We start from the raw sequence: 57,671 nt of genomic DNA, 5'->3' as shown, positions 1-57,671 counted from the left end.
ATCATGGGGTAGGCGAAATCCGGAAAACGATCGCTTAAATCGTGCATCCGTTTGATGGTGGAAATGTCTACGTTGGGAAGCAGGATCGTGTCGATCCCTGATTCCCGGGCAATATCAGCCAAAGCCTCCTGTTCCGGATCAAATTCTTCCAAATACAGATGGTTATGCGTATCTATGAGTTTCATCTTTTAAGATTGGCGGTACATTAAACGGTTACTTACATCTTTCAGAATGGTCAATTTCTCCGGAGCTACACTTAGTTTGGATAGATGATCCATTGCCTTATCATAATATCCCTGCATTTTAGCCGTCGTGATCTCTTTCAGATGTAATTCATTATATATGTTAGTGAATACTTCTATTTTCTCTGTGGGGGTAAATTGGGTTTTATCGATCCAGCTTGTAAGGATTGTTTTTTGTTCCGGTGAAGCCAGTTCGAATGCGTGTATCAATAAGAATGTTTTTTTGTTGCAGGTGATGTCACCTCCTATGTTTTTACCGAATGTAGCGGTATCTCCGTAAACGTCCAGCAAGTCATCCTGTAGCTGGAATGCCAGTCCGATGTTTATACCGAAATCGTACAGGTTGTCGGCATCTTCTTTGGATGCGCCACCTATGATTGCTCCGATTTTCAGGCTGCAAGCGAGTAAGACGGCTGTTTTCAACCGGATCATTTCAATGTATTCGGGTTCGGTTACGTCTGTCCGCAATTCAAATTCCATGTCATATTGCTGTCCTCCGCATATTTCAAGGGCAGTATCGGTGAACAGGTCGAATACCTCTTTCAGGCAATCCGGCTCTGTTTTTCCTATTAACTGGTAAGCTGCGATCAGCATGGCATCTCCGGAAAGGATCGCCGTATTATCGTTCCATACTTTATGGACGGTCGGTTTGTTTCTTCTTTTGTCGGCCTTATCCATGAGGTCGTCGTGAAGCAATGTGAAGTTATGGAACACTTCAATACCTAATGCCGGGTTGATGACATTGTCTATATTTTCTTTGTACAGGTTGCAGGCCATTAAAGCGAGTGCCGGACGGATCCTTTTTCCTCCCAACGATAGAATATATTCAATCGGGTCGTATAAACTTTTAGGGGGATAGTCAAAACTCAGTTGGGATATTTCTCTTTCTACTTTTTGAAGGATCTCGTTGAAGGATAACATATAAATATTGAATTAGGGATAAGACGAAATAAAAAAGGCTGCAAATCTACAGCAGCCTTTTTTAGTATGTTTAAAAAGATAATTATTGCAATCTGAAAGTAACAGGTACGGTATATTTTACACGTACTGGTTTACCTCTCTGCTTACCAGGAGACCATTTCGGCATGGTGTTGATCACACGGAGAGCTTCTTTATCCAAAGAAGGGTCTACACCACGGATCACTTCTGCGTCAACGATTGAACCGTCTTTGTTAACAACGAATGAACAAGTAACACGACCTTGGATACCGTTTTCCTGTGCAATAACCGGATATTTAATGGATTTGGCAAGGAACTGCAATAAAGCACCCTGTCCACCCGGGAATTCCGGCATTGTTTCTACAACGGTAAAGATCTGTTGAGCAGATTCTTCTTCTTCTTCAACGACTGCAGGAGCTACATAGGCTTCTACCTGTGCAGAACTCTGGTCGTCCTCAGATGAGATGATATCTACCTGGTCCAGTTCCACGTCATCGTCCACGATGTTCAGCTGTTCTACAGTAGCTGGCGCTGGTGGAGGAGGTGGAGGAGGAGGCGTGTCCTCCGGTCTTGTAATTTCAATTTCTTCTTCTGCGATGATATCAGCCACGCCTTCGCTTTTGACGATCTGGACATCACGGGTTCCCCATTCGAACCCAACGAACAAAACGGCCAAACCAACAACCATACCCATCAGGATACCGAGTGTTTTGCCCTTTTCCAAGTCCGCTTTCGGTGATTTCTTAACTTCCATACTTCTATAATTGTTTAAAGATGTGTTTTCCTTTGCTGCAAAAATACAAATTATTTTATATCACAAGATAAAAAGGCGAAAATACTTCTATATTTTCACTTTTTTTTGAACCAAAATAAAAATAACGGTGTTTATATACCTTTTTTCGGTTTTTTCCGTTTCTCTTTATGGAATATGTTATAACTGCATTTTATCTTTGTACGCATTTTGTTTAAGAAAATATGAGACATACATTAATTATATTGCTCTTTTCATTCGTTTTACAATCGGTCGCGGCACAATCCGGAGATCAGGTATTTGAATTTTTAACTTTACCTTCTTCTGCCCGGGCGAATGCCTTGGGAGGACATACCGTATCACTGGTAGAACGGGATCCGTCCCTTATCTTTCACAATCCGGCTCTGCTCGGCGGAGAAATGGACGGAATGATCAATCTGGATTATATGAATTATATAGCGGATGTCAATGTGGGGAGCGCTTTGTTTACGAAAGCTTTCCGCGAACGTGGTGCCTGGGGAGCGGGGGTGCATTATTTCCATAACGGGAAATTCAAGGGAATGGATGAACACAACCGGCCTACCGGCGATTTTACAGCAAACGATATCGCTCTGAATGGATTCTTTTCATACGACCTGTCCGAACGTTGGCGAGGTGGGGTTTCCATGAAGTTCCTGTATTCAAACTATGACATCTACACATCATTGGGACTCTGTTTTGATGCCGGATTAAGTTATTATAATTCGGAAAAGGAGTTTTCTTTCGGTGTTGTTCTGAAAAATATCGGAGCCCAGTTGAAGCCTTATTACGAAGATCGTCAGAAAATGCCGTGGGACATTCAGATGGGTATTACCAAAAAGATGAATCATGCCCCTCTGCGGCTGTCCCTGACAGCCATGTATCTGAACCGGTGGAAATTCGATTATATAGATAATGCCGATCCTGATTACAAAGGCGATAATTTTGCGAAAGCATTGTTTAAACACCTGGTGATCGGTATCGATTATATCCCCAGTGAAAACTTCTGGATCGGTGTCGGTTTCAATCCGAAAACGAAGATGGACATGAAACTGCAGGGAGGCGGAAACGGTCTGTCCGGATTTTCAGCAGGAGCCGGTGTGAAGATAAAAATGTTTGATGTCGGTGTCTCATTTGCTAAATACCATCCGTCAGCCATGTCGATGATGGTAAGCGTTTCGACAACACTCGCCGATTTTAAACCTTAGGAAAATAAATAAAATGTAAGCATGAAAAAGATAGTAATTGCGATAGATGGTGTTTCTTCTACAGGGAAAAGTACCATGGCAAAAGATTTGGCGAAAGAAATAGGTTATACTTATATCGATACCGGTGCCATGTACCGTGCCGTAACCTTGTATTGCATCCAGCATAATTTGTTCAAAGGCGATCAGATCGATGAAGAGAAGCTTCAGGCATCGATGGATGATATCCATATTTCTCTCCGTTTTAATCCGGAGACCGGTCGTCCGGATACTTATCTGAACGGTGTGAAGGTTGAAAAGGAAATCCGGGGAATGGAAGTCGCCAAATGGGTAAGTCCGGTAGCCACTCTCGGGTTTGTTCGTCGTGCACTGGTTGCCATGCAGCAGGAAATGGGGAAAGAAAAAGGGATTATCATGGATGGTCGGGATATCGGTACGGTTGTCTTTCCGGATGCCGAACTGAAGATTTACGTAACGGCCAGTCCGGAAGTACGTGCACAACGCCGTTTGGATGAACTGAAGGCGAAAGGCGAAGCGGCATCTTTTGAGGAGGTGCTCGATAATGTCAAGACACGCGACCATATCGATTCTACCCGCAAGGAAAGTCCGTTGCGCCAGGCGGATGATGCCGTTGTGCTGGATAACTCGCACATGACTATCGCTGAACAAAAAGCATGGCTTCTTGTTCAATATAATAAAGCTGCTGCCGAATAACAGGGCAGAGATCAATTAGTTTTTAGGAATGATTGAAGTCGAAATAGATAAAGGTTCCGGATTCTGTTTTGGAGTCGTCACAGCCATCGAAAGTGCTGAACGTGAGTTGGACAATACGGATATATTGTATTGCTTGGGTGACATTGTGCACAACAGTCTGGAAGTGGAACGTCTTCAGGTACAGGGATTGCGTACCATCGATCATGAAGAATTTTCCACACTGAAAGGAAAGAAAGTCCTGCTCCGTGCACACGGCGAACCTCCCTCTACCTACGAGATTGCCAAACAGAATGACATAACGATTGTCGATGCAACCTGTCCGGTTGTACTCCAATTGCAGAAGAGGATACATAAATGCTATCAGGAAACGCGTGAACATCATACGCAGTTGGTGATATACGGTAAAAAAGGACATGCGGAAGTGAACGGTCTGGTCGGACAGACGGAAGGGACCGCCATCGTGATCGAGAAGACGGAAGACCTGGACCGTCTGGATTTCGGACGTGATATCTGCCTCTTTTCCCAGACAACGAAATCGTTGGACGGATTCCGAAAGATCGTGGAAGAGATACAGAAGCGGAAAGCGGAAGACACCCGCTTTGAATATTACGACACGATCTGTCGTCAGGTAGCCAATCGTTTGCCGAATATAAAAGCCTTTGCATCCAGCCATGACTGGGTTTATTTTGTAGCGGGCAAAAAGAGTTCGAACGGAAAGATGCTGCTGGAAGAATGCCGGAAAGCGAATCCCAATACCATTTTCATTTCAGAGGTGAAAGAGATCACCGAACCGCTTCCCGCCGGTGTCCGCCGTGTAGGGGTTTGCGGGGCTACGTCCACTCCGAAATGGCTGATGGAAGAGGTCGCAGTCCGTATCCGGGAGTTGAATGCAGACCGTTGATCAAACGGTTAAGATTTCATGAAGTTTAAGTGAAAATGGAAGATTGTTGGCAAATAATTACTATTTTTGCCACGAATAATTTAAAATAAAGACGGTATGTCTACAATTAAATGTATTGGTATTTTAACGTCCGGAGGTGATGCTCCCGGGATGAACGCTGCCATCCGTGCAGTGACGCGTTCCGCTATTTATAACGGGATGAGAGTAAAAGGTATTTTCCGAGGATACAGAGGATTGATTACAGGTGAGATTGAGGAGTTCAAGACACAAAATGTAAGTAACATCATCCAGCGTGGCGGAACAATATTGAAAACGGCCCGTTGTATGGAGTTCAAAACTCCCGAAGGCCGTAAGCAGGCATATGACAAGTTAATGGAGGAAGGTATTGATGCGTTGATCGCCATCGGTGGTGACGGGACATTGACCGGTGCACGTATTTTTGCACAGGAATTTAATTATCCGATCGTCGGAGTTCCGGGTACAATCGATAATGACCTGTATGGTACAGATATAACGATCGGCTATGATACTGCATTGAATACAATCATGGAGTGCGTGGATAAGATCCGCGACACTGCCACTTCTCACGATCGTCTTTTCTTTATCGAAGTGATGGGACGCGATGCCGGTTTCCTGGCATTGAACGGTGCGATCGCTTCCGGTGCGGAAGCTGCCATTATTCCGGAAATATCCATGGAGAAAGACCAGTTGGCTGAAATGATCGAGAACGGTTTCCGTAAATCAAAGAACAGTAGTATCGTATTGGTTGCAGAAAGTGAAGTAACAGGTGGAGCAATGGGAGTTGCCGAACGTGTGAAAACTGAATACCCTCAATTCGATGTACGTGTGTCTATCCTGGGGCACTTGCAGCGTGGTGGTTCTCCTACGGCTCAGGATCGTATCCTGGCAACCCGTATGGGCGTTGGTGCGGTCGATGCTTTGCTGGATGACCAGCGTAATGTGATGATGGGGATACAGAATGACCAGATTGTATATGTTCCGTTCTCAAAAGCTATTAAGAATGACAAACCGATCAACCGTGATTTGCTGAATACACTGCGTGTGTCTTCTATCTGATCCGGTACTGAAGATAAAAAGAAAGCCCGTCGAATCAAACGATTCGACGGGCTTTCTTTTTATCTTTTGCGTTATTTCTTCGATAAGTTTTCGAGGAACAGATCCATCATCCTCTTGGCGGCAACGAATGAGCTGATTTCGTTGTTCAGCACCTGCTGCTCTGTATGGAGCAGCATGCTTTCAACTGCCGGATTATGATAGAATGTTTCCCGCAATGTATCGTTGATACTTTCATACATCCAGTACTTAGCCTGTTCATTCCGTTTGAAATTGAAATAACCGTTCTTTTTCGTGAACTCCATATATTCACCGACCATGTCCCAGATTTCCTTGATACCCAGGTTGTAGTAACCCGAATAGGTCAGCACTTTAGGAAACCATCCCGAATCTGCGGGTGGGAAGAGATGCAGTGCATTTTTGAACTGGGCGGCAGCCAGCTTGGCTTTATCGATGTTGTCTCCATCGGCCTTGTTGATAATAATACCGTCTGCCATTTCCATGATACCTCGCTTGATGCCTTGCAGTTCGTCGCCTGTTCCGGCCAGCTGGATAAGCAGGAAGAAATCGACCATGGAATGAACGGCCGTTTCGCTTTGTCCGACACCGACTGTTTCAACGAATACGGTATCGAATCCGGCTGCTTCACACAAGACGATCGTTTCGCGAGTCTTACGTGCCACGCCACCCAATGATCCTGCGGATGGGGAAGGGCGGATAAATGCATTCTTCTCGCGCGACAAAGCCTCCATGCGGGTCTTGTCTCCCAGGATGCTTCCTTTGGAACGTTCGCTGCTCGGGTCGATGGCCAGTACCGCCAGTTTGCGTCCTTCTTTGATCAGGTGCATGCCGAAAGCATCTATAGAGGTGCTTTTCCCGGCTCCGGGAACGCCGGTAATGCCGATGCGGACTGATTTACCCGCATGAGGAAGACATTTTTCAATGATCTCCTGTGCCAGCTGCTGATGTTCGTATTTTGCACTCTCGACCAGCGTAACTGCCTGGCTGAGGATGGTTATATTTCCTTTCAGTATCCCTTCGACAAACTCGGAAGGGGTATATTCTTTGCGTTGAAGTCTCTTTTTGAGGTAGGGGTTTACAGTCGGTACGTCGGCTACTCCCTTGTTTACCTTTAATCCTCTGTAAAGATCGTCGTTTTCGGGATGTTCCATAATTTAATTGATAATTGACAATTGACAATTAAGGGGCAACAACAATATTTCATTGTCAATTGTCCATTGATTTTACTTTTCTGCTGTTACCTTTATGAGGCGAACAGGACCGTTCGGGTCGTTACATACAATATTTACCAGTGCTTCCAGCTTCGTCTTTATTTCTCTCGGACGAACTGATATTTTGAATATAGCCGTTGTTCCCGGCTTCAATTCTTTTTTCCCTCCTGAAATATCGATCCGTTCATCATCGCAGGTGAAACTGTGTATGATAAGCGGTGACTTTCCGGTGTTGGTCACCTCTACAGTGCCGGTCACTTTCCCTCCGATCAACGGTATAAAGCTTCCTTTCTCCGGCAGCTTGCCGAAGTCGAGCAATGTTCCTGACAACTGGGCTACCGGGGCCTGCGCCTTATCAGCAGCAGTCAGTTTGCCGAAGTTATCGATGATATTGGCGGCTACGTGTACCTTTCCGGTTACTTCTTTTTGACCGATACTTTCGATCGTCAAAGGTATTTCTGTCGTAACCCTACCTTTTCTTTTTGCCGCTTTCGCGTCCAGCAACAAAGTGATTTCACCTACTTCGTCCGGAGCCAGTTGGGTCGGGCGCACTTCTACGGTCAGGTAGTGAGGCACTTTACCCTGGTGTATCGTCAGCGTTGTCTTTCCTTCATTTTTGACACTGATCTTTTCTCCCAGTGTATCGTCGGGGCGGACACTGCTGTACAGCACCGTTTTAGTCTGCATCTTCAGGTCACCTATCGAGTAGGGGAAAATCTGAAGCGGTATAAGCGGTTTCGGTGTTACGTTTCCTTTGATAGCCAGCGTATAGCTGCCTTTTTTACCATTGCTGAATATTGAGATCGTTTTGTAGAACGGGCCAGGACGTCCTTTGGGATTATAGGTCACTTTTACGTTTCCGGTCTTTCCCGGGGCGATGGGTTCTTTTGTCCATTCCGGTTGCGTGCAGCCACAAGAAGCAGTGATACGAGTGATGACCAGCGGACCGTCTCCCGTATTTTTAATAACAAAAGTATGACTGGCCAATCCATCCGCTTCGGCGATAGTACCGAAGTTATAGGTCAGTTCGTCTGCACTTATCTGAGCTCCGTTCTGTGCCGCTATATTAGCTGTTATCAGGAATAGGCAGCATAGAATAAAGCCCAGTCTTTTCATATTCAGCATTCTTTGTTTTTAGTTTAGCTTGTTGTAAATTAAATTACCTCTCCCCGTATGGTCAGGATGTAACTTCCGGTTTTACCGTTGCTGTAAACTGAAATTGTTTTGGAGAACGGTCCGGGACGTCCTTTCGGATCGTATGTTATTTTAATATCTCCGGTCTGACCGGGTGCGATCGGTTCTTTTGTCCATTCGGGGGTTGTACATCCGCAGGAAGCGATTACGCGGGTGATTACCAGCGGAGCTTCGCCTGTATTTTTAACTACAAATGTAGTGGATACCTTTCCATCGGCTTCTTTAATTTGTGCAAAGTCGTGAGAAGTTTGTTCAGCAGAAATAACTGCTTTTTTCTGAGCAGAAGCCATTCCTGTAGCAAGCAGGATTGCCATAAAAATAAAAATAATCTGTTTCATTTTACTTTTTATTTAGCTATTGTTTATTTTACAAAGATACATATTTGAATTGAGAATTGAGAATTGAGAATTGAAAATTACGCTCAGGTTGATACGATTATCCGCTGGTGGTACTGATATTCAGTCTCTCATTTTCAATTCTCAATTTTCCATATTCAATTAACCGTTAGCTTCTCGCTTTCCGTATGCGAAACAAATTCGGGAGCGTACAGGCATTGAATTGTACTGATTCCACCTGCATATTCTCCTGTACGTGTTACGTAAACAGGATATTCGATAACGAAAGTTCCTGCCGGCAGACGGTTAAAGAAGAAGTTCTCCGATACGTCTGTCGGTGACTGGTAATACATTACTCCGTCTCTGAATTTCGTTCCTGAAATCTGGTCGGCCGGTTCGAAACATCCTGCCCGCAAGTCTTTTAGGAATACATAATCCATTTCACGATCTGTGCGGATAGTCAGGCGTACTACCACTTTATCGCCTATGCGAAGTTTACCGTCGGTTACCGGCTGTATCTGTAGGCCGGTGCCGCTATTGCTTTCGATGAACAATTTCTTTTCAACGTTGAGTACACCCTTCTGTTTATCTACCTTATTTATATTTTCGAAGTACTGCTCATAGACAGCTCCCCAGGCAGGCGTATTTCCTTCCTTCCGAATGGAAATAGAATTTCTTTCGGAAGAAATTTCTTTTTCATCCAGTACGACCTTCAGATAACCGGTTGCCGTTTCACCTTCGGCAGTGCTGTATGTTTTACCTCCCCAGTCGACGGTGCAGGTATTGTTATCATTCAGCCAGTCGCTTCCGGTCAATAATAGGGCGTAGATCGCATTCAGTGTAGCAGGAACCGATTCCCAGTTCTGAGTACGTTTCTGGTTCAATAACCATTGCTTCATGCGGTCGGTATCTTTAGAGTCCGGCGATAAAGTATTGAATACTTTCATCAACAAGCAATGGGTATCGATCGGGGAGATAAAGAAACCGTTCTCTCTCCGGTTGTTCGCCCAATACATGCCCTGTTCGGTAGAGACGGTAGCCGTCTTACGCAACCAGGCAAGGATCTCGCTGGCCACTTCTTTTTTACCGTTCCGGTGCATCAATAGGGCAATTTCTCCTTTACCGTAAAGGTTCTGTTTATTCCATGTTTTTTCAGCCTGTGTCGTGTAGAAACGAATCGCTTCGCGGGCCTCACCCAGTTCAGGTATATCCCGGTAAGAGCTACGGACGAATAAAAATTCCAGTTGCAATGAGTTCGGTGAACTGGCCTGCCACTTTTTATCGACTTGTTGCAGGCGTTCGTAATCCGATTGCATCTGTTTGTCCAGATACCTGAGCGCCTTCATCTGCATCTCTTTTTCTTCTTGTCCGTATTGAACAGCACCCAGTTCTACCAGTTGCGACATTCCTTTCAGGATATGCAGTGTGATTTCGCGGCTGGGATAGAAACCTTTGAACCAACCCCATGCGCCGTCTTCATTCTGTTGCTTCAACAATTGTTGCAAAGCCAGTTCGCGTTGTTGGGCAGCACGATTCAGGTCGAACAATAAGGATAACCGTTGCTTCTGCTCTGTTTCGTTGTCGGCAGCCAGTACCCACGGCGTTTCTTGAAGCAGGATATTTTTCAGTTCCTGGTTCTTTTCCAAATTTGAATACAAGGTTGAAGCTGTTCCTCCCTGGGCCTTCCACTGGCTGATCACTTTCTGTATGCGCGGATTGGCAGTAGCGATATAGTTAGCCAGTGTGTTGCTGTAATACGAAGCGAACCATGAAATGATATTGTCGTTGGCCGGCTGCGTTAATGTCGGCAGGGCCTGTACGGCATACCAGATCGGGTTGGCTGTCAGTTCCAGCGTCATACAGAACGGCTTACGGGTTCCGGTAGATTGATTGCCGGATAACCGAATTTGCTTTTCGTTTTCTCCCATCAAGTAGAACGGCGTGCTTTCCGTAATAAGCAATTGGTTCGACAGAACCGGGATCAGGTGTTGTTCGCCATCGCTGCCTGAATCCGAGTCGGCTACGATACGGATTCCGATCAGGTTGGTTGTTTCCGGCACGCGGAATGTCCATGAAGCTGTTGTAATACTGTCGGCTGCCAGTGCGAATGCTTTTTGCGATTTGGTCAGGCAGATCACCGGCTGGTCGGTTGCCGGATCAAACAGTTCCAGTCTCACCCGTCCGGTGATAGACTCTTTCGAATTGTTTATCACCTGTGTGCTGACGGATACTTCATCCCCCTGGCGCATAAAACGCGGAAGATTCGGCACGACCATCAACGGCTTACTGCTGATCACTTCTTTTGTCAACAGACCGTATTTCATATCGGATGTATTGGCCACAGCCTGGAACTTCCAGGTTGTATTGCTTTCCGGTAAAGTGAATTGCAACTCTATATCTCCTTCTTTGTTCGTCAAGAGAGAAGGGTAGAAGAATGCTGTTTCATTAAAGTTCTCCCTTACCTGCAACATTGTTTCTTGCGGTGTATCCGCAGCACCTTCATCCATTTTCTGCGACTGTGAAACAACCGCATTTTCTTCCAGTACACCTCCGGTAATCGTTACGGCATCATCTAATATATATTCAACAGCTTGGGATTCTGCCATCATCGGGGCGGCCGACGATTTCATCATGATACCTCCGCCATAGGCTCTACGGTTTCTGAAATCCATAATGCCTTGCCAGTTCAAGCGGTCATACTGATAATCAGGTATATTAATACGATCAGGTCTTCCGGCATCATACATCATTTTCTGATCCATACCGGTTCCTGTATTAAAGAATGGAATGTTCAGGTAAACAGAACGTTCCGGATTGAAGTACCAGCTGAACGGTAAAATCTTATCCAGTGAGGCGTCGTACATGCTTGCCAGTACCTCTGCACTAACGGGAACGGAATCAGCATCCAGTATGCGGAATTTCCAGGTTTCCCGGCTACCCGGCAGCAGACGGTCGCGGAAGGTCGTCGGTTTAATAGTCAGACGGCGGTCCGGTTGCTGACGTTTGATTTGCGACTGGGTGGTGTACAACCTTCCGTTCTTTACGAAGGTGAAGCTGGCAACAATACCTTTTCCATAGCTTTCCAGGAATGGAATACGGAAAAGATGGTTCTCATTGTTTAATACCAACCGTTTACGTGAAATACATTTGCCATCCTGATACAATTCATAAAGGACATGAGCCTCTTTGTCGGATGTACCGAACAGTATATTGGCTTCTTCTCCCGGCAGGCAATCGGTCTTCTCATTCAATAACCATAGATGTGTGAATACCGGTGGTCGTTTATCTCGCAGACTATATAATATAAAGTCTTGTTGTGTAGTGGCTGGACGACCTTTTGAATCTTTGGCTTCCAGTTTGATGCGATAACGACCGGCAGCCAGTTTTTTGAATGCTTCTTTGTCGATGGCCTGTCCGGAAACGAATTTGCCGGCTCCGACCTGTTGTTCTTCTTTATATTCTTCCTGTCCGTAGAGGGTCTCTGTTCCTTTATCACTTAATTTATAGATTGTATAAGTACCCTCGATAGTTAGTTTCTCCCCGTTCAGCGTCTGTGCCGATACGATCGCATTAACAGAATCCTTGTCTATTTGTGAGGGGATATCGGTATTCAGGACGATACTGGTTTCTCCGACTGAGAACGTATAGGTTGCTTCCTGCGTCTCTCCGTTACTGTCGGTCAGGGTTGCTGTTACGATGTAACTCTGATAAGGGAAGAAGCTGTATCCGTTTGTCGATTTCTCCGGACGGAATTTGAAGGAGAACGTACCATCGTTGTCGATTGTTGTGGTTCCTTCTGCCACCTGTTCGTTCGTGTTACCACCAAAATAATTGCGCATCCAGAAAGGTTGCTTGTTAATACGGTAAGTCACTTCTCCGCTTTGCAGGGAAACGCCGGAGAAAGTCTGTGCTTTCCCTTCGATCGTCACTTGGTCGCCGAAAGAAATATCTCCTTTGACAGGCAATAGCTCGACAAAGAAAGTCGGGCGTTTGTATTCTTCCACACGTACGCTGGTGCTGGTATACTCGGTGGAAAGGGTGAACATTCCGCTAAGTGTCTGCTGAGGCAATGTAAACTCGCCGTTGAAAGAACCGAATTTGTCGGTCTTCAACTCTTTGGTTGCCACTTCTTTCCAATTGGCATCCCGTAAAGTGATCTTATAGGTTTCTCCTTCTACGGCGTATGGTGTTTCTGTATCGTTGACATAAGCTATACCTTTAAAATAGAGGTTTTGTCCCGGACGATACAATCCCCGGTCGGTGAACAGAGCCAGTTGCGGACGGACTTTTGTTTTATTTTGAATGAGCTGTCCGCCCGGATAAACAAGTGTCAGCATTGAATAAATATCTTCGCGGTGTGTAGCCTGATAACCCATCAATTCGCTTTGGCGGGGAAGAACGGCTAATCCGTCACGGTCTGTTTTCACTGTTCCCTGCTTCTGCAAGTTGCTGCGTTTTCCGGAATAGTAAACGACGGCGGCATCGCTTACCGGCTTTCCGCTCAGGTAGTCTGTCACCAGCACTTCGGTGGAACCGTTGGTCATATTACGTGAAACACTGGCCAGACGACTCACGCTGAACAGGTTGTTGGTCTTTATCTGCGTACCGGGCACCGTAATGATACATTCGTACAATCCCATATCTCCCATCGGGATAACAAGGCTTGTGTCCGACTCTGTGTATGTGTTGGGCTGTGATAAAGAGAAAGTAACCTCTTTAACGAGTGCACCGAGTGCCTGGCTGGTGTCTTTTACATTATAATAGGTTGTCTGCAAAGGTGTTTTCAGACTTTTGTATATACTAACGGTGATCTTGGGGATATTCCTGTAATTAACTTTCAGGTTCAACTCTTTTCCCGGATAGATCGTATTCTCTGTATTGACGCGTAACAGCGGATTTTGCATTTCCGCCAACCGATTCTTTAATAGGCCGATCCGTTCGTAGTTCGGGAAACGGGCAATTGTCTCCTTACAAATATTGTATTCTATTGTCTTGAGGGAATCCTGTTTTGCCGGATTGTTATAATCGCCGGCAGACATCAGTGCATTTAACCGGGCGGCAACGATTTCTACCGAGTAATCCTTATCGGCATACACTTTCTGCAAGCTGTCGAGAGCGGCCTGATAGGGAACTCTATCCTTTTCCTGATAAAGGGAAGGATATTTGAACGAAAGGTAATCAAGGGTGGTAAGTACCACTGCCTTTTTATCCGGTTGCGTATTCAGATAAGCGATTAGTTCTTCGTATATCTCTGTTGAGGGATCAATATCCAGGGCACGGAATGCCAGGAAATCATACAGGGTAGGGCGAAGGGCCGGAGTATCTTTCCCTGTTTCAAGGATTGCCTTGAATTCGGATACGGGTGTTTGCTTCAACAGGCCGGCCGGTTGCAGCGAAGCATTTAGTTCCTCCTTGATTTTTTGGGTGAAAAGATTGGAAGTCCATTCGCGGATATCTTCCGGAACGTAACCGACCAGGTCGGTCCGCTGGTTGATCTTCCACCGGTTCTGTATGTAATAGCGGTTGTACATTTCAGCCACCATCGAATGGAGTACGGCTGTCGAGGCCGGCTCTTTGCATTCGGCTGCATAGTTTTCCACTTCTTTAATAAGCGCAGGAAAGTCGTCCTCGTTCACTTCGAGTTGCTCTTTCATCCGGCCGATCAAAGCTTTGATCAGTTGCGGTGTGTTCTTACCTTGAATGGCTTCGGTAATCATTTTGCTTTCGTTTTTTGTTTGTGCCGCTGTCGTATACATGATAACTGCTGATAAACAGCACAGTATCAATGCGGAAACAATAATAGCTTTTATCTTCATATCTGTAATGGGTTTACATGTTAAACAACGTTCTTTGCTATATAGATACAAAGAAAGACTAAAAAGATGTAAACCTGTTGTTAATAAGGTGTAAACTTCAGTATGGGATACATCAAAGAAAATGGGTTTATATAATAGCAGACGATCAGACCGTCTGCTATTATATAAACCCATGAGCCCTGAAAGATATTAAATTATTTCTTACGGTGATAAGTAAGGAATGTATACGGATAAGCATGTTTGGCATCAGCCGGAAATTCCTGGCGTTCCACCTCTTCCCACATATCCCAGTTTACGACAGGGAAAAATGTATCGGCATCCTTAAACTCTCCGTGTACGCGTGTGATGTACATCTTGTCTGCGATACGTAACGCCTGACGATATACCAAAGCACCGCCAAGGATGAATATTTCATCTTCTTTTTCGCAGATATCCAATGCAGCGCCCATTGATTCGCAGGCAAAGCAGTTTACAAAACCTGCTTCCGGCATAGTAGTCAGGATCACGTTCTTCCGGTTGGGAAGCGGTCCTTTAGGCAGAGATTCGAATGTTTTACGTCCCATGATCACGGCATGGCCGGTGGTCAAGTCTTTGAAACGTCGCATGTCGGCTGGCAGACGCCATAACAACTTGTTGTTTTTACCAATCGCGTTGTTCTCTGCAATTGCGGCAATGATTGAAATTGTACTCATAAACTTATCAATTTATATAGTCTGTTTATACTCTCTATCTCTTTAATTGTCTATTCTCCATTGTCAATTGTTCAGACCGCCACTTCCCCTTTGATATGAGGATGCGGGTCGTAGCCGGTCAGGTTGAAATCTTCAAATTTGAAATCGAAGATGCTTTTTACATCCGGATTAATCTCCATCCGGGGGAGAGGACGCGGTTCGCGGGTAAGCTGTAGTTTTACCTGTTCAATGTGGTTGCTGTAGATATGTGCATCGCCCAGCGTATGAACGAAATCTCCGGCCTTCAGTCCTGTAACTTGTGCCATCATCTGCAGTAACAGTGCGTAGGAAGCAATATTGAAAGGTACGCCCAGGAATATGTCGGCACTGCGCTGATACATTTGCAGGCTCAGCCGTCCGTTTGCCACATAAAACTGGAAGAACGCATGACACGGCGGAAGGTTCATGTTTTCCAGGTCACCCACATTCCAGGCACTGACAATGATCCGTCGGGAATCCGGATTATGTTTGATCGTGTCGACAGCTTCACTGATCTGATCGATGGAACCTCCCTTGTAGTCCGGCCATGAGCGCCACTGGAAACCGTAGATATGTCCCAGGTTTCCGTCAGGGTCTGCCCATTCGTTCCAGATACGCACGCCATGTTCCTGAAGATACTTCGCATTCGTATCTCCCTGCAGGAACCAGAGCAGTTCGTATATGATCGACTTCAGATGCAGTTTCTTCGTTGTAAGCAGAGGGAATCCCTCTTCCAGATTGAATCGCATCTGGTGGCCGAAAACACTTTGTGTACCGGTCCCGGTACGGTCTTCCTTCCTGACACCTTCGGCCAATACGCGATCCAGCAATTCTAAATATTGTTTCATTTTTATCTCTCTAGTAGCTTACAAAAATACGAAAGGGATTTGTATTAAACAACAGGTATGTTTTAAAATGCCTTTTCATCCGTTTACACATTGTAATGAGACGGACGTTTTTGATAGGCTAAATGATAGGTAAAAAATATTGTCTGGTAGGGTAATATCATTTATACGGTATACTAGTCTGATTTAGCCGCCCGGCTAGTGACAAAATGATAATCGGGGGATGGGGAGTAGTGTGTATCTTACGTTTATATAAAAGCTGAAAAAATTATATTATACAATTAAGGGGAATGGGTAATTTTGGATATATATTTATTAATATTAAAGTACGCGTACGTTAGTTTAATGTGCTTCCGGAGCCTGGATCGACCACAAAAAAAGATATGCAAATAAATAGACTAAATTCTTGGTATGGAATAAATATCAAAGGCGGATGCCCGATTTCGAATGACTAAAAAAAACGTTCCTTTTTTTCGTTCAGCAAAAATACGCATTCCTTTCGAACCTGCAACCCTTTTCAGAACTTTTTTCACTTTTCTATCTGCTTTCTTATCAGTACGATACGGAAACAAGGACAAAATACCCGCTTTTTGTTACAAAAGTAAAAGAATCTTAAACGACTGACTAGAAAAAAGGAACGTTTTAGCTCGTCAAATCGGCAATCGACGGGTAAAAAGGATGCCGATATACAGGCATTTAACAGTTCCGTTAAAATGCTTTTTCTTGTGTCCTACGGGGTTAGGCGGCTGAAATGAGCAGAGAGAGGCTAAATGAGAGGAAAATAATCAATTTGAGTATAGATCATAATTTTATTAATTAAATGTTTTACGTATGAGAAAAAGTACTTTGGTAAAAGGCGGGTCGGCCGCTCTTTTATGTGCTATGGCCTTTTATGGTTTGTCTCCGGTGCTGAATGCGGCAGGGGAAGACTATACCAATATTAAGGCTAAATGGTATGAAGCAGTGAACACTGAAAGCGCGTGGAATGATGAGGCGGACCTTATTGAAGGCTCGATTCATTTGAAACCGATCGACAAGGTGAATGTTCACGATCATTGGGAAGCTAATTCGACTTCTTATGGCAATTATGAGTCGATGATCGACTTTACAAAGATGAATGCAGGTTTGATGAATGGTGTTTTCGTAACCTTCTTCAATCTGGATGAAAGTGATGGCTCTAACTATCTGAGGCCTTTTACCGGAAAGTATCTGGAGATGGCTTATTCGGATATTAAGAATCACGAAGAAATGAACACGGCCGAATATCTGAAATTTACAGATGACAAAGGCAATACTGGACTAGGTATTTATCAGAACCAGACTGCCAGTTCACGTGTAGACTTCCTGTACAGCACAAAAGGCTTGACAGGTGTTGAAAGCGTTGAAATGGACATTCGTGCTTTTGGTAATACAGACCTGGTAAACCGTACGATCGACTGGACATATGACGTATATGTTTATGATCTGGCAGGTGAATTTGTAGGTCAGATGGTTACAGACCGTGAAGTTTTCACAGCCAGCAACCATGAAATAGCAACAGCCCATACGCATCATATTAAAGCGCATGTTTCTGATGCCAATAATACGAGTGCTGATTCATGGCAGCAGGGCTCTTTGGACAACAAGATGATCATTGTTATGTTCAGAGGTGCTAAATCGGTTGCTGACGATGCAGTAGAATCTACAGGTTCGAAGAACACAGAACCGTTGACAGTATTCACAAATGCAAGATTGGCGTTCAATCGTCCGAGCGTTGCTTTCGGTGCTGCAAATACAAAGATATTTGAAGCCGGTGCCGGACGTAATACTTCTTGCGCTCCTGATACATTGACAACAACAGTAGATCTGTGGAATACATTGTATAAGAACAGCAAGTCAAACAATGAATATACTGCCACTTTCGGTAGTAGTACGACTCGCGATGTTCTGGCCTTTATCGATCAAACTCAGGCTCCGAAAGAAGAGTTGGCATATTATGAACTGAATGTTGAATATCCGTTTATCGTTGATAAGATGGAAATCTCTCAGATGGGTGATATGTCGAAAGTTGAGGGTTGGGTATCTTTGGATGAACTGGCAACAGATTCACCTAACAAAATTGTTAGAAAAGGTACACCGGGTGTAGATAAGAAAGTTACCTATCTGATCCCTCGTGAATTCTTCGTTCAGACAGATGCTAGCGACGATCGCGATTGCAAATCAAGCGCTCGTTTCACTTATTACTTCGCTCCTCAAGAAGTAAAAGCATTTGAAAAATCTAACTATATTTGGTCTACTATCACAGCTGAAGCTTCAGATACAGCTCGTTATGCACTTCAGGCTACTTCTGTTCCTGAATATAACGAATTGAACGATCTGCACTTCGACGAATATCTGGATTTCAAGACTGCAAAAGTTAGCTTCAAGAACCTGCCTTATTTCAATTCATTCGACAACGGTCGTTACATGGATGAAATGCATTATGGTGAATTATTGCTGGTTAACCGGACAAAAGCTCCTAGACATTCAACCGATCGTTACGATGACGATGTGAATATCAAAGGTTGGAAGATCGTCTTCCTTGATGATGATAATAAGAAAGACTCTACTTATGTGCCGGGTCGTTATCTGCCGATGACAGTTCACGGACAGAGCTATATTGACTATGCTGCATGGCTGGAAGAACATGGTTGTCCGGAATGCTGCATTGAAGATGAACCGGAAGTGGTTGGTACTTATGCAACAGTAAAAGTAATCGACTGCTCAGGTAATATCTATCCGAACATCGTTAGCGTTAACGCTATCTTCAAATATCACCGTGGTGATGTAAACATCGGCGACGACGAGTCTAAATATGTAAATGAAACATATACTATCAATCCGGCTCTGACTTACGATGCTTCTATCGCAAGATATTTTGAAAATGGAGAAGTATTGGCTAATACGACTTATACTTACACCGGTCAGGATCTGATGGATAAGGTAGGTGGTGCAGTTTATTCAGGTCCGATCAAGGTCTTCGGTAACAATACATTCGTATGGTTCCAGGATACTGACCAGTCTCTGTTAAGCCACGCTATGGGTGTTCTTAGCTCTGAATTCCTGAAATATTTCGAACGTATCGACCGCAAAGATTTCTTCTTCGCTCCTTACGACGAATGGGATAACTACAAATATGAGTCAAGACCTCACACTGTTAAGATCTTCGCAACAGGTTTGAAACCGGATGTTCCTGGTGGAAAAGTTGCTTCTATCAAGGTCTTCAAAGAACAGTTCTCTAAAGGCGAAAGCTTCGACGATGCAGTTTATCATACAAATGCGTTCATGTTCACAGGTGAAAGCCTTGACTTTGCGAAAGTATATGTGAAGAAAGGTACTCAGGAAAGACCGATCGAAGAATATAGCGGTGCTACATTCGGCAAATTTATCGGTATGAGCATAGGTGATACTTTGATCTACAAGGTAGACCTGGATAATGACTATGCAGTACAGTACGTAGAAGAAAACGGTCTTGATATGACTGTTAAATATGTACCTTACAACGACGTGAACCTGCTTCCGATTGAAAAAGAATATTGGGATTATTGCTGCTTCGAAGGCACTCCTAACGTATTCAATCACGTAGCTCAGTTCGGTGTAACTGCTTCTAACAAGAAAGGTTGGAACGAATTTTATACATTCGGTACTACCGACAGAGGTTTGACAACAACAATGAATGCGGATAAGATCATCGGTTCATATACAAGCTTCTATTCATTCCTGACTCAGCAGTTCGGTTCTTGCAATGACTGCGGTAGTGGCGGTTATCCGAATGCAAACTATAGTAGTAGCATAGGTAGCTCTGAAGGCAACTGGGTTCCTGCTCCGAACCTGATCTATAACGAAATCTTCCGTAAGGATTACAAGACTCGTTATGTAAATACTTGCTATCCGGTACGCGACGGTCAGTTCATCATTTCCGGTTTGAACATTACTGAGCCGGTTGATATGGATGTATTCTCTAACAAGAAAGGTGCTTTCGATTATGAAGTAACAGTTCTTGCCGACCTCAATGGCGAACCTTATGGTAAAGTGGATACAGTAGGTACGACAGTTCAGATCTCTCCGAACAAATACGGTGAAGTATTGGCTCTTGTTTCTGCTAAGTTCGATCCGAAAGATCGCGATGGCATTGCAATGACTATCGATACAATTACAAGTGGTGCTGAAAAAGGTATGTGGGCTCGCTACTATGCGAAAGACTCTATCCGTCTGGCTCCGCAACAGCATGCTTCTGACGTTGAAAGATGGAACCGCGTGTACTTCTTCGACCTGGATGATTACAAACATAATTTGACATTTGAAGATGAAAAGTGGAAACACTTCGGTATCTGGGCTCCTTACGGTGTTAATATTACCGATACGCTGACAGCTACTATCAAGGGTGACGTGAAAGTTCCTGAAGTATGGTATAGCTCTGACGCTGCTGGTAAGAACAGAATCGATGCATTCCAGTTCGGTGTTGTAAATGGTGGTGCTTCTAAAGACTCGGTATTCTATATCCAGGGTCGTGACCTGCCTCATTACGGTACTACTGTGAACGATACGGATCCTAAGGTTGAACAGGAAATCAACTTGTTGAGCGCTTCTGACTTGTTCACATTCGGAACAAATAAATCAAAAGAAGTGAAACTGTTCATCCGTGAAAAATCAATGGAACTGGCTGGTACAGTTGAGGAAGCTCCTTATATCTATACAGGTGCTGCCGGCGAACTGGTTAAGAATGTTCTTCGTGGTGACGTAGCTGCCAAGATCGATATTCGTGCAACTCCGAATGTAGAAGATCTGTGTGACGTAGAGAATAAACTTTCTCTGGCTGCAGTATGTGACGTTCAGCAGGATCTGCCGCTGGTATTCACTGCCGGTCTTGAAATGCCGTATATCAAAGATATGGAACCGGGTGACGTTGGTGGTAGCGATGCTCGCATCAAATGGACAGCAACTCCGGGTGCTCAGTACTATCAGGTAGCTGTAGGTCGCTTCACTCCGAAGTATACTTCTGAAGATGTATTCATGTCTGAAGTACGTGCTGACGATGCAAGCAAGACTATTTGGGTTGAATTGTTCAACGCAACAGGCGATGTGATTCACCGTGATAATAAAGTTAACTACTGGTTGGAAGTAACTAAAGAATATACGGATGCTGCAGGTGCACCTAAGAAGGAGGTAACTAAGGTAAGCGTAGACAACTTCGAACTGCAAGGTAATACGCAACCGATCGACAGAAACTGGGGTTATGCTCCGATTGCCCATCAGATGGACAACATGGATCTGACTACAGACATCACGAAACCGGTTAAATATACAATCCGCCTGATGGAAGGATTCCAGACAGACGCTCATCAGATCGACATTTATCTGTTCGATACTCCTGCAACATGGATGGTAAGAAAACCGGTACAGGGTATGCCTATTAATGGTGGTGACTTCAATACAGGTGACTGGAGAACTGAAGTAGGTTCATTGCCTACGGCTTATTACGAATGGCAGGATGATATCAACTTCGACGGTGAAGAATCGTTCAAGGTTGCTGCAACTGCAACATCGATAGCTGTTCATAACCTGATCCCGCAGACAGCTTACACTGCACGTGTTCGTGCATTCAACGAGTGTGTCGGTGGTGAAGAAATGATTCCGTCAGAAGACTTCTATGACTTCGCAACATCTAAGACTGCTACCTCTACAGGTGACATCTACTTCGATGAAGCTGAAAAACATAATCCGGTTTCTAACGAATCTATCAATACAACTGACGTAACAGTTCTGGGTGGCCAGGGTAAGGTAACGATCCTGAATGCTGCTAACAAGAAAGTTGTCATCAGTAATGTATTAGGTCAGACCGTTGCCAACACAACGATCACTTCTGACAATGTTACATTCAACGCTCCTGCAGGAATCGTGGTTGTAGCTTTGGAAGACGGAACAATTGTTAAGGCAGTCGTTAAGTAAGACATGAATAACTATTGATATAAAGAAGTTTATAATCAATAATTTCTAATAGCCGCGTGGCGGATGTAGAGACGTTGCTTGCAGCGTCTCTACCTGACACCAATTAACCTGCGAAGGCGAAAAGGCGGGTATTAATACTAAAGTAATGAAATATAAATTCTTCCGCCTTAGCTCTGTGAAGAATGAAAGCGGATACAAACCCTGGCGGAGTCTATTTGTCAGGGTTTGTATTATGTTTTATGCAGACTTGGTTATAAGCACTTACTGTCTATTGATTGAAGTATAAACAAATTAAAATAATTGCGTATGAACAAAGTATACTTAATCGATGTGAGTAGGCGACTACTTATATTCGTACTATTATTGGGAGGGTATATCACACAAGCAGTTGCAGCAGACATTTATGTCCCCGTAAAAGATGTCCTGTCGTTTTATCAAGGAACGGAATATGCTAATAAAGTGCAGCTGGAATCCCATATCCAAAGTTTATTGCAGGATGCTGTTAGTGGAACAGCGATCATTTCGGAGGTTGTAGTTCAGAGAAATAATGGAACTCTCCCTCCTGCTGAATTAGGTGTTAACTCCTTTAGTTATACCTTTAATATATCTGGAAGTTCCGGTGACTTTGCTTTTAGGCGAACAGTCGGTGATGACCTGATTTCTCCAACTTCGATTCAATTAACTGGTAATACTGTGAATATTGCCGTGTCTAATGCTATCGAGATCAAGGCCCGTCAGGCTGTCGGTAATCTGAATTTCCCGGCAAACTGGGGTAATTATGTGTATGGAACGCCTATCAGTGACCTGAATACCAAAATACAGGTATTAGGTATGTCCGGGGTATCGATTACTGATGCTTCGGTTTTCCTGGTTAAAGACGGTTTGGAAATACAATATACAGGCAATAATAGTCTGGAAGCGGGAGAATATGACGTAGTGGTTACGTTCCCGCCGACTGAACAGTTTGCCTATTCTCCCTCTCTGAGTAACTGTACCCAACAAGCTATCGGTTCTTACATTTCTACAGTAAAGCTGAAAGTAAAAGAGAAACCGATCAACAATACCGTATTCCCTGTATTTGCAGAAGGAGTAGGCGGCCTGGGCAAGATGGCTGCAAACACAAATCTGATCAGGGCGAAGAATCAGATCAATAACAACATTAATCCTTCCGACTTTATCTCTGAGATAAAGGTCTATTCCGATGCCAATTTCAGCAATGAAGTAACAGCGGGCAAACTGGTCCCGGGAGCTGTATACAGCTATCGCGTCGTGCTTCTGCCGAATTATGGTAAAGGTAATAATGTGTCGGCCAGTGTTGGAGGTGCTACGATCAACTTCAATACAGCACAGCATAGTTATGATATCGTAAATGCGATTTCGGTTGAAAAGAATACGTTGGCAGTAAAATTGCCGGACTTCATTTCCAGCCCGATCCGTATCGGCGACTATAACGATAATGCTGCAATGGCAACGATGCTGAAACAACTGATCCAGGATATCAATCCGGATATGGTCGACCAGAACCTTGTTCCGAAGGTGGATATCACCGACGGTACGGTTTCTTCTTCTATGCCGGACAATAGCCTGTTGGGTTATAAGGTAACCGTACAAGGCGATCTGACAAAGACCGGTTTGACTTTTGTAACGAATGGTAATGTAGCTTCTACAAACCTGACTGTCAACGGTAATGTTTGTTCGTTCAAAAATTCACTGTTGTTCGTAACTACATTGCCTACAACCCATTCTTTGGCTTATCCGGGCAACTATCAGATCGACTACGAAAAAGATATGCTTCCGAATGCGGTCATCCGCCGTATCAAGAGCGACTTACTGGTTCGTAATGCAGGTGTATTAGGAAATGAAACATTCATTGTTCGCCTGATCAATAATGACCTGAGCAATAAGAATGCAATCGCAGAAACAGACGATTCGTTCGGCTATAAGATCATTATCACCAAGAGTGCAACTTTGCAGGAAATAGAAACACCGACCAACCAACGGATCAACGTGGTTGATAAAGGTACGACTATTGAAATCACTTACTCAAAGAGTATCGCTATCGTTCCTCGTCCGGCTATCGACTTCACATTCGGTGAATATACCGTTCAATATGTGAAAGATATGACCTCAGCACAGGTGGCGGAAAAGGTACGCGAATACATCTATCTGGCAAATCCGTTTATTGCAGAGTATATAACGAATGTACAGATCACCAATAACCGGATCAGAGAAAATATGGGTACGGCTACCTACCGGGTAACGTTAAGTGCTGACCTGGATGTTCTCTTCTCGGAAGTAACCGTGAACGGACAGCCGCATAGCTCGACTACATTTGAAGGTACTGTAAACATCACTCCGCGTCCGATCGCAAAAGTGAAACTGTATAAGTATGAGTTCAAGAAAGAAGGCGCATCCGACGATATGATCGCAAAAGCGATCCTGGCTGACCTGCTTTTGAAGAACCCGGATATGAAGGGGGCTTATATCTCCAGCGTAACATTAGTACCTGCCATCGGCAGAGATCTTTATTCGTATACTGTCGTATTCAATCCGAATGACAATATCCAGAAGATCGAAGTATCTAATGAAGACGGAGGTCTTATTATTCCGATAGAATGGGGAGGTTATACAACGGCAACTTATCTTCGCTCGGTACGATTAACCGACAACGGTCAGTCGTTGGCGGAATACCCGCTTCCGATCAATGTACAACTGCCTCTGTGGGAACGTCCGTTCGGACAGACTGCCGACGAGTATGCACAAGACTTGTTGAATGATTTCAGGCTGACTCCGGGTGCAGACCGCGTAACAGTTCCTGACCTGAATAACTGGGGTGTGAAAACATATCTGATCAACAACGAAACTTCTACGGGAGACGTTCCGGTACGTATTGCCGGCGAAAGTTATCCGCAGGTATCCGACCTGTATGGTTACGAAGTGGTTGCTGGCGCTAATACCCAGTTCTCCGAATACTATACATTAAATTATACGGCACCGTCCAGCATTCACCTGACCAGGAACGGTAACGATGTGATTGCCAAATTGGCTCTCCGTATAGTAAAAGCAAAACGTACGCTTACTTTACCGGAAGTGAATGTCACTTATAATGACATCAATACGAAAGTCGCTTTACTTGACTCCGTAAAGAAAGCAGTGCTGGAAGATCCGGCTAATGAAGAATTTTTCGAACTGGTAGCTAAGACAGGTGTTAAACCTTTGAAGAGCTTTACAGTTACTATCAATAATATAGAAGAAGAAGGAACAACCGTTGCCGGGACCTATACTTATTCGGTAGCATTCGTTCAAAAGGTAACGGATAATATCGAAATAAGAGAAGCAGGTCCGAAGACATTGGTTGTCGGTCAGGCTCCGGTTGTCTTTACATTCCCGACAGATATTACATATCGTTATGGAAAACGTAAAGTGGCTATCGAAGCTGACATCCTCAGTCAGTTCCTGGCAGCTAACGAAGGTCTGTTAAGCGCATATACCTGCTTCGAAAATCCGGCAGACCTGTTCAAGGTTATGTTGACTAGTGCTGATTGTTCAGCAGAAGAAACAGAAACGTTGCCGAAGAACGGTGATTACGGTTACAGAGTAGATGTACTTGATGCGAACCTGTTGTCGAACTTCCTGCTTGACAACCAATTCGGCAGTAACTTCCATAATGTACAGAACTCTGTTCAGATCGGTCAGCGTAAACTGACTATCACACTGCCTACTTATCTGGCCGCTACAGCCGAAGAAGAAACAGCCGCGAAAGCTGCATTTACATTCGGTAAAGCGACAAAGGCAGAGATCGAGCAAATGATCTACGATGATATCGTTGCTTTGAATGGTGCGAAGATCAAGAGTGATTATACATTGGCAGTCAGCCTGGTTACTACCAAGGCGCAATTGGATAAAAATAATCCTGTAATCGGCGACTACAACTATACTGTTGAACTGACCTCAGCCGATTATATTTTCGTTTATCAGATCGAAGGTGCTGAAGTGACTGACGGACCGGGTACGGATGTCGTTACTGCTGTCAACGCAGTGAAGGTGGTTGCTCCGGGTGTCGTTGTGACATTCAACGAAGAAAAGCTCGAAGGTGTCTGGACGATCGTTGCCGGTAAACCGGTATATGAGCTGACCAACCTGACACTGGCAAGTGACGATTATGGATTTACCTTGATTTCTATAAAGGAAGATCCGGAGAATCCGACACCGGCCATGACAGCTGCACGCTGGAACCAGTTGTTCAAGAACAATAAGTTACATTGGGCATTGTACCGTAACAATAAACTTCAGTTCCACGGTAATACATTAAACAGTGTCCTGGTCGACTCTGTAAAGAACAATGTTACCCAGGGTAATTATAAACTTCGTATCGTAGACGCTTCGACATTGAAAGCAGCTATCGGTAACTTCGAAATCCAGTTGGATGCCGATCTGGCTAACCTGAAGGTGATTCCGGCAACAGTAGAAGTGAAAGCGGCTAAAGATGCTTATACAAAAGTGTACGGCACGGTCGTTACTAAAGATACCGATCTGAATGCGAAACTTGTATTTGCCACAGAACCGAAGCTGACCGCAGCTAAACTGCTGGCAGAAAAGAATGTGATCGACCTGTTTGAAACGGTAGATCCGCTCGATACAGACGTTTATGAAGCAACCGCTCCGGTAGGCGACTACCAGATCCGTGCAATCGAAGCAAGGGTGAAAGAGCTGTTTACTCCGGTTATCGGCGTTAAGTTCGTGGCAAGCGAAACGGAGGCTAAAGTATCTGTTACCCCGGTTCCGCTGACGGCAACCGACTTAACGGTTAAAGTATCCGTTACACGCGAATATGGTGAAGAAGCAACAAATGCTGATGTATATGCAGAAGTTTCGGGTAACTTATCCAAAGCCTTCCAGGCAGAGATCACCCAATTGCTGAATGCAGATAAAGTAAACCGTACAAGCTGGCTCGACCTGTCGGGCGTTAACAAGAAGACAGACGTCGGCACATACGAGTTGCGCTTTACATCTTCGGCAGCTACCCGGATCGCAGCCCTGCTTCCGAACTTCGATATCTCCGCTGCTACGCTTATCAACGCAGGCTTGACGGTAACGCCGGCTCCGCTGACCGTACGTGCGAAGAGCTACAACCGTCCTTACGGTGGTGGTAACCCGGATCTCGAAATCGAATACATCGGTTTGAAGAATAATGAATATGAAAACCTGGCGGATGTATTCTCTGTGATGCCGAAGATCGCGACAGATGCGAGATCCGACTCACGTGGTACATACGATATCTACTTCACGGTAAAAGGGGAAGCACGTAATTATACGGTAACTCACGAAAACGGAACCTTGTCGATCGATAAGATCCGCCGTACAATCATCTGGCCGGAAGATCAGCGCAACCTGGTAATCCCGGTAGGTGAAACAGTTGAGTTATCAGCTTACCTGAAATCGGAAGCCGACGGTAAACCGTCTATCTACGATATCCGTTACGAACTGTCGGGCAACGATCGCGAACGCGTGATCCTGTCTGAAACAGCAAGAGGCGTTTATGCAGTAACCGGTAATGTACGTACGGAAGGTGACAACTATGTGACCATCACAGTATTTGCCGATGGCGATGATACCTACGAAGATGCCACTCCTGTAACCGGAACGATCAAAGTAATCGCTCCGGAAGGTGATGCAGCCAAAGTAAATGTAATCATCTCTAATGTGACCAGCATTTACGACAGCAACCCGAGAGCAGTAAGCGTAAAGGTAACCGACGTGGAAACAGGTGAGGCAGTGAAAGACTTCAGCATCTATTACGAAGGCGACCAGTTAGGTTCTGTTCCGACCCTGTATCCGTCTACCCAGGACGCTCCGACAGACGCCGGTGTATATACTGTAACGGTGAAGGCAACGCTCGGTTCCGTCACTTATTCTTACACCGCTAAGAACAAGATGGTGATCGCTCCGAAGCCGGTTGTGGTAACAGCCCGCAGTTTCAATATCCGGTACGGTAGCGAACAACCCGCTTACGCAAATGCATACGATTATAACAAGAGTGACTTCCTGAACGGCGAAGACTTCCTGGTTGGCCAGGCTCCGGTTGTTCGTCTGATAGGATACAACGGTAAAGCCGGCTCATATAAGCTGACTCCGTATTCTGCTCAGGACTTCGGTCGTAACTATGTGATTACTTATGTGTCCGGACTGTTGAATGTCAGTAAGGCTGCCGTGACTATCCAGGCTGATGACAAAGAAACTGTTTATGGTAAGGATCTGGAAGAACTGACCTACACGGCTACCGGCTTCGTGAACGGTGAAACGCTGAAAGACCTCGGTTTCGCTCCGCGTATCAGTTCGACTGTAACACGTACATCGGATGCAGGTGTTTACCCGATCACTTTCTCTGATAATTATACATCTGATAACTACGAAGTTTCTTATGTAGACGGTAAATACAACCTGCAGGCTGCTTCACAGAAGATAAGCTGGAGCCCGGAAACTACAATAGACGTAGAAGGTGGTGATGTGGTTCTTACGGCTACTGCTTCAAGTAAACTTCCGGTTACATTCAATTCGTCTAACGACGCGGTTGCTTATGTAAATCAGATCGGCGACGCATGGATACTGACTCCGGTTACTTCCGGTACGGTAACGGTTACAGCTATGCAGCATGGTAATAAAAACTACAACGCTGCTGAACCTGTGGTGATAACATTCCTTGTGGAGGATGAATATCTGTCGGTAGGCAATGAAAACCTCGTCGTTGCAGACCAGATCGATGTATATCCGAGACTGTTTACCAATACTGTCACAGTGGCTGCTCCGTCTGAAATCAAGCAGGTTGAACTGCTGTCGATGAACGGAACATTACAGACAGTTATTCGCAAACCGGGATCTGTTATTGATCTGTCGACATTTGGATCAGGCATCTATCTGCTCAATGTAACATTGGAAGACGGAACATTCAAATCAGTGAAGATCATTAAGAAGTAACCTGTAAAACTAATTTAGTATGAAGAAATATATTAAATCAATATTCACATCGAGGAAGCAGCTTATGCTGCTTCCCCTGATGCTTGTTTCAGGCGGTATCATGCAGGCGCAAACGGCTGTACCCGATACTGTGTACGTAAGCTTCAATACGAATACTGCGCTGACAATGACTTATGGTGACAACCTGAGTACGGCTGCCGCGGGTATCAGTGAAGCCAGTTTCAACTATTTCTATGTGAATGGGGATGGAAGTGAATACGGAAGTGTTGGCTCCGGAGTATCATTCAAGTCTCCGGCACAGGCGATCGACATCCTGAAGTTTTCGGCTATTCCGACAGTGAGCGGTGGCGAGACATTAGGTTTCGTAGCCGATAACCTGACTGAATATTTCCAGTATAATAACAATCCGAATGTAGTATTCTTTGTCAGCAACCGGGCCGGTGCTTTTACCAGCCAGCCTTTAACGGTGAACCCGGCTACATTGAATATCGCAGCCCGCGACACCAGCCGTTTCTACGGTGATGAGAACCCGGCTACGCCCTGGTCTGCCAAAGACTTTGTGTTCAGTGGTTTTGTGAATGGCGATACGGAAGCGATCTTTACCAATTCGCAGGTGAATGTCTTACCGGACGTTACGTATAGCGGAGCAGATAAAAACTCGGTACCCGGTACATTTGTAATCGGTATGAGCGGGGGACAAGCTGCCAACTATACACTGAACTTGCAGGTTTGGTCGGATGCCTGGCCCGATGGTAGAGGGTTGCTGACAGTTAAGCAAGCCCCTCTTACCTTTGCTGTCCCCGACAGTGCCCGTTTGTATGATGATGCAAATGTGAAGAATATCTCCGGAAAAGAACTTCTCATCACAGACGGAACTTTGAAGAACGACCAGACACTGGAGGCTTTGTTCGGTAATATCAAATTGCCGGTTACTCATACAGCAGTTTCCGGTGCATTGGGCGCAACCAAAAGTGATGTAGGAACTTATAGTTATGAGTTGAATGCAAATGCAGCTAACACGGTTGCAACCACTCTTTCTAACTATGATATCCAGGCAATCACCGCCGGTAAATACGAAGTGAAGAAAGACACAATCACTATCACCGTATTCCCGGCAGAAGCAGAAGTCGTTATCAACGACAAGCCGGTTAAGGTGATGCATAAGGTGTATGGTGAACCTAATCCGGATGGTTATTTCTATCTGACTAAACGTCTGGAAGAAGGTAGTGCTCCTTCGTACGCTTTCTCGAAAGCAGCTGAGGCAGTAAACTATATCTCCGCAACGGCCGAAGGCGACAGAGGTTTCAAAGTGGCTCCGCTTGCCGGATACTTCGATTATGAAGGACGCAAGGCTACCGAAAAGACCGAAGTAAACCTGAAGCGTGAGAAACCGAACCAGAAAGATGACAGCTTGTATGTCGCCAAGGTAGACAATGCAGACAAAGTATCTTCTCTGAACTACGCTTTCAAAACAGTAGACGGAACCTTCCTGATCAACCAGCGTCCGCTGGCCATCTGGAAAGTGATCGTAGACCGTATATATGGTGAAGCCGATAAAGATACGACCTGGACTTTCGAACCGAACGATGCCGAAAAGAAACGCGGCCTCGCCAGCTTCGATATTAAATATCAGACAACAACTACTCCTGACGACATTATCGACTTCATGCCGAAAGTAGTCGTTAAGCCGGTTGCTGCCGATAATACCCTGCACGCAGGTTCTTACAACGACACCCTGCATATCAAGGTCATTACCGAAGATAAAACAATCCAACCGCCGTACGTGGCAAAGGATCGTAACTATAAGCTGATTATGAACACACTGGTTCCGGGCACAATGACGAACGACAGTGTACGTCTCGAAGTTGCCAAAGCTCCATTGATTATCCGTCTGGATACCATCAAGAGAGCATTCGGTTCGGCTGATCCTGAGTTCAACAAAGCGGAAGTCCAGAAAGAGTTTATCTCTTACGAAGGCTTCAAATTGGATGAATCGGCCAACAGCCTCGACTCTACGGCTACCGTTGCTGTCGGCAACCGTATCAAGAACCTGGTTATCAACAACCGTCCGGAAGGTATTCTGCCGGTAGGAACATACGAACTGACAGGTATTACCGAACTCAACAAGGTAAATCCGAACTACGAAATCACCATCGTAGGCAAAGCCCGTTATCAGGTATATCCGGATAATAGCTATGTAATGGTTTGGACTCCGATACAGAACGAACTGATCGTGGGCGACCTTGTACGTCTGAATGCAGTCGTTAAACAGGGATCGACCGTAATAGCCGAAGGCTCCCAGATCGTTTACGAATCATCCAACCCGGCTTTGATCCAGGTGGAAAAGGTAGAAAGCATCTGGTATCTGCGTGCGAAAGCATTGACAGGCGACGAAGGCGTAACGATCACTGCCCGCTACAATGCAGAGTCCGGACAGGAAGAAGCCTTGAAGTCGGAAGTATTCAAAGTCTTGCGTCTGAAGAATGAAGCAGACTTCAACGTGATCCTGGGTAACATGGTATTCGATTACGACGGAACCGGCAAAGAAGCCGATGTGAAGCTGACCGACCTCAAGGGTATCCAGACATATACTCCGATCATTACTTACAACGGTGATCCTGAACTGCCGGTTGCAGCTGGTATCTACAACATCTCCATCTTCGTGAAACATAACGGTTCCGACCTGCTTGTCCGCAAAGAAAAGATGCAGATCAAACCGCGCGAAGTAATCGTGAAACCGAAAGATGCCCTGGTTGCATTCGGTGAAGCAATCCCTGAATCATTCGAATATACCTATTCCGGATTTATCGGCAGCGACGACTTCAAAGCTGCTTCTGCTCCTACGGTAAAAGTGGCAGGAACAATAACCGGCGCAGGAAATTATACCCTGTATGTCGAAGGTGGCGATCCGGGCGACAACTACACCCTGGTAGGCGGAACCGGAACCCTGACTGTTTCGAAAGCTACACTGACAATCAGTGCCGGTACGGTAGATATCGTTTACGGTGATGAAATACCTGAACTGAAACCGGTATACACCGGCTTCGTAGGCAACGACAACCCGGATGCCCTCAACTTCATCTACACAGTGAAGACCAAGGTTAACCCTGTCAACGCGGGCTCTTATGACCTTATCATCGACTGTCTGAGCTCCGAAGAAGACAACTATGCCGTGACTTTGGTTCCTGGTAAGTTGAATATCGCAAAAGCAGCCGCCGGCCTTGAGTGGTCTGTCGAGTCTACATCGATCACCGTTGGCGACTCTGTTCTGTTGTATGCTTCCTGCGAATCTCCGGCAACAATCGCTTACACGGTTGAAAACATCGCTGTCGCAGGTACGAGAAACCATATCGAAGGTGTGCATGTGATCGGTAAGAACGAAGGTATAACCAAGTTGTACATCACAGTTCCCGAATCGACCAATCACCTGTCACATCGTGACTCTGTCACCTTCAATGTGAAGCTGAGTCCGGTCGGTAACGAATCGATTACCCTGCAGGGCGTAGGTTTGTATCCGACCCTGGTAGAATACAATGCGACGGTAGTCTCTGAAATGCCTGTGGATGCGATCTATGTGATCGATGCAGCCGGTAAACTTCAGAAGCTTATTAAGAATCCTGAGCAGGTGATCGACCTGAGCCAGTTGCGTAGCGGTTATTATCTGGTTCGTATCGTATTGACTAATGGCGAAGCGAAGACTGTCCGGATCATTAAGAAATAGTTCTGTCTTATTTCCATCTGAAAAATAGATAATAGGAATGAAAGGAGATATGTTATACATGGCATATCTCCTTTTACGTTAAAAGATATTATTATCCGGTAGATGAAAGATATTTTGGCTGGAATAGTGTATATTTGATCCATATCCAACAAACACTTTAATTTATCAATTTGAAATGAAAAGACTATGTATGGCTGTCATGGCAATGTGTGTATTGCTGTCGTGCGGCGAAAAAAGAGAAGAGGCTACAATCTCCGGGTTAATGAAGTCTGATTTCGTATCGGAAGTGGATGGGAAGCCGACCGCCTTGTATGTGTTGAAGAATAAAAACGGAGCAGAGGCTTGCATTACGAATTACGGTGGACGACTAGTCTCTGTAATGGTTCCTGACAAGAAAGGACAAATGACCGATGTGGTGCTGGGATATGATAATATTAACCAATATGTGCAGTCGGACGGAAACTACGGCGCTCTGATCGGACGTTATGGAAACCGCATCAACCAGGCTAAGTTTACTTTGGACGGCACGGAATATACACTGCCCAAGAATGACGGAACGCATTGTCTGCATGGCGGAGCTCAAGGATATCATGCCCGTATGTGGGATGCCAAACAGCTGAACGATCAGGCTCTGGAACTGACCTATCTCTCGAAGGACGGTGAAGCCGGTTTTCCTGGAAATCTGAATATCAAAGTTATTTATACATTGACGGATGACAATGCTGTCGATATCAGATATGAAGCAACAACGGATAAGAAAACGGTTGTGAACCTGACAAACCACAGTTACTTCAATCTCTCGGGTGTTCCCGGTTCCGATGTATTGGACCAGTTGGTTATGATCAATGCGGATAACTATACTCCGGTTGACAGCACACTGATCCCTGTAGGTATCAGTTCGGTTGATGAAACTCCGCTGGACCTGCGTACTCCGGTCGCTATCGGTAAACAGATCAACGACTCGTTCCAGCAGCTGCAGTTCGGACATGGTTATGATCTGAACTGGGTGTTGAATACAAACGGTGACAAGAATGTACTGGCTGCCAAGGCTTACTCTCCGACCAGCGGTATCACCCTGGAAGTATATACCAACGAACCGGGTATTCAGTTCTATACCGGAAATTTTATGGATGGAAAAGATACCGGCAAGCACGGTGTGACTTATCCGCATCGCGGAGCTTTCTGCCTGGAGACACAGCATTACCCCGATAGTCCTAATCATCCGGACTTCCCGAGTGTTGTCCTGAACCCTGGTGAAAAGTATATCAGCGAATGTATCTATAAATTTACCGTCGAATGATTTCATTTGATTAACAACGGAAATCGTTATTCTGCTATAAAAGGAAGGCTATCCGGCACGGGTAGCCTTTTTTCTTGTTAATAATTCTTTGCAAAGAATATATATTATTGCTTTTAGCTATCTTTGTCCCATTCAAAGAATGAGCGGGCCGTTGAGTTTTGGCTACTCATTAGTTGGGTGACATATAAGCGTTTAAGATATTATCTTTGGAACTGAAAATCGCCAAATTTCTAGTCGGACGAAGATGATAGACAACTGAACGCTCACGCTTGTTATATATACTCCTGTATATAGAATAGGGCGTGGGCTGTTGTCTTATTATTTGTTCGATGGGTGTTTGGCGATACCTCAGTTCCGAATAATGGATTAACAGTTTCCACGCTTCTTTATTATATAAAATGCCAAACAAGGGAAACAGGGCGGCTTGATCATATTATATGAATCCAAATGAAAGAGAACGGATAGCTGTTTGCCGGGTTTTACTGGATATTGAAGAGGGGATGGATGGCTATACTACCGCAGCTGATTGTCCGCATTTTCAGCAGTTGCAGAATAAACTCCTCCTGACGGAGCAGGATTTTGAAAAGGCACAGGACACGTCTGTCCTGGAAAGCCTGGTCATTCTGAAAAAGACGCATTACAACATCAAGATGCTGCTGGCATTGATTGTATGTGATCTGTATTCCGAATATATGGTTATTCCGCTTAACTATCGCATGGCTTTCGAAACGTTGATGAACGCGATTGACTGGCCCATCTCTTTTTCCGAAGTGTTGGCGAAAAGCAAAACGGAATAACGAAACCTTTAGAACAGGTTGTAATTCGTTCTGAGTACCTTAAACTCTGTGCGGCGGTTTATTTGGTCTGCCATTTCCTGTTGTTCCGGAGGCAGTGTCAGGATAAATTCTTCCGTCAGCACATCTCCTTCTTTCAGGAAGTCGAAGCTTTTGGCCATCTTCTTGTTGATGACCTTCGGAACGCTTTCGCCGTAGCCTTTGGCTTCCAGACGTTCTTTGTCGATGCCTCCTGCAATCAGGTAATCCACTACCGACTGGGCACGGCGTTGTGCCAGGCGTTCATTATACTGGTCGCTACCTTTGCGGTCGGTATGTGCTCCCAACTCGATCGTCACGTTCGGGTTATCGTTCAGCATCTTGATCATCTCATCCAGTGCTTTCTGTGATTCCGGGCGCAGGGTCGCTTTATCGAAATCGTAGAAGATATTGTCGATAACGACCGGTTTACTGATCGGAGAGAGGTAGAAGTCTACGATATAAGTTTCGTTCTTCTCTTCCGGTCCGGTTTTCAGTTCGAAGTTCTGGTTGAGGTAACCACGGGCACTAGCCATCATAACATAACGGATGTCGCGCTCCAGTTCCACCCGGTAAGTTCCGTCTTTCTTTGCCGGAACTTTCACATTCAGACCGTCTTTGCCGACAATGCGGACGGTTGCATCTTCGATCGGATTTTCATCCACATCGAAGACAATACCTTCGATGAATATCGTTATCGTAGGAAGTTCGAACGAGTACAGATGATCGTACCCGCGTGCATCATTACGGTTGGAACTGAAGAATCCTTTTTCCTTGTTTCCCTCGAATGTAATGCCGAAATCGTCCGCCATGGAGTTGATTGGTGCTTTCAGGTTTTCGACATGCCACTTGCCTGTACTGTCCTGGGTCGCTTTGAAAAGATCCAAACCGCCCATTCCCGGATGCCCGTTAGAGGCGAAGTAGAGTGTAACGGAGTCGCGTACGTACGGGAACATTTCGTCGCCGGGCGTATTGATCTCCGGTCCCAGATTTTCCATCGGACCGAAATCGTTACCTACAAGGCGGGAGCGGAAGATATCTTTTCCCCCGAAACCTCCGACTGCATCGGATACATAATACAGGTATTTGCCGTCAGGTGAAACAGACGGATGCCCCAGGGCTGTAACTGAGTCTTTTACAATAGTGGCACGTGTCCCTTTGCCCCATTTAGCACTGCTACGGGTAGAGATGTATATTTCTGATGTACGCGGTCCTTCCGGATCTTGTGCGCAATAGGTGTAATACATGGTATTGCCGTCTTTCGAGAAAGAAGGTGTTCCTTCGTCGAATTCGGTATTCACTTCGTCCTCCAGTTCGATGGGGGCGAGCCAGTTACCTTGTTCATCCTGCTTGACCAGGAAAAAGTCGTTGTTTCTTATGCCGGTGATGGCACTGATCGTTTCATCCTTGTCTTTGTTAGCCCCTTTGGGAGTGCGGGAAGAGGTGAAGTAAAGCTGATCGTATTTGTCACCGAACAGCATCGGACTGAATTCGCCTCGGCGGGAATTGAATTTCTCCATCCGCTTGACGACATAACGGGTCGGGTTCTGTTTCCATACAGGAGCCAGTTCACTGCCTTTTATTCCGTTAAGGGCCAGTTCGCTTTCCGGGTTCCGTTGCAGGAAGTCATTATAATAACGTATAGCATCCGTATATTTGCCGGTTTTCTGGTACATCTGTCCCAGTCGCAGGCTTACGATACTATCCGGATATTCATAGCGTAATGCATTCATATAGGCACTGGTAGCCCTCGGTGTATTGTTGATAAGCCGGTTACATTCAGCCATTCGGTAGGCAATATATCCCCGTAAGTCCCTTTTCTGCGGAGACGTTTTCGTATAAACTTTCCGATAAATAGCTGCTGCCTCAAAGTATTCGCCGATCCGCTGCTTCTCCTCTGCATCGCTCAGCTTGGCTGATTTGCAGGAAAAAAGCAATAAAGCGGTTAAAAACAGTAATATATAGGGAGTAATCTTCTTATTCATCACCGGATAATCTTTATACTATGTAATAACGAATGGATTGAAAGGATATTGCCTGAACCGTATATTCATTATTATAATAACAGCGAGCTATCCCCATAACTCAGGAAACGGAAATCATGTCCCAGTGCATAGTTATAGATATTTTTCCAATCTCCTTTCACGAACGCGGAAATCAGCAGAAGCAGGGTGCTTTTAGGCTGGTGGAAATTGGTGACAATACCTTTTACGATCTTGAACTCATAACCCGGAGCAATGATAATCTGGGTTGCCGTGATCAAGGTGTTCAGCTGGTGTTTGTCCAGATAATCGAGTATATTCTGCAGGGCTTCTGCTGTAGTCAGCCGGTTGTTGGCTTCCTCATACGGCATCCATTGTTTGACAACCAACTCTTCGGAGGTTGCTTCCGGATGAGCCGCAAGCGTTACGCCTATGTAATAAAGGCTTTCGAGTGTGCGGACGGAAGTCGTTCCGACAGCTATGATATGTCCCAGGTGCTGCATGACCCGTTCGACGGTACTGCGGCGTACGGATATATATTCGGTATGCATTTCATGCCCTTCGATCGTTTCGCTCTTGACCGGCTTGAATGTTCCGGCTCCGACATGCAATGTCAGTTCTTCGCGACCGAAACCTTTGGTATCCAGGTCCGCCAGCACTTCCGGTGTGAAATGAAGCCCCGCAGTCGGTGCGGCTACCGAACCTTTGACTTTCGAATAAACAGTCTGGTACGTCTTCAGATCGCTTTCCTCCGTTTTACGATGCAGATAAGGAGGTATGGGCAGTTCGCCTGCCGCATCCAGCACTTCGGCAAAGCTGAAACCACCGTCCCAACTGAACCGTATCTGATGTGTCTCTCCGTAGCTTTGAACCTTTTCGGCGGATAACCTGACTGTTTGGCCGGCAACGCTGATCTCGCGGGAGAGAACGGGCTCTTTCCATTTCTTCGCATTTCCGATCAGGCAAATCCAGTTACACGCTTCCGTTTCCTGAAAGATAAGCTCATAATCATGCGGAACGGCAGGATCCAGGCAGAAGACTTCGATCTGAGCCCCCGTCACGCGCTGGAACAACAGCCGCGCCTGGATGACGCGGGTATTATTGAATACCATCAACGAACCTTCCGGCAGGTAATCTGTAATATGCTTGAAAACGCTCTCACTTACTTTCCCGTCCCGGTAAAGCAATAATTTGGATTCGTCCCGCTTAGGCAGCGGAAACTTCGCTATTCGTTCATCAGGTAACGGATAGTTATAATCTTCGATACTTATCTGTTGAGTTTTTGTAATCATTGCTATCTCTATTTTCGGATATGTTCTTTTCGAACCGGGTGCAAAAGTACTACAAATGTGTGGGAAATATATTACTTTTGTGTTCATAACACTAATAATAAAACGATGAATACTGTAAAAGTCGGAGATAAAGTCCGTTTCCTGAATACGACAGGAGGCGGAATCGTACGTAGTTTTAAAGGAAAAGACCAGGTGCTGGTCGAGGATGAAGACGGGTTTGAAGTACCGGCACTGATCCGTGAGTGCGTAGTCGTAGGAGGTGAGAATGAAATGCAGGTGCATAGCTCGAACCGTCCGAAAATACAACCACAGGCACAGGTTCAACAATCCGCTCCAAAGCCACAGCCAAAGCCGGAGGAAGTGAAGATTGAAGAAACACCCGAAGGGGAACGGATGAATATCTATCTGGCTTATTTACCGCTTGAACCGACTAAGGTAATACAGCAGAGCGGTTATGAAGCCTATTTCATCAATGACAGCAATTATTATCTGTTCTTCAACTATATGAACCGCCATAACAATAGCTGGATCAGCCGTTACAATGGCCTGATAGAACCGAATACGAAAATCTTCCTGGAAGAGTTCGGCAAAGAAGATCTGAACGATCTGGAACGTATCTGCGTACAGCTGATTGCTTTCAAGAAAGATAAACCTTATTCGTTGAAGAACTCTATCTCTGTTGAGTTGCATCTCGATACGGTGAAGTTCTATAAACAACATTGCTTTATGGAAAATGACTTCTTTGAAGAGGATGCGATGGTTTATCCAATTGTCCGGAACGATGTACCGGAGCGGGAACTGCTTGTTTCTGCAGCGGATCTGAAAGAAGCGATGTATCAGAAAGTTCAGGAAGACCGTCATGCTCCGCAGTCTATCGTGAAGAAAAAATCAGACGGCGCTATACTGGAAGTCGACCTGCACATCACTGAACTGCTGGATAATACGAATGGACTGAGTAATGCGGATATGCTGACCTATCAGTTAGATAAGTTCCATGAAATATTGGCGAAGTATGCCAATCATAAAGGACAGAAGATTGTCTTTATCCACGGTAAAGGCGACGGAGTACTTCGTAAGGCTATTGAGAAAGAGTTGAAAACGAGATACAAACAACACTATTATCAGGATGCTTCTTTTCGTGAGTACGGATTCGGCGCAACTATGGTAACGATCAAGTAACAATACCTCCTGATTAATAACAGATAAGTACCGTATGAATCCTATTTACCCTTGCAGAAAATCTGTTGCCGACAGTGTCGACAGCTTTGCCGACGTCGTCGACAATATTGCTGACGCTGTCGACAATATAGCCGACACTGTCGGCAACAACTTTTCTGCAAGGGTAAACTAGAATAGATGCCGTCCTGATACGGCAAACAACCGGATAAACGAGAATGATATGGCTACCGAAATAGAAAGAAAGTTTATTGTAAAAGGAGACTTCTCTGCTGATGTATTCGATTCGCAACGCATTGTACAGGGATATATCTGTTCTGAGCCCGGACGTACGGTGCGTGTTCGTATTCGTGGGGAGAAAGGTTTTCTGACTATCAAAGGCCCTTCGGACGAAAAAGGACTGAGCCGTTACGAGTTCGAACAGGAAGTGCCGCTTGCGGATGCCGAACAGTTATTGAAGTTATGCGAACCGGGAGCCATCGATAAAGTGCGCCACCTTGTCCGTGCAGGGAAGCATATCTGGGAAGTGGATGTCTTTCACGGAGCCAACGAAGGCCTGGTTATGGCCGAAATAGAACTGGCTTCCGAAGACGAAGTATTTGAGAAACCGGAATGGATAGGGGAAGAGGTAAGCGGCGACAGGAGATATTACAACTCGATGCTTACCAAAGAACCTTATACCGGATGGGCGAAGAAATAGTACTAATTTAAACGATAAAACACTATGAAGAGAATCTTATTATCCCTTTTGGCTGCTGCTCTGTCATTGCCGGCCGTAGCCGACGAAGGAATGTGGTTGCTTCCTTTACTTAAGCAACAGAAATTTCCGGAGATGCAGGCACTGGGCTTGAAGTTGCAGGATTACGACATTTATAGTCCCGACTCTGCCTCGCTGAAAGATGCCGTTGTCATCTTCGGCGGCGGTTGTACCGGTGAGATCGTATCGCCGGACGGTTTGTTATTGACCAACCATCACTGCGGATACGGCCAGATACAGCAACACAGTACGCTGGAGCACGATTACCTGACCGACGGCTTTTGGGCAACTACCCGTGACCAGGAACTTCCCAATCCGGGACTGACCGTGACCTTCATTGACAAAATAGAAGATGTCACCGACTACGTGAAAGCGGAACTCGAGAAAGATACCGATCCGAACAGTATGAATTTCCTTTCTCCCAAATACCTGAACGGACTGGCTAAAACCCGGGTAGGAGAGAAGTTCCTGCAGGATAACCCCGGAACGGAAGTCGAGATCAAAGCCTTCTACGGCGGTAACGTATATTATATGTTCACGAAGAAGATCTATTCGGATATCCGCCTGGTCGGAGCTCCTCCTTCATCGATCGGTAAGTTCGGTGCCGACACCGACAACTGGATGTGGCCGCGTCATACGGGTGACTTTTCCGTTTTCCGTGTCTATGCCGATGCCAATGGCAACCCGGCTGAATATTCCGAATCGAACGTTCCGCTGCGTCCTAAGCGTTGGTTCAAGATCTCTATAAAGGGAGTGGAAAAAGACGATTACGCCATGATGATGGGATTTCCCGGGCGTACAAACAAGTATTATACCTCCTGGGAAGTTGCCGAACGTCGTGATATCGACAATGCAGTCCGTATCAATGTCCGCAACCTTCGTCAGGAAGTGATGCTGGACGAGATGCTGAAAGATCCGTCTGTACGTATCCAGTACGCCAGCAAATATGCAGGATCGACTAATGCTTACAAAAATGCTATCGGTAGCAATTGGGCGATAAAAAAACGTAACTTCGAACAGGTAAAGAAGGAAGAGCAGGATCGCCTGATCGCCTGGTCGCAGGATAATGACGAGTCTGATTATCCGGAAGCCTTATCTACGATCGAACAGATCGTTTCCGATCGCAAAGACCTTCGCTTCCGTAGCTGGATGCTGGATGAAGCAATCCTGCGCGGTATTGAATTCACAAAAGTGCCTTCGGATATTCAAGCTGTCAGCGAAGCCTTGAAGGGTAAAGACCGCAGCGAACAACAGAAGCAGGTACGTCTGCTGGAAATGGCCTACCACCGTTTTGCCGATAAGGATTACGCACCCGAAGTGGACAAGAAGATTGCCAAAGTGATGTTGAAGGAATATCGCCGGCTGGTTCCGGCTAAGTCGCAACCGACTTACTTTACCCTGATCGACAAGAAGTTCAAAGGAGATGTAGACCGTTTTGTGGATTATCTGTTCGACAAATCTATCTATGGTAGTGAAGAAAACTTCGATAAGTTTAAAACGCGCCCTTCTGTTAAAGCACTGGAAGAAGACCCGATGATCCTGTTTGCTAAATCAGTGCAGGAAGAAAAGTCTAACCTGAATGCTGCTCTGGCGGATTTCGATGCCGGTTATGCCATCGCTCACCGGATGTATGTAAAAGGGCTGTTGGCCATGTATCAGGATAAAGCCAATTTCCCCGATGCCAATTTCTCCCTGCGTCTGACTTACGGCCAGGTGAAAGGATATAGTCCGCGGGATGCCGATTATTACAGTTGTCAGACAACGTTGGACGGTGTGATGGAAAAAGAAGACTCGACCAACTGGGAGTTTGTTGTTCCTGCCCGCCTGAAAGAATTGTATGCCGCAAAAGACTTTGGCCGTTACGGTATGCCGGATGGAAAAATGCCTGTCGCTTTCAGTGCGACAACACATAGCACCGGAGGAAACTCGGGTAGCCCTGTTTTGAATGCAAACGGAGAACTGATCGGTATTAACTTCGACCGTAACTGGGAAGGTGTAGGAGGCGATATACAATACCTGCCGGATTACCAGCGCAGTATTATCGTAGATATCCGCTACGTCCTGTTCCTGATCGATAAATATGCCGGTGCCGGTTACCTGTTGGAGGAAATGGATCTGGTAGAATAATCGGATAATGGGAGTTGTTATCATAAAAAAAGCGAATGATCTTTCGATCACTCGCTTTTTTTATATCTGATATAATTAAAATATGCCTTTTTCCAGGTCAGCTGCCTTTACGCGGAAAATATATCCGTTGCGAGAGAAGACTAATTCTCCGTCTTCTTTCTTTTTCTGGTTAACTAAGCGTTGAAAAGCTATATTGGCACCTTTAACTATATTCTCTTCAAATTCTCTTACTTCTTGTTCACTCATGATGTTCAAGTTTAGTGTAAATATCCGAATTATATATCTCTTTTTTTTCATTCCTGAATCCTTTGGCGATTACTTCCATCGGAGACATAGAATTGTCTGTTACCATCCAATAATCACTAATGGGGATATATAGTTCAAAAAGATTGTGAATACCCGCCTCGTATCTACGGCGGATAGTACTTTCCGGTATGTTATGACCACCGGCTGCCACTCTCATTTTTACCCGTTCCACTGCCAGATCCGGCGTATTCAGCCAAAAATATAACAATGTAACATAATATCCTTCCCTTTGTGCTTCCCTGATCAGATTTGCGACTGACCGGGTGGCGAGCGTAGTTTCCATTGCAAAAGTCTCACCGGCTGCGATGAGTTCTTTAATGCGCTTATACATAATTCGGCTTGCTTCTACAGCTACGGCGATGCTATCTGCGTTAAAAGGGGAAAGCCCCTTGGCTATCTCGTCGGAGTTCACAAACTCTTTACACTTCAACATCTCTGGAAGAATTGTAAATGAAGCTGTGGTCTTCCCTGCTCCGTTGCAACCTGATATTATATATAAATATGGCACTATTTGCTGCTTTTTGACAGGGCAAATATAGATAATAGTTTAATATGTTGTACTATTTATTTCTCAAAAATCGTGAAAATGTGCAGAATTTGTACGAATAACCCCCTGTTTCGTTGTTTCGGAGGCCTGTTTTGTTAATTTTAGACCCATAAAAGGTCGCTCATTATACTATCCGATATGAAAATTCCGTTGCGGGAGAGTGTCAGGGTTGCGTCTTTTTCGATAAGAAGTCCTTGTTTGAGGTAAGGGGTAGCTTGCTTTTGGCAATAGATTAATTTGTCATTTCCGAACTGTCCTTGAATTTCGGTTAAATTGACGCCCCACATCGTGCGAAGTCCGGTAATAATGAAATCATTATAACGGGTGTTTATATCCAGTTCTTCCACCTCTACCTCCGGTGATCCGCTTTCAATCCCCCGGATATAGGCCGGAAGGGAAGAAACATTCCATTGGCGGCTTTCCCCATTGTAGGAGTGAGCGGACGGACCTGCTCCCAGGTATTTCTTCCCGGTCCAGTAGGAACTGTTATGACGGGAGATCATTCCGGGACGTGCGAAGTTGGATATTTCGTAATGAAGATAGCCGTTTGCCGTCAGCCGGTCGATCAGGGAGGTGAAAAGAGATACGCTGACCTCTTCTTCGACAGGAGATATCTTTCCGGCTTCCTTTAATTTATATAAGGCGGTTCCCTCTTCATATATTAAATGGTAAGCGGAGATATGGGGAATATCCAGTCGGATGGCCACATCGAGGTTCGACTCCCATTCTTTCAAAGTCTGTCCGGGCAAGCCGTAGATCAGGTCGATACTTATATTCGCGAGGTCATTTTCTTTGCATAATTCAACAGCCCGCAAGGCTTGTTCCCGGTCGTGCCGGCGGTTGAGGAAGCGCAGGTCTTCCGCCTTGAAACTTTGTACCCCCATGCTGATACGATTGAAAGGAAATCTGCGAAGGCCGGTAACATACTCGGGTGTCATATCATCCGGATTGGCTTCGAGTGTGACCTCCTTGCAACCGGATGTGTCGAATAAGCGTTGTATGGCATCAAATATACGTTCGAAGTCAGTGGCTTGTAGTTGGGAGGGAGTTCCACCTCCGAAGTAGATCGTTTCTAACGGTTCATTGCCGATGTAATCCTTTCTTATTTCCAGTTCACGGATAAGGGCAGTCACATACGGTTTCTTGTATTTCATTTCCGTGTTGGAAAAGAAATCGCAATACAAACATCGTTTGGCACAGAACGGAACGTGTATATAAAGACCTGCCATATCGGACTGATTTAGTTATTTCGATAACAAATGTAGGTAAAAAAGCTACTTATCAAAAACTCCGGAATGTTAACGTTGCATAGTCCGACCGGAGAATTAAGGATTTACCGTCTGCTTTGATTACGTCGAATACTGTTTCCGTACTGTCCATGCCGAAAGGCAGGAGCTGCTCGCGAGTGGCCAATGTGTTTGTATTGTAGGGAACACTAAACTCTTTTACTGTAATCTTTTCGGCCTCCTGGTCGTAATTGAAACGGCCGACGAAAGTACCGTATTTGTTCTCACTTTTATCTCTGATTTCTACCAACTGTAATTGTATGGCATAATATATACGTTCGCACGGGTGAATGGTTCCGTCCGTCGTTTCGAAATGCATCAACTGCCATTGTCCGTCAGCATTGCCGTTTATCGGTGCCTTCTCGCAGCCGCTTGAAAAGACGGTAAGGAAAAGAAGTACGATAAATATATTCAGATTCTTTATCATTGTCGGTTTCATATATTTTATTTCAGGATGATTCCCTCTTTTTTGATTGTTAGCATGCCGCCGGTGTTATTTCCTAAATAAGTTCCGTGGTCGAGTCCAAGGGCTGCAGAGACAGACCATCCCCGTAACTTCCGCGGACTGTATGTGACTTCATACAGCGAGTTGAACTGTTTGCAAACTTCATCCAACGGATTATCGTACGTTCCCCAATGTCTGGAATAGCTCATCAGCACGCGATAGCTTATTTCTTTTGACGGATTTCCACTGAATCCGATGTGTTGTGATAATACACGGTTGCTTCTGAGCAATAGACTTTTATCTTCATTATAGATAGGTCCGGGTAAAAGAGGATTCCCCATTCCCATACCCCAATGTTGCCAGCTTTGATAATAGTAGTTATTATAATAATTGTCTTTGGCACTGATTTGGTATTCGTCGAAATGACCGGCAAAACCGTCGTAAAGCATTGGCCCGGTTTGGTCTTTGGTTGCCAGTCCTTCCCATACAAAGGTGCTGATCCAGCGGTTGTGCGGGAAGATCACTTCCAAGCCGATATGTCCGTCTTTCCATCGTCCGTACTCAAAGAACATTTGGGAGTGGTCGTCGAAGAAATGTTCATAATATCCCCTGAATTTCCAGTCGTTCAGGTAGTAGTTTAATGCAATGTTCCAGCTGCCCACATGATTGCCTAGGATATTGACCTGTTCCCCCATGGGAGTATCATCACCCCCCTTCCCGGGAATAAGTACATCGAAGAAATCTTTGACCCCGACAGGCATTGTATATATTTGTCTTTTCTGATGGTTGGCATCATTCTCGTAGACTGTGCCGCCGAACTGTGCCGCCATGATCATTCCGAAGTCGAGCTCCAAAGGAAACTTCTCCTTTTTGCCGATACGGAATAAGAGGGACTTGCTATGATACAATACATCTTCTATATATTGCTTGTTGACGGCGACATAATCACGTTGCCAGCGGTCGTCGGTAAAACGTCCGTAAGCGATGTGCCCTTTCACCTTCAACCAGGCATTGGTAAAAGGAATATTGGTGAACTCCTCGATCCCCACTCTTACCTGGGGGACGGGGCGGGTATTATTTCCCTCTACCATTCCGCCGCTGCTTAGTTGCGGATTTTTCCCGAAAGGATCGCGTTCTTTGCTGCCGATACTCATTGTCAGACATTGCCAGGATATGTCCGCATAGGCCTGTTGAATGATAAAAGCGGAAGTATTGTTTGCCGCTGTAGCCAAATCGAGACCAGTCCGTATATCCCAGTGATGGTTCAACTTTTTGGAGAAGGTAAGCCCGGTTTTCAGATAGATGCTGTTCGGCTCGATACTGGACAGACCGTTCCTGTTGGCAGTAAACCAAAGCGGGGCATAATTACCTCCTCCGGCAGTAGCACCAGTTTCTACATGATAGGTAAGAGACGGGTCTGTTGTTTGTCCATATAATAATGTAGTGTGACAGCAGATAGCCAGTAATACAGTTCGTAATTTGTGAATCATGAAATATAAGTAAATGCGAACTTTCGCAAGAAAGTTAATAACGACAAATGTACAAAATATTCAGTAAATACAAGGCCTGCTGCATAACATAGTTCTCAAACACGGGGCGATAATTGCTTTTTTCCTGTACATTCTCTAATTTGCGGCCTCGTGAGCAATTCACGTAATGATATTTATTGTTAAACTCAAAATACCTGATATCATGAAAGTATACCAAACAAACGAAATTAAGAACATCTCTATCTTGGGAAGTTCGGGCTCTGGGAAAACCACTCTCGCTGAAGCGATGCTTTACGAGGGTGGAGTTATAAAACGTCGCGGCTCTGTAGACGCAGGGAATACGGTGAGCGACTATTTCCCGGTTGAGAAGGAGTATGGCTACTCAGTGTTCTCAACCGTTTTCAGTGTTGAATGGCAGGATAGGAAGTTGAATTTCATCGATTGTCCGGGTTCGGATGACTTTATCGGTGGAGCTGTTTCAGCTTTGAACGTGACCGATACGGCACTGATGGTATTGAATGCCCAGTATGGTGTGGAAGTGGGAACATTGAACCAGTTCCGGTATACAGAACAATTTCATAAACCCGTTATTTTCGTTGTCAATCAATTAGATAACGATAAGGCGGACTACGACGGAACAATTGCCCAGTTGAGAGACCAGTTCGGTAGCAAGATTGTTCCTATCCAATATCCGATCAGTACGGGAACTTCTTTCAACGCCGTTGTCGACGTATTGAAGATGAAGATGTACCGTTGGAAACCCGAAGGCGGTGTGCCTGATGTGCTGGAAGTTCCGGAAGAAGAAATGGACAAAGCAATGGAACTTCATAAAGCGCTCGTTGAGGCAGCGGCAGAAAATGACGATATGCTGATGGAGAAATTCTTCGAAGAAGGTACGTTAAGCGAAGACGATATGCGTGCAGGTATCCGTGCAGGTCTGGTGACCCGCAGTATGTTCCCTGTATTCTGTGTTTGTGCAGGACGTGATATGTGCGTTCGCCGTACATTGGAATTCCTGGGTAACGTGGTGCCTTGTACCGATAAGATGCCGCGTCCGGTGACTACTGAAGGCGTAGAAGTGACTCCGGTTGCCGACGGTCCGACCAGTCTGTTCTTCTTCAAGACAACGATAGAACCGCATATCGGTCAGGTTTCCTATTTTAAAGTGATATCAGGAAAAGTAAAAGAAGGAGACGATTTGCTGAATGCAGACCGGGGGTCGAAAGAACGTATCGCACAGTTATTCTCTGTTGCCGGCCAGACACGTAATGCTGTGACTGAGATGGTTGCCGGTGATATCGGTGCAACTGTTAAGCTGAAAGACGTACGTCGTGGTAATACATTGAACGGCAAGGGATGCGATTATAAATTCGACTTTATCAAATATCCGGATCCTAAATATCGCCGTGCTGTTAAACCGGTCAATGAATCGGATGCAGAAAAGATGATGGAAATCCTGAACCGTATGCGTGAGGAAGATCCGACATGGGTAATCGAACAATCGAAAGAACTGAAACAGACAATCGTTTCCGGACAGGGAGAGTTCCACCTGCGTACGTTGAAATGGAGAATTGAAAATAATGATAAACTGCCGATCGAATATCTTGAACCGAAGATTCCGTATCGTGAAACAATAACAAAGGCTTCACGTGCAGACTATCGCCATAAGAAACAGTCGGGTGGTGCAGGCCAGTTCGGTGAAGTTCACCTGATTGTAGAACCTTATTACGAAGGTATGCCGGCTCCGGATATGTATCGTTTCGGCGGACAGGAATATAAAATTAGCGTACGTGATACGCAAACTATTGATTTGGACTGGGGTGGTAAGCTGGTGTTTGTAAACAGTATCGTTGGTGGAGCCATCGATGCACGTTTCTTGCCGGCTATTCTGAAAGGTATTATGGCACGTATGGAACAGGGACCGTTGACCGGTTCGTACGCCCGTGACGTGCGCATCATTGTTTATGATGGCAAGATGCACCCGGTAGACAGTAATGAAATTTCTTTCATGCTGGCCGGTCGTAATGCCTTCAGTACTGCCTTTAAAGAAGCAGGCCCTAAGATTCTTGAACCAGTTTATGACGTAGAAGTATCCGTTCCGGGTGATTATCTGGGTGATGTGATGAGTGACTTACAAGGTCGTCGTGCCATCATCATGGGTATGAACAGTGAAAAAGGTTTTGAAAAGTTGTTGGCAAAAGTTCCTTTGAAGGAAATGTCCAACTATTCTACTTCTTTGAGCTCCATCACGGGTGGTCGTGCTTCATTCACGATGAAGTTTGCCTCTTACGAACTTGTTCCGTCAGATGTACAGGACAAGTTGCTGAAAGCATACGAAGCGACACAAACAGAAGATTAATAGAAAATTATCCTTTAAACATAAGGCAGCCCTTGTTTCAAGCGGCTGCCTTTTTTATATCATCTTCATACGGTTGTTGCAACACTGTAACAGTGGTTCTGTTCCTTTGTATAGTGTAAATATCTTACGTATGAAACTAAGAAAATATTATCCGACTGTTGTGCTTTCTGACATTCACCTGGGTTCTGAACACTCCAGGACAAAAGAAGTAACCAATTTCCTTAAACATATCGACTGCGACCGCCTGATACTGAACGGCGACATCATCGATGGCTGGCAACTGCAGAAGTCCGGTAAGCGTTGGAAACAGGCGCAGACCGATTTCTTCAAAGTACTGATGAAGATGATGGAGAAGAAAGGGACGCAGATTGTTTATGTACGCGGCAACCACGATGACTTCCTGGATGCTTTGGTGCCGTTCCGGTTCTCTAACATTTCTATTGTAAAAGACTATCTGTTGAACAGTCACGGGAAACGTTACCTGGTGACTCATGGTGACATTTTTGACACGATAACCACCCATATGCGTTGGCTGGCGATGCTAGGCGATATCGGGTATACTTTCTTGTTGTGGCTGAATAAAATTTATAACAAGAACCGTGAGAAGCACGGAAAACCTTACTTCTCCCTTTCACAGCATGTGAAGCACCGGGTGAAGAGTGCCGTTTCCTATATCTCCGATTTTGAAAAGGAGCTGGTCAAACTGGCCCAGATCAAGCATCTGGACGGAATTATCTGCGGACATATCCATCAGGCCGCCAATGTCTGGTATGACAATGTCCATTACCTGAACTCCGGCGATTGGGTGGAAAGTATGACTGCCCTGGTGGAGGATGAACAAGGTGAGTGGAATATTGTTACTTACAATAAGGCAGACTACGATACGGACGAAGAGACTGTCCGGAAACCTTTATTATATGCTGAAGTGATATGAAAATGCTGTTTATCATACAAGGGGAGGGCAGAGGGCATCTGACACAGGCTTTGTCTCTCCGTCAGAAGCTGGAGGACGAAGGTCACCAGGTGGTCGGTGTGCTTGTCGGGAAAAGTCCTGCCCGCAGCATCCCCGATTTTTTTACGGAGAAGATCGCTGCACCGGTTTATCCGTTTGAAAGTCCGAACTTCCTGCCTACGGCAAAGAATAAGCAGGTTAATTTGCTGAAAAGTGTAGGTTATAATGTGTTGCGACTGTATACCTATATGGGCAGTATCCGTTATATTGACCGTATGATAAAAGAGACAGGGGCAGACGTGGTCGTCAACTTTTATGAGTTGCTGACGGGATTGACTTATTTGTTCTGCCGTCCGAAAGCGATGATGGTTTGTATTGCTCATCAATATCTGTTCCTGCATCCGGACTTCTCTTTCCCGAAGTTGAATACGGTTTCTTTGTCTTTATTAAAATTCTTCACGCGTGTGACGGCTATCGGTGCCACGAAGAAGCTGGCTTTGTCTTTCCGGAAGATGCGCGAAGTGCCTGCCGACAAGATGGTCGTCGTTCCTCCGTTGTTGCGTAAGGAAGTGATAAACAAAACTCCCCGTAAAGGAAATTATCTGCATGGTTATTTATTGAACAGCGGATTCAGTGAGGAGGTAAAGGAGTGGCATGTCGCTCATCCGGAAGTATCGATGCATTTTTTCTGGGATAAGAAAGGGGCAGGTGAGACTACCCGGGTAGACAGTACGCTTTCTTTTCATCAGCTGAATGATATCCGTTTTGTTAAATATATGGCAAATGCGAAAGCGTATGCCACGACTGCGGGTTTTGAATCTGTCTGCGAGGCGATGTACCTGGAGAAACCTGTTCTGATGGTACCGACTCATATCGAGCAGGCGTGTAATGCCTATGATGCATCTTTGTCCGGAGCCGGTGCGGTAGCTGACCGTTTTGATCTGGATGCTTTGCTGCATTTGTCAGAAAGTCATCAGCCAGTCCGCCATTGGGTACAGCAGGCGGACTGGCTGATCTTACGTGAGTTCCGCGAAGATTTGCTGATGGAGGAGATGCCGTCTTCTGCCTGGCATCGTTTGTCTATGCACTGGGTGTATCGGGTGGCGAAGACATTAATGTAAGTGTGTATTTAAGCGTGTTATGGTAGATGAATGTGGCAATAAAGGTGGGTTCATACTGTATAAGATTGGTTTTGTAGGATTTATTTAATGTACGCGTACATTAAATATAGGTTTTTCTCTGTAAGAGATTGATCTTTTTGGGTAGATATTATTCATATAACAGTAGGTACATACAAGGGAAAACAAGGTTTGTTATTTTTATAGCCTGTTTGGTACATCGTATCGTATTCAATTGATAAGAAAGGATATGGCAATGAAAAAAAATCTGTGGAAATAATTGTGGATATAAAACTATTGCTTACTTTTGCTGAAGTATTTGACGATCGTACAAACAAACTGACAGAGATAGGTCGGTTTTATATAGAATAGAACTTATAATTACTTAGTATTAATATTAAATTTTTGATTATGAACAAAAAGTTTTCTACTCTGGTAGCTGTCGTTTTGGCGGCTACAAGTTTCGGAGCTACTGCGCAGATTGTACCGACAGGTGACTTTGCAAAGTATGAGACAGCTCCTACTGTCGGTATGACAACTATTAAAACTGGGTATTTCCAGTTGGCTGTTGATGCTATCGGTGCAAATGTTCTCTCTATTGATGCAAATGGAAAATTAGTGGTTGTTGATAACACAGCTTCTGAACAAGTAAGAAGAACTTTGTGGAAGGCTGTTATTAGCGGAAATGCAGAAGCAGGTTTTTCTTATCAATTGCAGAACTTGGGCACAGGTGATTTTTTAGCTGTAAATACTACTGATGCAATTAAGTGGGGAGCAGATAAGGCTGTAGCTCCTTCTATTGCAACAACAGCAACGATGAAAGTAGGTAGTGAAGTTTCTGTATGGAAGTGGGTCTCTGCTCCAGATCCTGAGAGTCCGTTTGTTATTGGAGATGCTAAGACTTTAACATCTGCTTTTGGTGCAGCAAATGACTCTACTGTTACATTGGTTGCTGCTAACACTGTTGGTACAGGTGTTGGCGTAGTTGCTGTTAAATATTCATTAAAAAATGAGCCTTCAGCTACGACATTGGCAGGATTAAAACAGGTAAAGTTACTGCCGGTATCTCCGATGCCTTTTACTTTGGGTGTAGACGATTTAAACTCTTTGTTGTGGAAACAAAACCCGACTGCTGATGCAAGCAAAGCTGAATTCACATTCACTCCGAACGTAATCAACGACGAAACGAATGTATTTGGTAACTTGTTTACTAAAAATGCTTATAAAGCTGTTCCGGCTGTAGGTTTCCCGGCTGCTAATGGTGTAGCTACAGATCCGTTCACTGCTCCTACCGCTTTAACTACTGTTTATGATGCAGAAATTGCATTATATAAAGCTCAACAAGAAAAAGCATTGGTAGATGCATTGTTACCTGCAGTATTAGATGCAAATAATAAGGTGGATGCTACTCAATTAGCTGCTGTAAAGACTGCTTTAGGTTTAGTTTCTTCAGCTACAATTGACGGTGCTACTATAGAACTTATTAATGGCCAGATAGAAGCTTTGTCTTTTATTGCAGGTGATAAGCAACATGACGCAGTTAAAGCTGCAGTTTTAGCTTATGTTGCTGCAGCTCATGCAGATCATGGAACAGCAGCAACTACAGCTGTGGTTTATGCACAAAATATTAAGACGATTGCTGGTAATGTCTCTACATGGATTGATACAAACTTTGCAACAGACAAAACTACATCTGAAGCAAATATTAAAGCAGAATATGTAGATAAAGCTGTAACTGGAATAACTGTCTTAAAGACTACTTTGACAAATGCGAAGTCTGTTTTGCAAACAGGAGCTTTTGCAACTTTAGCAAAAACTAACGGTTGGGTCTCTTTGATGTTGGAAGAAGCTGAAAAAGCTGAAGACAACACTTACCTGTCTGTAGCTCGTAGTTTCGTAACTGAAACACAGAATGAAAGAGAACGTCCATTAGCATTCACTACTGGTAAATTTGCAGACTTCGGTTATACCGCTGATCCTAAGGCTCGTTTGGATTTGAATGGTCGTTACAACTTCCAGTTTACTTATTTCCCAAATGCTGACTCATTGGTAATCCGTACAGGTGGTTGGGCTAAAAAGAACAAAGCTCAGGCTTCTTGGGGTGATATGAATACAACAGATAACCCTGAATTGGGTGTAGCTGCGGCTTCCCCAAGTGCAATAGCTCCTACTGCAAAAGGTACAGAAAATAATATAGTTAAATTGATCTATCTGGCTAATAACCATAGTGAAATTACTGTTGGTTCTTCTGATTATTATATCGGTGCTGCTCCGAACACAGTGAACACTCGCATCTCTATCAAGAAGATCGACGACGAATATGTGAAGACTACTTTGGAATCAGGTGTTTACTTCTTCAATTTGTTCTCAGAAGAAGAAGCAAACAAAGCTATCACAGGCAAGAATTTGGTTGCTGCATTTGCAGGTCAGAAATTGCTTTGGGCTGATGAAGAAACTTCTAAAGTGTTTGGTGATGTTCAGAATTTTGAACACATGCCACGTGCACAATGGGTTGTAAAACAGAATTCAGGTGCTAACGGTATCCAGACTGTAAACATCTATAACCGTGAATATCCTGACTTTAAGGTAGAAAATGTTCAGTTATATAAAGGTGGTAGTAACGATAAAGTATTTGCTGTTAGCTATGGTACTACTATGGGAACGGGTGTAATTGCAGCTAATGATACTTTGTCATTTGTAAAGGCTACAGGAGCAACTGTTACAACAGAAGAACTTGGTTATAAAGCACTTGATTACGATGAATATATCGAAAATGTATTTGCTCTGAAGTATTTCAACGGTTTGAATGCCGGTAACTTTGTGGAAGTTGATAAAGATGCAGCTATGGCTGTAAATCCTGAACTGAAAGAAGGTCAGAAGTTTGTATTTGTTCCTGCTGCGTTGAAAGACAATGCTCCTGTAAAAGACAAATACGGCTACCAAGGAACAATCGAAGGTGTAAAGAATCTGACAAGAATTGCTTATAAAGTACAGGTTTATGATCCGAAAGCTGATGCTGCCGATAAACTTTATCTGTTAGCTAATGGTGACAAGGGATATACATTGACTGATGCTGCAAATGCAACAACTTTCTACTTCAAAGAAAATAACGAATTACAGGAAGAAGATAAGGATGCTGTATGCTACTATGCTCTGGTTCAGAAAGATTTGTCTACTGTATCTGGTGTTAAACATCCGTCATTGGTATTGTCTGTTGAGGGTATTGATACTGAAAATAGCATCGCAACATTCGCATTCGATGATAACGATAACGCTTTGTATCGTCGTCTTGGTAAAACTATCACAGATGAGTTTGAAAATATGACTACAGATACAGCTAAATTCTTCATGGCTAACGAACCGACTCGCTTCTTGTATGAAAACAGTGCTAACCGCACAGCTGATAATGGAACCGCAGTTGCTAAAGATAGCTTGAATTTCTTAGGTGTAATCAATGTGGCTGATCGTCCTGAAAATAGTATGTTGCCTATTTTCATTGATACTGCTTATGTACGTAATAATACAACAATGCCTCAGTATATGTTGGCTGTAGGTGCAGAATATACTCCTGCAGGTAAATATAACACTTGTCCGGATAAGATCGAAAACTGTCATCAGCATCCGACAATTGATACAAAAGCATTCATAACAGGTCGTTATTTGGTTTCTCTGGAAGAAGATTCTGCAGTTGTTGGAAATGATCCTATCAAATATCAGGATAAATACCGTTTGGCATTTGTTGAAGCTAAGCATATCGAAGATACTTTGGTTATTGCAAATTCTAAGTATACAGGTGTAGAAAAACATGCAGGTAAAGATTCTATCATGTTGAATAACAACAAGAAATTGAATGTGGCTACATTTGCATTCCGCATCGTAGATGGTAGCAGTAATGCAGACTTCTATTTGCAGACAGCTACTTCTAAGGGTGAAACTCGTTATGTACGTGTACATAATGGTGTTCCTGTATTAGTTGACAATATCGCTGAAGCTGCTCAGTTCAACTTGAAGAAAACTAGCGAGAAACCTGTTGCTAACGAAACAATCGACGCTACTTCTGTAAGTGTAATCGCTGGTAACGGTGACATCACTATCAAGGGAGCTGAAGGTAAGAAAGTTACTATCAGTAACGTTCTTGGTCAGACAATTGCTAACACGGTAATTACTTCTTCTGAAGCTACAATCTCTGCTCCTAAGGGATATGTAACTGTAGCTGTTGAAGGTGAAAAGGCTGTTAAAGCAATCGTAAAATAAGAATTAAAGAATAATTAAATAAAACATAGCTTCTCTACTCTTCCTTTCGGGGAAGGGTGAGTAGCCTGTGAAGGTGAACAAACTGGAAGCGTAATTTTAGTAATAAAAATAAAATAAAGTTCATCCATGAGTACCACTGTGAAGAGAGAAAATGGACAAAAAACAGCCCCGGTGATATTCTGTATCATCGGGGTTTTGTTTTTGAATAGCTCCGGAATACGGAGTTCATTATGTTAAATAGAAAAACCGTCTTGTATAGAAGGCGGTTTTACCAGAGAGTTGTCTTTTGTGTAAAACGACTCTCTATTTTGTTTAGTTGGATTTTACTGCTTCAAAGCCTGCTCAATATCCGCAATAATATCGTCCGCACTTTCGATACCGACAGAGAAACGGATCAGATCCGGAGCAATACCGGCTTCCTTCAACTGCTCGTCTGTCAACTGACGGTGGGTATGGCTTGCCGGGTGAAGCACACAAGTACGGGCGTCTGCTACGTGAGTAACGATAGCTGCCAGCTTCAAGCTATCCATGAACTTGATAGAAACATCGCGTCCACCTTTCAGGCCGAATGACAACACGCCACATGAACCGTTCGGCAGATATTTCTTTGTCAGGTCATAATATTTATTCCCTTCCAGATCCGGATAGTTCACCCAGGCAACCTTATCACAGTTCTGTAACCATTTAGCAACAGCCAATGCATTTTTACAATGCTGTGGCATACGTAAATGCAATGTTTCCAAACCCAAATTCAACAGGAATGCATTCTGTGGAGACTGGATAGAACCCAGGTCACGCATCAGCTGGCTGGTTGCTTTCGTGATATAAGCCATCTTGCCGAATGTCTTTGTATAAGTCAGTCCGTGATAAGATTCGTCCGGTTGGCAAAGTCCCGGATATTTATCGGCATGTGCTTCCCAGTCGAAATTACCGCTGTCGACGATACAGCCACCGACTGCAGTAGCGTGTCCGTCCATATATTTAGTAGTAGAATGTGTCACGATATCAGCACCCCATTCGAACGGGCGGCAGTTGATCGGTGTCGCGAATGTATTGTCGACAATCAAAGGCACACCGTGGCTATGAGCGATACGGGCAAACTTCTCAATATCCAACACCATCACTCCCGGATTGGAGATCGTTTCGCCGAATAATAACTTTGTATTCGGACGGAAAGCCTTACTGATCTCTTCTTCGCTGGCATCCTGATCTATGAAAGTACATTCGATACCTAGCTTTTTCAGTGTAACGGACAGCAAGTTGTATGTACCTCCATAGATACCGGTTGCACTTACAATATGATCGCCGGCTTCGCAAATATTGAAACAGGCAAAGAAATTGGCGGCCTGTCCCGATGAAGTCAACATGGCGGCAACACCACCTTCCAACGCCGCAATTTTGGATGCTACGGCATCGTTTGTCGGATTCTGCAGACGAGTATAAAAATAACCACTCTCTTCCAGGTCGAACAGTTTAGCCATCTGTTCGCTGGTTTCATACTTGAATGTAGTACTCTGATAGATAGGGAGTACACGCGGCTCTCCCTTTTTAGGTTGCCAACCACCTTGTACACACAAAGTTGCCGGTTTGAATGAATTGCTCATATTATTAATGTTTGCTATAAATTATATTCTGCCAACAAAAGTAAAGAATAGTTCGTTCCGTTAATACAAATCTACGATCATTTATAAAAAATAGGGTACTGTTTAAAAATAATCTTTACCTTTGTCATCGGTTTTGGTGTCACAATTCCAGTTCTACGGAAGGGTGATGAAAAGGGAATCAGGTGAAAATCCTGAACAGACCCGCTGCTGTAAGCTCCGCCAAAGTCGTTGAACATAACTCAATCCACTGTTCGTAATGAATGGGAAGGACGTTCAATGATGGAGTAAGTCAGAAGACCTGCCAGGATCAGTAGTTTTAAGCTTTCGAGGAATAGGGCTGAAAAACATGTACGAGAAGGATTTTGCTTTGTCTTCCTGCAGGTTCTGTCTGTTCATGTATTCCATTGTATTTACTTCGAAAGTCTGTTATAAAAATTTAATGCATTTGATGGAATGAGAGGTTTCATACATGTTTTTCTATTGCTTCTTTGTTTGTGTTCTGTGCGTTTGGTGGCACAGAATAAGGTAATTCTGTCAGGTGAAGTGAAAGATGAAGAGGGAACTTCGCTTCCGATGGTTACTGTTGCCATCGAGAATACGACGGCTGGGACATATACCGACAACCGTGGCCGTTATTCTTTGGAGGTAACTCCGGGAAGACACACACTTATCGTTACTTTGCTGGGGTATAATTCAATAAAGAAATCTGTTGATATCCGAAAGAACATGACGTTGAACTTTGTCATGGAGGAGAATTCCGTAACACTGAAGTCGGTAGAAGTATATGGCAAAACGAAAACTCAGAAGGTCAAAGAAAGTGCTTTTTCTGTCAATGCCCTCGATATAAGGCTACAGATTAATTCACTAAAGAATCTTAGTGAGATTGTGAACCGGACTACCGGTATTAAGATTAGGGAAGAGGGGGGAGTCGGTTCTGATTTTGACCTTTCCATCAACGGGTTATCGGGTAACTCCGTCCGTTATTTTATTGATGGCGTACCTTTAGACAGTAAAGGCAGCAATGTGACGCTGGCCAATCTGCCTGTCAACCTGATCGACCGGGTGGAGATCTATAAAGGAGTAGTGCCAGCCTCATTGGGAACGGATGCATTGGGTGGTGCTATCAATATCATTACCAAAGCGGAAAAGACGAATTTCCTGGATGCCTCCTACAGTATCGGTTCCTTTCATACACATAGTGCCGATCTGAATGCGCAGTTTGTGG

35 protein-coding genes and 1 riboswitch (2 of these 36 running past the window's edge) are annotated in these 57,671 nt (G+C 44.6%); of the genes, 18 read left to right on the top strand and 17 right to left on the bottom strand.

From position 1 onward, the window contains the following. The 3 genes from DXD68_RS07780 to DXD68_RS07770 all read right to left on the bottom strand — a co-directional run. Nucleotides 1-185, bottom strand: the 5' end (the start) of a protein-coding gene (locus DXD68_RS07780) for a TatD family hydrolase (RefSeq protein WP_122361046.1). It extends 601 nt beyond the left edge of the window; the window shows 185 of its 786 coding nt (coding positions 1-185); the start codon lies at nucleotides 183-185; its stop codon lies off the left edge, out of view. A 3-nt stretch (nucleotides 186-188) separates the two neighbouring features. Next, nucleotides 189-1,163 carry a polyprenyl synthetase family protein gene (locus DXD68_RS07775; protein ID WP_122361045.1) on the bottom strand — a complete coding sequence of 325 codons (975 nt, stop codon included), beginning with the start codon at nucleotides 1,161-1,163 and terminating at the stop codon, nucleotides 189-191. A gap of 82 nt (nucleotides 1,164-1,245) precedes the next feature. Continuing rightward, complete coding sequence (locus DXD68_RS07770; RefSeq protein WP_122361044.1) at nucleotides 1,246-1,935, bottom strand: energy transducer TonB; 690 nt, start codon at nucleotides 1,933-1,935, stop codon at nucleotides 1,246-1,248. Between the two features lie 221 nt (nucleotides 1,936-2,156). Between DXD68_RS07770 and porQ the strand changes: the two genes are divergently transcribed. From porQ to pfkA, 4 genes are all read left to right on the top strand, one after another. Further along, nucleotides 2,157-3,158: a type IX secretion system protein PorQ gene (gene porQ, locus DXD68_RS07765; protein WP_122361043.1), complete on the top strand. Its 1,002-nt coding sequence runs from the start codon at nucleotides 2,157-2,159 to the stop codon at nucleotides 3,156-3,158. Between the two features lie 21 nt (nucleotides 3,159-3,179). Continuing rightward, nucleotides 3,180-3,869 carry a (d)CMP kinase gene (cmk, locus tag DXD68_RS07760; protein ID WP_122361042.1) on the top strand — a complete coding sequence of 230 codons (690 nt, stop codon included), beginning with the start codon at nucleotides 3,180-3,182 and terminating at the stop codon, nucleotides 3,867-3,869. Between the two features lie 28 nt (nucleotides 3,870-3,897). Further along, nucleotides 3,898-4,770 carry a 4-hydroxy-3-methylbut-2-enyl diphosphate reductase gene (locus DXD68_RS07755; protein WP_122361041.1) on the top strand — a complete coding sequence of 291 codons (873 nt, stop codon included), beginning with the start codon at nucleotides 3,898-3,900 and terminating at the stop codon, nucleotides 4,768-4,770. Nucleotides 4,771-4,866: 96 nt separating this feature from the next. Further along, nucleotides 4,867-5,847 (top strand): 6-phosphofructokinase, encoded by a 981-nt coding sequence (pfkA, locus tag DXD68_RS07750; protein ID WP_122361040.1) that lies wholly within the window; start codon nucleotides 4,867-4,869, stop codon nucleotides 5,845-5,847. A 71-nt stretch (nucleotides 5,848-5,918) separates the two neighbouring features. Here the strand turns inward: pfkA and meaB are convergent, their stop codons facing one another. The 6 genes from meaB to DXD68_RS07720 all read right to left on the bottom strand — a co-directional run bounded on the left by meaB (nucleotide 5,919) and on the right by DXD68_RS07720 (nucleotide 15,979). Next, on the bottom strand, nucleotides 5,919-7,016 hold the full coding sequence (gene meaB, locus DXD68_RS07745) for a methylmalonyl Co-A mutase-associated GTPase MeaB (RefSeq protein WP_122361039.1): 1,098 nt from the start codon (nucleotides 7,014-7,016) through the stop codon (nucleotides 5,919-5,921). Nucleotides 7,017-7,088: 72 nt separating this feature from the next. Then, nucleotides 7,089-8,201, bottom strand: coding sequence for a DUF1573 domain-containing protein (locus DXD68_RS07740; RefSeq protein WP_122361038.1), 1,113 nt, complete (start codon nucleotides 8,199-8,201; stop codon nucleotides 7,089-7,091). A 29-nt stretch (nucleotides 8,202-8,230) separates the two neighbouring features. After that, nucleotides 8,231-8,608: a DUF1573 domain-containing protein gene (locus tag DXD68_RS07735; protein ID WP_075556133.1), complete on the bottom strand. Its 378-nt coding sequence runs from the start codon at nucleotides 8,606-8,608 to the stop codon at nucleotides 8,231-8,233. A gap of 155 nt (nucleotides 8,609-8,763) precedes the next feature. Continuing rightward, complete coding sequence (locus tag DXD68_RS07730) at nucleotides 8,764-14,421, bottom strand: alpha-2-macroglobulin family protein (RefSeq protein WP_122361037.1); 5,658 nt, start codon at nucleotides 14,419-14,421, stop codon at nucleotides 8,764-8,766. A gap of 194 nt (nucleotides 14,422-14,615) precedes the next feature. Continuing rightward, entirely contained in the window at nucleotides 14,616-15,113 is a 498-nt protein-coding gene (locus tag DXD68_RS07725; RefSeq protein WP_122361036.1) for a dihydrofolate reductase, read from the bottom strand. Between the two features lie 71 nt (nucleotides 15,114-15,184). Beyond that, nucleotides 15,185-15,979: a thymidylate synthase gene (locus DXD68_RS07720; RefSeq protein ID WP_122361035.1), complete on the bottom strand. Its 795-nt coding sequence runs from the start codon at nucleotides 15,977-15,979 to the stop codon at nucleotides 15,185-15,187. Nucleotides 15,980-16,807: 828 nt separating this feature from the next. Between DXD68_RS07720 and DXD68_RS07715 the strand changes: the two genes are divergently transcribed. The 5 genes from DXD68_RS07715 (at nucleotide 16,808) to DXD68_RS07695 (ending at nucleotide 34,736) form a co-directional block, all read left to right on the top strand. After that, nucleotides 16,808-21,943: a DUF6383 domain-containing protein gene (locus tag DXD68_RS07715; protein ID WP_122361034.1), complete on the top strand. Its 5,136-nt coding sequence runs from the start codon at nucleotides 16,808-16,810 to the stop codon at nucleotides 21,941-21,943. Nucleotides 21,944-22,249: 306 nt separating this feature from the next. Further along, entirely contained in the window at nucleotides 22,250-28,918 is a 6,669-nt protein-coding gene (locus tag DXD68_RS07710; RefSeq protein WP_122361033.1) for an MBG domain-containing protein, read from the top strand. Nucleotides 28,919-28,937: 19 nt separating this feature from the next. Next, complete coding sequence (locus tag DXD68_RS07705; RefSeq protein ID WP_122361032.1) at nucleotides 28,938-32,639, top strand: MBG domain-containing protein; 3,702 nt, start codon at nucleotides 28,938-28,940, stop codon at nucleotides 32,637-32,639. Nucleotides 32,640-32,814: 175 nt separating this feature from the next. Further along, the gene (locus tag DXD68_RS07700) at nucleotides 32,815-33,939 is read left to right on the top strand and encodes an aldose epimerase family protein (RefSeq protein WP_122361031.1); all 1,125 of its coding nucleotides are present in this window, start codon (nucleotides 32,815-32,817) and stop codon (nucleotides 33,937-33,939) included. Between the two features lie 437 nt (nucleotides 33,940-34,376). After that, entirely contained in the window at nucleotides 34,377-34,736 is a 360-nt protein-coding gene (locus tag DXD68_RS07695; protein WP_122361030.1) for a hypothetical protein, read from the top strand. A gap of 8 nt (nucleotides 34,737-34,744) precedes the next feature. Here DXD68_RS07695 and DXD68_RS07690 read toward each other — a convergent pair whose 3' ends face one another. Together DXD68_RS07690 and DXD68_RS07685 are read right to left on the bottom strand one after the other, a co-directional pair. Beyond that, on the bottom strand, nucleotides 34,745-36,736 hold the full coding sequence (locus DXD68_RS07690) for an OmpA family protein (protein ID WP_122361029.1): 1,992 nt from the start codon (nucleotides 36,734-36,736) through the stop codon (nucleotides 34,745-34,747). A gap of 71 nt (nucleotides 36,737-36,807) precedes the next feature. Further along, entirely contained in the window at nucleotides 36,808-38,025 is a 1,218-nt protein-coding gene (locus tag DXD68_RS07685; protein WP_122361028.1) for an S-adenosylmethionine:tRNA ribosyltransferase-isomerase, read from the bottom strand. Between the two features lie 105 nt (nucleotides 38,026-38,130). Between DXD68_RS07685 and DXD68_RS07680 the strand changes: the two genes are divergently transcribed. Genes DXD68_RS07680 through DXD68_RS07670 form a run of 4 tightly spaced genes read left to right on the top strand, consistent with a single transcriptional unit; the run spans nucleotide 38,131 to nucleotide 42,085 of the window. Next, entirely contained in the window at nucleotides 38,131-39,204 is a 1,074-nt protein-coding gene (locus DXD68_RS07680; RefSeq protein ID WP_122361027.1) for a DUF2027 domain-containing protein, read from the top strand. Nucleotides 39,205-39,238: 34 nt separating this feature from the next. Further along, nucleotides 39,239-39,376 (top strand): hypothetical protein, encoded by a 138-nt coding sequence (locus DXD68_RS24075; RefSeq protein WP_158585864.1) that lies wholly within the window; start codon nucleotides 39,239-39,241, stop codon nucleotides 39,374-39,376. Between the two features lie 48 nt (nucleotides 39,377-39,424). Next, nucleotides 39,425-39,901, top strand: coding sequence for a CYTH domain-containing protein (locus DXD68_RS07675; RefSeq protein WP_122361026.1), 477 nt, complete (start codon nucleotides 39,425-39,427; stop codon nucleotides 39,899-39,901). Between the two features lie 24 nt (nucleotides 39,902-39,925). Continuing rightward, on the top strand, nucleotides 39,926-42,085 hold the full coding sequence (locus DXD68_RS07670) for a S46 family peptidase (protein WP_122361025.1): 2,160 nt from the start codon (nucleotides 39,926-39,928) through the stop codon (nucleotides 42,083-42,085). Nucleotides 42,086-42,160: 75 nt separating this feature from the next. On the opposite strand, the gene DXD68_RS24260 is transcribed toward DXD68_RS07670, so the two are convergent. The 5 genes from DXD68_RS24260 to DXD68_RS07645 form a co-directional block, all read right to left on the bottom strand. Beyond that, nucleotides 42,161-42,331, bottom strand: a complete 171-nt coding sequence (locus DXD68_RS24260; protein ID WP_165359785.1) for a hypothetical protein — start codon at nucleotides 42,329-42,331, stop codon at nucleotides 42,161-42,163. Further along, nucleotides 42,324-42,899 carry a zeta toxin family protein gene (locus tag DXD68_RS07665; protein ID WP_122361024.1) on the bottom strand — a complete coding sequence of 192 codons (576 nt, stop codon included), beginning with the start codon at nucleotides 42,897-42,899 and terminating at the stop codon, nucleotides 42,324-42,326. Before DXD68_RS07665 ends, DXD68_RS24260 begins: the two co-directional genes overlap by 8 nt. A gap of 140 nt (nucleotides 42,900-43,039) precedes the next feature. Next, the gene (gene hemW, locus DXD68_RS07655; protein WP_122361023.1) at nucleotides 43,040-44,167 is read right to left on the bottom strand and encodes a radical SAM family heme chaperone HemW; all 1,128 of its coding nucleotides are present in this window, start codon (nucleotides 44,165-44,167) and stop codon (nucleotides 43,040-43,042) included. A 52-nt stretch (nucleotides 44,168-44,219) separates the two neighbouring features. Next, on the bottom strand, nucleotides 44,220-44,663 hold the full coding sequence (locus DXD68_RS07650) for a lipocalin-like domain-containing protein (RefSeq protein WP_233577038.1): 444 nt from the start codon (nucleotides 44,661-44,663) through the stop codon (nucleotides 44,220-44,222). A gap of 5 nt (nucleotides 44,664-44,668) precedes the next feature. Continuing rightward, nucleotides 44,669-46,159: a capsule assembly Wzi family protein gene (locus tag DXD68_RS07645; RefSeq protein ID WP_122361022.1), complete on the bottom strand. Its 1,491-nt coding sequence runs from the start codon at nucleotides 46,157-46,159 to the stop codon at nucleotides 44,669-44,671. Nucleotides 46,160-46,361: 202 nt separating this feature from the next. Here DXD68_RS07645 and DXD68_RS07640 point away from each other — a divergent pair, with 202 nt between their 5' ends. The 4 genes from DXD68_RS07640 to DXD68_RS07625 all read left to right on the top strand — a co-directional run bounded on the left by DXD68_RS07640 (nucleotide 46,362) and on the right by DXD68_RS07625 (nucleotide 54,842). Then, nucleotides 46,362-48,518 (top strand): elongation factor G, encoded by a 2,157-nt coding sequence (locus tag DXD68_RS07640; protein ID WP_122361021.1) that lies wholly within the window; start codon nucleotides 46,362-46,364, stop codon nucleotides 48,516-48,518. Between the two features lie 130 nt (nucleotides 48,519-48,648). Then, the gene (locus tag DXD68_RS07635) at nucleotides 48,649-49,452 is read left to right on the top strand and encodes a UDP-2,3-diacylglucosamine diphosphatase (protein ID WP_122361020.1); all 804 of its coding nucleotides are present in this window, start codon (nucleotides 48,649-48,651) and stop codon (nucleotides 49,450-49,452) included. Continuing rightward, nucleotides 49,449-50,591, top strand: coding sequence for a glycosyltransferase family protein (locus tag DXD68_RS07630; protein ID WP_122361019.1), 1,143 nt, complete (start codon nucleotides 49,449-49,451; stop codon nucleotides 50,589-50,591). Before DXD68_RS07635 ends, DXD68_RS07630 begins: the two co-directional genes overlap by 4 nt. Nucleotides 50,592-50,999: 408 nt before the next feature. Beyond that, nucleotides 51,000-54,842, top strand: coding sequence for a DUF6383 domain-containing protein (locus DXD68_RS07625; protein WP_122361018.1), 3,843 nt, complete (start codon nucleotides 51,000-51,002; stop codon nucleotides 54,840-54,842). A 323-nt stretch (nucleotides 54,843-55,165) separates the two neighbouring features. Here DXD68_RS07625 and DXD68_RS07620 read toward each other — a convergent pair whose 3' ends face one another. Then, nucleotides 55,166-56,446, bottom strand: coding sequence for an O-acetylhomoserine aminocarboxypropyltransferase/cysteine synthase family protein (locus DXD68_RS07620; protein ID WP_122361017.1), 1,281 nt, complete (start codon nucleotides 56,444-56,446; stop codon nucleotides 55,166-55,168). Between the two features lie 117 nt (nucleotides 56,447-56,563). After that, nucleotides 56,564-56,767: riboswitch (cobalamin riboswitch) on the top strand. Between the two features lie 132 nt (nucleotides 56,768-56,899). Here DXD68_RS07620 and DXD68_RS07615 point away from each other — a divergent pair. Further along, a protein-coding gene (locus DXD68_RS07615; protein ID WP_122361016.1) for a TonB-dependent receptor crosses the window boundary here: on the top strand, nucleotides 56,900-57,671 show its 5' portion. It continues 1,589 nt past the right edge of the window; 772 of the gene's 2,361 nt are visible here — the first part of the coding sequence; its start codon is at nucleotides 56,900-56,902; the stop codon falls past the right edge of the window.

The sequence above is a fragment of the Parabacteroides sp. TM07-1AC genome, from assembly GCF_003480915.1.
GTDB classification, from domain to species: domain Bacteria; phylum Bacteroidota; class Bacteroidia; order Bacteroidales; family Tannerellaceae; genus Parabacteroides; species Parabacteroides chongii.
The sequence above is the reverse complement of the archived record's forward strand: the minus strand, read 5'-3'. Positions and strand labels throughout refer to the sequence as shown.

What these genes read in the sequence shown, in the direction of transcription:
- DXD68_RS07775 (WP_122361045.1), bottom strand. Translation starts at nt 1,163, where the DNA reads ATGTTATCCTTCAACGAGATCCTTCAAAAAGTAGAAAGAGAAATATCC.
- DXD68_RS07770 (WP_122361044.1), bottom strand. Translation starts at nt 1,935, where the DNA reads ATGGAAGTTAAGAAATCACCGAAAGCGGACTTGGAAAAGGGCAAAACA.
- porQ (WP_122361043.1), top strand. Translation starts at nt 2,157, where the DNA reads ATGAGACATACATTAATTATATTGCTCTTTTCATTCGTTTTACAATCG.
- cmk (WP_122361042.1), top strand. Translation starts at nt 3,180, where the DNA reads ATGAAAAAGATAGTAATTGCGATAGATGGTGTTTCTTCTACAGGGAAA.
- DXD68_RS07755 (WP_122361041.1), top strand. Translation starts at nt 3,898, where the DNA reads ATGATTGAAGTCGAAATAGATAAAGGTTCCGGATTCTGTTTTGGAGTC.
- pfkA (WP_122361040.1), top strand. Translation starts at nt 4,867, where the DNA reads ATGTCTACAATTAAATGTATTGGTATTTTAACGTCCGGAGGTGATGCT.
- meaB (WP_122361039.1), bottom strand. Translation starts at nt 7,016, where the DNA reads ATGGAACATCCCGAAAACGACGATCTTTACAGAGGATTAAAGGTAAAC.
- DXD68_RS07740 (WP_122361038.1), bottom strand. Translation starts at nt 8,201, where the DNA reads ATGCTGAATATGAAAAGACTGGGCTTTATTCTATGCTGCCTATTCCTG.
- DXD68_RS07735 (WP_075556133.1), bottom strand. Translation starts at nt 8,608, where the DNA reads ATGAAACAGATTATTTTTATTTTTATGGCAATCCTGCTTGCTACAGGA.
- DXD68_RS07730 (WP_122361037.1), bottom strand. Translation starts at nt 14,421, where the DNA reads ATGAAGATAAAAGCTATTATTGTTTCCGCATTGATACTGTGCTGTTTA.
- DXD68_RS07725 (WP_122361036.1), bottom strand. Translation starts at nt 15,113, where the DNA reads ATGAGTACAATTTCAATCATTGCCGCAATTGCAGAGAACAACGCGATT.
- DXD68_RS07720 (WP_122361035.1), bottom strand. Translation starts at nt 15,979, where the DNA reads ATGAAACAATATTTAGAATTGCTGGATCGCGTATTGGCCGAAGGTGTC.
- DXD68_RS07715 (WP_122361034.1), top strand. Translation starts at nt 16,808, where the DNA reads ATGAGAAAAAGTACTTTGGTAAAAGGCGGGTCGGCCGCTCTTTTATGT.
- DXD68_RS07710 (WP_122361033.1), top strand. Translation starts at nt 22,250, where the DNA reads ATGAACAAAGTATACTTAATCGATGTGAGTAGGCGACTACTTATATTC.
- DXD68_RS07705 (WP_122361032.1), top strand. Translation starts at nt 28,938, where the DNA reads ATGAAGAAATATATTAAATCAATATTCACATCGAGGAAGCAGCTTATG.
- DXD68_RS07700 (WP_122361031.1), top strand. Translation starts at nt 32,815, where the DNA reads ATGAAAAGACTATGTATGGCTGTCATGGCAATGTGTGTATTGCTGTCG.
- DXD68_RS07695 (WP_122361030.1), top strand. Translation starts at nt 34,377, where the DNA reads ATGAATCCAAATGAAAGAGAACGGATAGCTGTTTGCCGGGTTTTACTG.
- DXD68_RS07690 (WP_122361029.1), bottom strand. Translation starts at nt 36,736, where the DNA reads ATGAATAAGAAGATTACTCCCTATATATTACTGTTTTTAACCGCTTTA.
- DXD68_RS07685 (WP_122361028.1), bottom strand. Translation starts at nt 38,025, where the DNA reads ATGATTACAAAAACTCAACAGATAAGTATCGAAGATTATAACTATCCG.
- DXD68_RS07680 (WP_122361027.1), top strand. Translation starts at nt 38,131, where the DNA reads ATGAATACTGTAAAAGTCGGAGATAAAGTCCGTTTCCTGAATACGACA.
- DXD68_RS24075 (WP_158585864.1), top strand. Translation starts at nt 39,239, where the DNA reads ATGAATCCTATTTACCCTTGCAGAAAATCTGTTGCCGACAGTGTCGAC.
- DXD68_RS07675 (WP_122361026.1), top strand. Translation starts at nt 39,425, where the DNA reads ATGGCTACCGAAATAGAAAGAAAGTTTATTGTAAAAGGAGACTTCTCT.
- DXD68_RS07670 (WP_122361025.1), top strand. Translation starts at nt 39,926, where the DNA reads ATGAAGAGAATCTTATTATCCCTTTTGGCTGCTGCTCTGTCATTGCCG.
- DXD68_RS24260 (WP_165359785.1), bottom strand. Translation starts at nt 42,331, where the DNA reads ATGAGTGAACAAGAAGTAAGAGAATTTGAAGAGAATATAGTTAAAGGT.
- hemW (WP_122361023.1), bottom strand. Translation starts at nt 44,167, where the DNA reads ATGGCAGGTCTTTATATACACGTTCCGTTCTGTGCCAAACGATGTTTG.
- DXD68_RS07650 (WP_233577038.1), bottom strand. Translation starts at nt 44,663, where the DNA reads ATGAAACCGACAATGATAAAGAATCTGAATATATTTATCGTACTTCTT.
- DXD68_RS07645 (WP_122361022.1), bottom strand. Translation starts at nt 46,159, where the DNA reads ATGATTCACAAATTACGAACTGTATTACTGGCTATCTGCTGTCACACT.
- DXD68_RS07640 (WP_122361021.1), top strand. Translation starts at nt 46,362, where the DNA reads ATGAAAGTATACCAAACAAACGAAATTAAGAACATCTCTATCTTGGGA.
- DXD68_RS07635 (WP_122361020.1), top strand. Translation starts at nt 48,649, where the DNA reads ATGAAACTAAGAAAATATTATCCGACTGTTGTGCTTTCTGACATTCAC.
- DXD68_RS07630 (WP_122361019.1), top strand. Translation starts at nt 49,449, where the DNA reads ATGAAAATGCTGTTTATCATACAAGGGGAGGGCAGAGGGCATCTGACA.
- DXD68_RS07625 (WP_122361018.1), top strand. Translation starts at nt 51,000, where the DNA reads ATGAACAAAAAGTTTTCTACTCTGGTAGCTGTCGTTTTGGCGGCTACA.
- DXD68_RS07620 (WP_122361017.1), bottom strand. Translation starts at nt 56,446, where the DNA reads ATGAGCAATTCATTCAAACCGGCAACTTTGTGTGTACAAGGTGGTTGG.